Annotated in this window: 40 protein-coding genes and 1 pseudogene (1 of these 41 cut by a window edge); 8 read left to right on the top strand and 33 right to left on the bottom strand. The window is 35.8% G+C overall.

Going from position 1 to position 42,897, the window contains the following annotated elements:
* Positions 1-31: 31 nt before the first annotated feature.
* The 3 genes from JZO76_RS01540 to pfkB form a co-directional block, all read right to left on the bottom strand.
* Positions 32-487, bottom strand: coding sequence for a fructose PTS transporter subunit IIA (locus tag JZO76_RS01540; RefSeq protein ID WP_206902402.1), 456 nt, complete (start codon positions 485-487; stop codon positions 32-34).
* 62 nt (positions 488-549) lie between these two features.
* Positions 550-1,983, bottom strand: coding sequence for a PTS fructose transporter subunit IIC (locus JZO76_RS01535; RefSeq protein ID WP_206902401.1), 1,434 nt, complete (start codon positions 1,981-1,983; stop codon positions 550-552).
* Positions 1,984-2,026: 43 nt separating this feature from the next.
* Positions 2,027-2,974 carry a 1-phosphofructokinase gene (gene pfkB, locus JZO76_RS01530; RefSeq protein ID WP_206902400.1) on the bottom strand — a complete coding sequence of 316 codons (948 nt, stop codon included), beginning with the start codon at positions 2,972-2,974 and terminating at the stop codon, positions 2,027-2,029.
* Between the two features lie 161 nt (positions 2,975-3,135).
* On the opposite strand from pfkB, the gene JZO76_RS01525 reads away from it, so the two are divergent.
* Positions 3,136-3,882: a MurR/RpiR family transcriptional regulator gene (locus tag JZO76_RS01525; RefSeq protein ID WP_206902399.1), complete on the top strand. Its 747-nt coding sequence runs from the start codon at positions 3,136-3,138 to the stop codon at positions 3,880-3,882.
* 221 nt (positions 3,883-4,103) lie between these two features.
* Here the strand turns inward: JZO76_RS01525 and JZO76_RS01520 are convergent, their stop codons facing one another.
* From JZO76_RS01520 to JZO76_RS01510, 3 genes are all read right to left on the bottom strand, one after another.
* Positions 4,104-4,580: a YbaK/EbsC family protein gene (locus tag JZO76_RS01520; RefSeq protein ID WP_206902398.1), complete on the bottom strand. Its 477-nt coding sequence runs from the start codon at positions 4,578-4,580 to the stop codon at positions 4,104-4,106.
* The gene (locus tag JZO76_RS01515; RefSeq protein ID WP_206902397.1) at positions 4,573-6,012 is read right to left on the bottom strand and encodes an MFS transporter; all 1,440 of its coding nucleotides are present in this window, start codon (positions 6,010-6,012) and stop codon (positions 4,573-4,575) included. Before JZO76_RS01515 ends, JZO76_RS01520 begins: the two co-directional genes overlap by 8 nt.
* Positions 6,013-6,337: 325 nt before the next feature.
* Complete coding sequence (locus JZO76_RS01510) at positions 6,338-8,017, bottom strand: ribonuclease J (protein ID WP_206902396.1); 1,680 nt, start codon at positions 8,015-8,017, stop codon at positions 6,338-6,340.
* A gap of 87 nt (positions 8,018-8,104) precedes the next feature.
* Between JZO76_RS01510 and JZO76_RS01505 the strand changes: the two genes are divergently transcribed.
* Entirely contained in the window at positions 8,105-8,377 is a 273-nt protein-coding gene (locus tag JZO76_RS01505; RefSeq protein WP_206902395.1) for a hypothetical protein, read from the top strand.
* 116 nt (positions 8,378-8,493) lie between these two features.
* Here JZO76_RS01505 and JZO76_RS01500 read toward each other — a convergent pair whose 3' ends face one another.
* The 5 genes from JZO76_RS01500 to JZO76_RS01480 form a co-directional block, all read right to left on the bottom strand.
* Positions 8,494-9,552: an aspartate-semialdehyde dehydrogenase gene (locus JZO76_RS01500; protein WP_206902394.1), complete on the bottom strand. Its 1,059-nt coding sequence runs from the start codon at positions 9,550-9,552 to the stop codon at positions 8,494-8,496.
* A 436-nt stretch (positions 9,553-9,988) separates the two neighbouring features.
* Complete coding sequence (locus JZO76_RS01495; RefSeq protein WP_206902393.1) at positions 9,989-10,594, bottom strand: alpha/beta hydrolase; 606 nt, start codon at positions 10,592-10,594, stop codon at positions 9,989-9,991.
* Positions 10,595-11,135: 541 nt separating this feature from the next.
* Positions 11,136-12,026: a GH25 family lysozyme gene (locus JZO76_RS01490; RefSeq protein WP_206902392.1), complete on the bottom strand. Its 891-nt coding sequence runs from the start codon at positions 12,024-12,026 to the stop codon at positions 11,136-11,138.
* A gap of 122 nt (positions 12,027-12,148) precedes the next feature.
* The gene (locus JZO76_RS01485; protein WP_206902391.1) at positions 12,149-12,373 is read right to left on the bottom strand and encodes a DUF2922 domain-containing protein; all 225 of its coding nucleotides are present in this window, start codon (positions 12,371-12,373) and stop codon (positions 12,149-12,151) included.
* Positions 12,374-12,427: 54 nt separating this feature from the next.
* Positions 12,428-12,634, bottom strand: coding sequence for a hypothetical protein (locus tag JZO76_RS01480; protein WP_206902390.1), 207 nt, complete (start codon positions 12,632-12,634; stop codon positions 12,428-12,430).
* A gap of 356 nt (positions 12,635-12,990) precedes the next feature.
* Here JZO76_RS01480 and serC point away from each other — a divergent pair, with 356 nt between their 5' ends.
* Genes serC through JZO76_RS01465 form a run of 3 tightly spaced genes read left to right on the top strand, consistent with a single transcriptional unit; the run spans position 12,991 to position 16,488 of the window.
* On the top strand, positions 12,991-14,076 hold the full coding sequence (gene serC, locus JZO76_RS01475; protein WP_206902389.1) for a 3-phosphoserine/phosphohydroxythreonine transaminase: 1,086 nt from the start codon (positions 12,991-12,993) through the stop codon (positions 14,074-14,076).
* Position 14,077: 1 nt separating this feature from the next.
* The gene (locus tag JZO76_RS01470; RefSeq protein ID WP_206902388.1) at positions 14,078-15,262 is read left to right on the top strand and encodes a phosphoglycerate dehydrogenase; all 1,185 of its coding nucleotides are present in this window, start codon (positions 14,078-14,080) and stop codon (positions 15,260-15,262) included.
* A complete protein-coding gene (locus JZO76_RS01465; protein ID WP_206902387.1) occupies positions 15,262-16,488 on the top strand; it encodes a DUF1015 domain-containing protein in 1,227 nt (408 codons plus the stop codon). Before JZO76_RS01470 ends, JZO76_RS01465 begins: the two co-directional genes overlap by 1 nt.
* 126 nt (positions 16,489-16,614) lie before the next feature.
* On the opposite strand, the gene JZO76_RS01460 is transcribed toward JZO76_RS01465, so the two are convergent.
* Positions 16,615-17,046 carry a universal stress protein gene (locus tag JZO76_RS01460; RefSeq protein ID WP_206902386.1) on the bottom strand — a complete coding sequence of 144 codons (432 nt, stop codon included), beginning with the start codon at positions 17,044-17,046 and terminating at the stop codon, positions 16,615-16,617.
* A gap of 211 nt (positions 17,047-17,257) precedes the next feature.
* Positions 17,258-17,854, bottom strand: coding sequence for a DUF1361 domain-containing protein (locus JZO76_RS01455; protein WP_206902385.1), 597 nt, complete (start codon positions 17,852-17,854; stop codon positions 17,258-17,260).
* Positions 17,855-18,026: 172 nt separating this feature from the next.
* Between JZO76_RS01455 and JZO76_RS01450 the strand changes: the two genes are divergently transcribed.
* Positions 18,027-18,977, top strand: coding sequence for an NAD-dependent epimerase/dehydratase family protein (locus JZO76_RS01450; protein WP_206902384.1), 951 nt, complete (start codon positions 18,027-18,029; stop codon positions 18,975-18,977).
* 323 nt (positions 18,978-19,300) lie between these two features.
* On the opposite strand, the gene JZO76_RS01445 is transcribed toward JZO76_RS01450, so the two are convergent.
* The 19 genes and pseudogenes from JZO76_RS01445 to JZO76_RS01355 form a co-directional block, all read right to left on the bottom strand.
* Positions 19,301-20,827, bottom strand: a complete 1,527-nt coding sequence (locus JZO76_RS01445) for a lipopolysaccharide biosynthesis protein (protein WP_206902383.1) — start codon at positions 20,825-20,827, stop codon at positions 19,301-19,303.
* Between the two features lie 7 nt (positions 20,828-20,834).
* Positions 20,835-21,884: an asparagine synthase C-terminal domain-containing protein gene (locus JZO76_RS01440; RefSeq protein WP_206902382.1), complete on the bottom strand. Its 1,050-nt coding sequence runs from the start codon at positions 21,882-21,884 to the stop codon at positions 20,835-20,837.
* A gap of 1 nt (position 21,885) precedes the next feature.
* Positions 21,886-22,314: an adenylyltransferase/cytidyltransferase family protein gene (locus JZO76_RS01435; RefSeq protein ID WP_242595717.1), complete on the bottom strand. Its 429-nt coding sequence runs from the start codon at positions 22,312-22,314 to the stop codon at positions 21,886-21,888.
* Positions 22,307-23,134, bottom strand: coding sequence for a LicD family protein (locus JZO76_RS01430; protein ID WP_206902381.1), 828 nt, complete (start codon positions 23,132-23,134; stop codon positions 22,307-22,309). Before JZO76_RS01430 ends, JZO76_RS01435 begins: the two co-directional genes overlap by 8 nt.
* Before the next feature lie 3 nt (positions 23,135-23,137).
* On the bottom strand, positions 23,138-24,565 hold the full coding sequence (wzy, locus tag JZO76_RS01425) for an O-antigen polysaccharide polymerase Wzy (protein ID WP_206902380.1): 1,428 nt from the start codon (positions 24,563-24,565) through the stop codon (positions 23,138-23,140).
* A complete protein-coding gene (locus JZO76_RS01420) occupies positions 24,562-25,617 on the bottom strand; it encodes a glycosyltransferase family 2 protein (RefSeq protein WP_206902379.1) in 1,056 nt (351 codons plus the stop codon). Before JZO76_RS01420 ends, wzy begins: the two co-directional genes overlap by 4 nt.
* A gap of 62 nt (positions 25,618-25,679) precedes the next feature.
* Positions 25,680-26,477, bottom strand: a complete 798-nt coding sequence (locus JZO76_RS01415; protein ID WP_206902378.1) for a glycosyltransferase — start codon at positions 26,475-26,477, stop codon at positions 25,680-25,682.
* Complete coding sequence (locus JZO76_RS01410; protein WP_206902377.1) at positions 26,474-27,583, bottom strand: glycosyltransferase family 4 protein; 1,110 nt, start codon at positions 27,581-27,583, stop codon at positions 26,474-26,476. The genes JZO76_RS01415 and JZO76_RS01410 overlap by 4 nt, the downstream gene beginning before the upstream one ends.
* Before the next feature lie 6 nt (positions 27,584-27,589).
* Entirely contained in the window at positions 27,590-28,210 is a 621-nt protein-coding gene (locus JZO76_RS01405; protein WP_206902376.1) for a sugar transferase, read from the bottom strand.
* A complete protein-coding gene (locus JZO76_RS01400) occupies positions 28,197-29,321 on the bottom strand; it encodes a DegT/DnrJ/EryC1/StrS family aminotransferase (RefSeq protein WP_206902375.1) in 1,125 nt (374 codons plus the stop codon). The genes JZO76_RS01405 and JZO76_RS01400 overlap by 14 nt, the downstream gene beginning before the upstream one ends.
* 1 nt (position 29,322) lies before the next feature.
* Positions 29,323-29,970, bottom strand: a complete 648-nt coding sequence (locus JZO76_RS01395) for an acetyltransferase (RefSeq protein ID WP_206902419.1) — start codon at positions 29,968-29,970, stop codon at positions 29,323-29,325.
* Positions 29,954-31,784: pseudogene (locus JZO76_RS01390) on the bottom strand (polysaccharide biosynthesis protein). The gene JZO76_RS01395 and the pseudogene JZO76_RS01390 overlap by 17 nt, the downstream one beginning before the upstream one ends.
* A gap of 11 nt (positions 31,785-31,795) precedes the next feature.
* Entirely contained in the window at positions 31,796-32,560 is a 765-nt protein-coding gene (locus tag JZO76_RS01385) for a tyrosine-protein phosphatase (RefSeq protein ID WP_206902374.1), read from the bottom strand.
* Positions 32,561-32,582: 22 nt separating this feature from the next.
* A complete protein-coding gene (locus JZO76_RS01380) occupies positions 32,583-33,290 on the bottom strand; it encodes a CpsD/CapB family tyrosine-protein kinase (protein WP_206902373.1) in 708 nt (235 codons plus the stop codon).
* 12 nt (positions 33,291-33,302) lie between these two features.
* Positions 33,303-34,100, bottom strand: coding sequence for a YveK family protein (locus JZO76_RS01375; RefSeq protein WP_206902372.1), 798 nt, complete (start codon positions 34,098-34,100; stop codon positions 33,303-33,305).
* A 16-nt stretch (positions 34,101-34,116) separates the two neighbouring features.
* Complete coding sequence (locus tag JZO76_RS01370; protein ID WP_206902371.1) at positions 34,117-35,049, bottom strand: LCP family protein; 933 nt, start codon at positions 35,047-35,049, stop codon at positions 34,117-34,119.
* A gap of 11 nt (positions 35,050-35,060) precedes the next feature.
* Complete coding sequence (locus JZO76_RS01365; protein WP_206902370.1) at positions 35,061-35,957, bottom strand: hypothetical protein; 897 nt, start codon at positions 35,955-35,957, stop codon at positions 35,061-35,063.
* A gap of 492 nt (positions 35,958-36,449) precedes the next feature.
* A complete protein-coding gene (locus JZO76_RS01360; RefSeq protein ID WP_206902369.1) occupies positions 36,450-37,637 on the bottom strand; it encodes a 3D domain-containing protein in 1,188 nt (395 codons plus the stop codon).
* Positions 37,638-37,848: 211 nt separating this feature from the next.
* Entirely contained in the window at positions 37,849-38,619 is a 771-nt protein-coding gene (locus JZO76_RS01355) for a putative ABC transporter permease (protein WP_206902418.1), read from the bottom strand.
* A 279-nt stretch (positions 38,620-38,898) separates the two neighbouring features.
* Between JZO76_RS01355 and JZO76_RS01350 the strand changes: the two genes are divergently transcribed.
* Both JZO76_RS01350 and JZO76_RS01345 read left to right on the top strand, forming a co-directional pair.
* Positions 38,899-40,653, top strand: a complete 1,755-nt coding sequence (locus JZO76_RS01350) for an ABC transporter ATP-binding protein (protein WP_206902368.1) — start codon at positions 38,899-38,901, stop codon at positions 40,651-40,653.
* Positions 40,643-42,400, top strand: coding sequence for an ABC transporter ATP-binding protein (locus JZO76_RS01345; RefSeq protein ID WP_206902367.1), 1,758 nt, complete (start codon positions 40,643-40,645; stop codon positions 42,398-42,400). Before JZO76_RS01350 ends, JZO76_RS01345 begins: the two co-directional genes overlap by 11 nt.
* Positions 42,401-42,454: 54 nt before the next feature.
* On the opposite strand, the gene JZO76_RS01340 is transcribed toward JZO76_RS01345, so the two are convergent.
* Positions 42,455-42,897, bottom strand: the end of a protein-coding gene (locus JZO76_RS01340) for a glycoside hydrolase family 3 protein (RefSeq protein ID WP_206902366.1). It continues 730 nt past the right edge of the window; the window shows 443 of its 1,173 coding nt (coding positions 731-1,173); its start codon lies off the right edge, out of view; it ends in the stop codon at positions 42,455-42,457.

The raw sequence follows: 42,897 nt of genomic DNA, 5'->3' as shown, positions 1-42,897 counted from the left end.
TTTTTGCTTCTGTTGTCATGAAATACGCTCCTTAATTTTCGGCTAATTTACTATTTAAGAGATTGGCAATTTCTTCAGGTATTGCCGCCGCTTTTAATCCTTTGGTTACATCTTGATGCATCAAAAGACGCGCGACACTGGATAAAAGTTTTAAATGCGTGGTTCCAGCTTCAGAATCTGGAATAAATAAGGCAATAATAAAATCTGTCGGACTGCCATCTAAACTTTGCCAGTCAACAGGATTAACTAAGCTGACAATTATAATATCCGCGGCTGTAATAGTCGTATCTTTAGCATGGGGAATCGCAAAACCATCCATCATACCAGTTGTTCCTTCTGCTTCACGTTCTAATAATTTAGCATAAACTTTGTTTTCATCATTTGAAAGACCAAGAGAAACTGCCTGATCAGCTAAAAAGTGCATGACTTCATCTTGGGATGTAAAATTTTCTTTTAAAAAAATATGGTCTGTTTTAATTAGTGCCATGGTTTTCACCTTTCTTAAAAAAAGCTGCAGCAGTATTTTTTACTTACTACAGCTTTTATTTTTTATGCTTGTACTTCGATTTTTGTTTCAGTCGTTTCTTTTGTTGCGGCTTTTGTCACACGATTTTTCTGAATGAAACCTAAAATGACACCACCGACAATGGAACCAACTAAAATAGCAAAGACCCATTGTAATTTACCATCCACCACTGGTAAGACCAAAAAGCCACCATGGGGCGCTGGTACTTTTACGCCAAACATATACGTTAAAACAGCTGCGATAGATGAGCCCAACATCATTGTTGGTAAAACCCGTAATGGATCTTTTGCCGCAAATGGAATCGCGCCTTCTGTAATATGGGTTGAACCTAAGATAAAGTTAACTAAACCGGCATTGCGATCATTTGTTTCGAAATATTTACCAAAGAATAATGTAGCAAAACCTGTAATTAGTGGCGGCGCGATACAAGCTGCTGAAACGCCTGCCATAAAACTACTATTACCTTGCGCTAATAATGCTGTCCCTGTCACATAAGCAGCCTTATTCACTGGACCACCCATATCAAAGGCACACATACAACCAACAATAATTCCTAATACTAATGGTGAAGAATTTTCAAAACCAGATAAGAAACTCATCATGCCTTCATTGACCGTTTTCATTGGCCCTGCAATCAAGGACATGATTGTCCCCACAACCGCTACTCCGATTACTGGATATAAGAAAATTGCCTTTAGACCATCCAATTGTTTTGGTAAAACTTTTAACAAACGTTGTAAAAGTAAAACGAAGTAACCGGCTAAGAAACCGGCAAAAATACCACCTAAGAAACCAGCACCACCAGAATTTGCTAATAAGCCCCCGACAAAACCAACGACTAAACCAGGACGTTTGGCGATTCCTTCTGCAATATAAGCTGCCATTACCGGTACCATCATTCCCATCGCCGCATCACCGATTGATTTGAACATCGCCGAAGTGGCATTATATGTCGCATCGTTTGGATCAAAAGAATAAACACCCCAAATGGCAAAAGAAACGGCAATGATAACCCCGCCTGCTACTACAAAAGGTAACATGTGGGAAACACCATTCATCAAATTCTTATAAATACTACGTCCGATATTCATTTGTGATGCTTCTGGTGTAACTTCTTCTACAGTATTGGCGACTGCTGCAACTTGACCTTTACCTGCCAGGGCATCTTCAATTAATTGATCTGCTTCTTTAATCCCTTTACTTACCGATACGTCAATAATTCGTTTACCCGCAAAACGTTCTGCATGCACGTCTTTGTCTGCTGCGATAATAACCGCATCCGCATCTTTGATTTCTTCTTTTGATAACTCATTTTCTACCCCAACTTGTCCATGAGTTTCGACTTTAATCGTAATTCCTTTGCGCTTTGCCGCTTGTTCCAATGCCTCTTGAGCCATATACGTGTGGGCAATACCGGTCGGACAACCCGTTGCTGCAATAATTTGATATTTTGCCATTTTGACACTCCTCATTTCTTTGAATTTGTTTTTGAATCGATCATTAAGCTAAAATTTCGTCTTTGTTGCGCTGTTCTTCAATATTGATTTGCTCTTTAAGGTCACTAACATCAGAAAAATCTGTTAAACCTTTACGAAAAGCGGTTGAACTGCCAGCTGCAATAGCTAACTTTAAGCTTTCGGCTAAGGGTTGTTCTTTTAGTATTCCCGCAATAAAAGTGCCCAATAAAGTATCCCCCGCACAAGCTGTATTCACCACTTGTCCTTTTGGTGAATTGCCAACTAAGACAATATCTTCACTAATAAAGATTGCCCCCTCACCACCTAAAGAAAGTAAAACATTTTGTGCACCTTCTGCCAAAAGACGCTTGCCATAGGCTAGATAATCTTCTTTTGTCTTTAGTGTGACACCATACCAAGCTGCTAATTCTTCTTCATTTGGCTTTAGCAAAAACGGTTTGTAAAAAAGACAATCCAAAACTTCCTTATAACTGCTGTCAATAATCAGTTTCACTTTCTTTTCATGACAGATTTTACTAATGGCTACTAAAATTTCTGGTGCAACACCTTGGGGTAAACTACCAGAAACACATAAATAATCATCTTCTTGCAATAACTTTTCTAATTCAGTCAAAAATTCAGTTGTTTTTTCAGCTGGAATTTCAGGTCCTTTATTGACTAATTTAAATTCTTCTTTTGTTTCATTAACTTGGGTGAAGACATTGATACGTGTCATACCGGGAACTTCGATAAAATGAGTGCTAATTGCCTTTTTCGTTAAAAAATCGTTAATATATTGGCCCGTAAAACCAGCTTGAAAACCTAACGCTGTATTGTCTATTCCCAACTGTTTTAAAATCAATGAAACATTAACGCCTTTTCCATTGGCTTGGATATCATCATCTTTGGTTCTATTTACTACTTGTGGCTGCATTGTATCCGTTTCGATAAACAAATCAATAGCTAAGTTTAAGGTACAGGTATAAATCATCTTGTCCCCTCCTTTCATTTTTATTATGCACGAATAATTTATGTAAATGTTTTCAAATGAGAGCAAAATAGTTGAAAATTTTTTCACTTTCTGAACCCTCTGTACATAAAATTGGTAAAAAGTTACAATAATAACAAATATCAGTTGGAAAGGATAACATCATGGATGTAAAATTAAGCGAGTCAGAACAATATCTATGGGATTTCATACAAAAAAACATTACGAGTATCCCACATTATTCCATCGTTAAATTAAGTGAGTTGGCGAATGTTTCCACTGCTACGATCGTTCGAACAATGAAAAAGAAAGGGTATGAGGGCTTTACTGCGTTTAAACACTCCTTAAAGGAAAAAGAAAATACCAACATCAACTTCTCTCATTTAGATAAAATTGATGAAGGCATTAAAATGGCGATTTTAAAAAACGAACAAGAAGTGATTCGAACCATTAATATGATTGAAATTGGCAATATTGAAGATGCCATTCAACGTATTCATGCAGCCAAACGCATCATGATTTTTGCACGGGGGTTTTCTGAATTAATTGCACAAGAAATGATGGTGAAATTGCAATTAACAAATAAATATTGCGAACTTCATACCGATCCGAATATCATTCGCAACATCTCCCGTAAACTTACGAAAGACGACGTCGTAATTTTCGTTTCATTAAATGGCGAAACAGAAGAATTAGTGGTGGCTGCTAAAAACTGTTATGAAGCCGAAATTGGTACGGTTTTACTAACCGCTAGCCGATACTCTTCTATTATGGAGTATATCGAAATTCCTTTTATTGGCTTTAAATCAGAAGGCTCCTTCTTTCCTGATTACGAAGTGCGCTCTCGTTTACCTTTATCGATTATGGCTAGGATACTGTTAGATTCCTACGCTCTGCGAACAGCCAAATAACTAAAAAACACAACGTTTATTGCGCTTATGCGTGTTTTTACTTGGTGTTTAGCAAATTTTTAGAAATTTCGCCTTTTTTTTGGAGAGCTAGTTTGTGTAGCTAATTTGAGCAGCCCTGATTTAAAACGATTTGTTCATGTTAAAACATTATACTTTCCTTATAAAAAAGCAGATACAAAGGTAGTTTAAAAACGACTACTTTTGTATCTGATTTTTTAGGCTTACACAGCCAAAATATCTGCTTGAATTGGTTGAATCAATGCAATTAAATCTGCAACTTTAACTTTAACACTATGACCCAACTCGCCACTTGAGACAATAACTTCTTCGTGATTCAAAATACTCGTATCAAAAACTTGGCTATATTCTTTATGTTGCATGAAAATCCCGATTGGCGTATTGGCACCATGGGGATAACCAGTTGCATCCATTACATATTCCATCGGGGGAAAGCCGACTTTGCGGTTACCAGAAGCTTTCGCCGTCTTTTTATAATCTAGGCGTCCGTCAAGGGGAACTAAGGCAATCACCGTTCCCGTTTTATTGCCTTTTAAAACCAAGGTCTTATAGATGGTGGTAACAGCTAATTGTAATTTTTCTGCTTGGGCGCGTCCTTCATCTTCATCACTTACATCAAAAGTAAAACTTTCAAATTGCATCTGTTTTTTTGTTAAATATTCTTCCACTGCATTAGACATGTTTTCTGATGCCTCCTTGTTTTTTCACCCGATAAAGCGTTAAAAGTAATGCTGCCAAACAAAGTAAAAATGAACCTAAAAAAGTAATTTTCATTCCATAAATGAAAACATCTGGCCGCTTGGCAATGTACGTTGTCACCCGTTCTCCCATTTTCGAACTCATGGCGTCATACAAGATAGTTGTCGCTAGCGAAATCCCTACGACCATGCCCAAATTACGAGCAAAAGAGTTCAAACTGCCAGCAACCCCCAGATTTTCTTTGGTAACACTACTCATAACCATTGTATTGTTGGGTGATTGAAATAATGAATTGCCTAAACCCATGATAGCAGTTGCCACAACGTAATACCACAAAGGCGAATCCGCGTGCATAAACATATACATTAATTGGGTCACTGATAACATCACAAGCCCGATTAAAACTAAGATTTCTGGGCCCACTCTGTCAGTTAAATAGCCGCTTAAAGGCGAGCCAATAACCATTAAAAATGGAAAGACCATCATTAAAAGTCCAGCATAACTAGGTGAAAGGCCACGGGCACTTTGAAGGTAAAACGGAATAACGACATTGACAAAAAAGTTAGAAGAAAAAATCAATAAAGCCGTAACTAAACTCATAGTAAAAACTTTATTTTTGAAAATACTAAAGGTAATTAAAGGCAATTTCACTTTCTTTTCCACATATAAAAAGATGAAAAAACTAATGACGGCTAAGACAAACAAGGCTAACGGAATTGGGGTTAAAAAGCCGTGTTCTTGCCCTAAAAAGACACCGCCAAAAAAGGTCATAATCGTCGCTGCAACCGCGGCAAAGCCACCCATATCAATTTTTTCTGCACTTAGTGTAATATCTTTTGGTAAGAATTTTTCACTAATTAGCATGGTGATAATCCCAACTGGAACATTGATCCAAAAAATATACGCCCATGAAAAATGCGCCAAGATCAAACCGCCTAAACCAGGGCCGGCAATTGAACCTAAAGACACAAAGGCACCAATCATCCCAAGCGCCCGTCCTCTTTCATTCATAGGGAAAACTTCGGTGATAATACCTGTGTTAGTCGCCATCGTCATCGCAGCTCCTAAAGCTTGGATAACGCGGGCAAACAGTAGAAAAGTTAACGAGTGATTAAAACCACAAAGTAAAGATCCAATCACAAAAATCAAGGTTCCAATGCGATAAATTTTAATTTTCCCCCAGCTATCGCCAATTTTCCCAAATAATAACAAACACGCACAGACCATCATTAAATAAATGGAGACGATCCATTCTGACTGATTCATTGGTACTTGCATATCCTTTGAAATAGTTGGCAACGCGATATTTACAATACTACCATCTAAAGTAGACATAAAGGTAAACATCGAAACTGCAACCAATATCCACCAACGATTTTTTTGAACAACCTTATCTTCTTGGTATGTATGCATACAAAACTTCCTTTCGTAAAAGAATAAAAACTCTTTTAATAAACCATTATTCTATTTTATTTTCCATTTTGACAAGTCCTTATTGCGATTGTCCTTTGCCAAAAATAGACACTAAAATAGTATAATCGTTTTTCAGAAAGATTTCATATGTTTTGTTTAAAAAATATAAAATAGACTACAGCTTAACTTGTATGACACTTTTTTCAAAGCGATGACCTGTTAAAGGCAAAAAATTGGCAAAAATCCGTAGGCCCAAATAGCTAAAATTTATTTATTACAAAAAAAAGACACCAAAACGAAAAGGTTTCGTCTTGGTATCTTTGGCCTATTTTCTTTTTTGTCGTTGGGATGACTCCATAATAACTGGCAAAATAACCGGTCGACGCTTTGTTTGTTCAAACAAGTAACGGCTTAAACGATCGCGGATATCTTGTTTTAATTTACTCCATTCAAACTCTTCGTCTTGTAAATGTTTTTCAACAATCTCACTCACCATTTCAGCACTTTCCCGAATTAAATCACGGCTTGCCTTTACATAAACGAAACCACGGGAAGTGATTTGTGGCGGAGATACAATCTTTTTCTCACGGCGATTAATTGTAACCACTGCGATGAAAATGCCATCTTCTGATAAAACTTTGCGATCTCGCAACACGATATTGCCGATATCGCCAACACCAATACCATCAATCAAAACATTTTCCGCCGGTACAGAACCAGCTTGAGACATTTGACCGTTTTTATATTCCAAAATATCACCACGAGCTGTGATAAAGATATTCTTCAACGGAATTCCGGTTAATTGAGCCAGTTGCGCATGGGCCGCTAATTGACGGTATTCCCCCTGAATTGGAATTAAATATTTTGGTTTTAATAAATTTAACATTAATTGTAAATCATCGGGATTGGCATGACCTGAAACCCGCATATTATCAGAAATTTGTTTTACGACTCCACCAGCACGAAAGACAATATCTTCGGTTTTGGCAACCGTGGTTTCCATTGCGGTAGTTGGCGTAGTCGTGATATACACTAAATCCCCTTCTTGAATGCGCAATGTGCGGTGGGAACCATTAGCCATCCGTTGTAGCGATTTAATCGGTTCACCCATTCGACCTGTCTCTAAAACGATAATTTCTTCTGGTGGATAGTTTTTCATTTCTTTTTGTGTGATGAATAAATCTTCATCTGGCAATTCTAATTTGTTTAACTTCATTGCCGTCCGAATAATTCGGCCAAAATCTTGCCCGGTTAAAACGACTTTCCGGTTGCAACGATGCGCAGCATTTAAAACTTGCTGCACCCGTTGTAAATTACTTGCTACCCCGGCGACAATAATGCGGCCTTCCCAATACTTAATGGTATCGTAAACTTCATCGGCAATTTGCCGTTCTGAAGCGACTGGCGTCGGATTTTCAGCATTACTAGAAGTACTTAATAGCGCTAAGACACCCTCTTTACCAATTTCAGCAATCCGTGCAAAATCAGTTTGATACATTGGCACGGCAGCCTGATCAAACTTAAAATCACCAGTATAGACAATATTGCCTACTTTGGTTTTCAAAGTGATCCCTACTGAATCTGGAATTGAGTGGGTGGTTCTAAAAAAGCCGACTGTCGTTGTCCCAAAATCAATCTCCGTATGTTCATCAATAATATGAAAATCCCGGAATTTTTTGGTGGCATCATTTTTATGAACGCCAATTTTTGCCAACTCAATTGTTAGCTTTGTTCCAAAGACAGGTACATCAACTTTTTCCAAAAAGTAAGGTAACGCCCCAATGGCATCCGCATGTCCGTGGGTCAAAAAGACACCGACAACACGATCTGCATTTTCTACTAAATAAGTAAAATCAGGAATAACTGTATCAATTCCCAATAATTCATTTTCCGGGTATTTCAACCCACAATCTAATACATAAATATCATCTTCCACTTCAGCGATGTACATATTTTTACCGTTTTCACGGACGCCGCCTAATGGAATGATTTTGATGTTACTCAAAAACATTCACCTCTCAAATTTTTTCTATATAAATATAATATTTTCTTTTCTGTGCCCAACTAGCCACTGTCCATTATACACTAAAAAGTGGCAAAAAGCGGCGACGAACTGCTAATTTATCATGGAAGCGGTTTGCAGCAAAAAAATCTTTTAGTAAAATTAACGAATTTAAGTGCCCGCTATAAAAAAACTGCACGAACTCGGTTTGCTTTTAAGCCATTAAGGCAGAATTGCAATAAATCGTTTTCCTTTGACTTATTGCACAGCGCATTATTTGAAAGGCAGACTATAAAAAAGTTAGATAAGCTACACACTCCTAAAAATGAAAGTACGATTTTTAAAACACGCGCTGCATTTTAAAGCTCAATAAAAAGTACAAAAAAACGTTCCAAGTTTACCTGCATAAAGTCTAAAAGCAAAAAGCTTTAACACGTTATCAGTTACTTGCAACGTTTTTTAAATTTTTCAAAACAACTTTATTTGGGTACGCGAACTAAGTCCATCTCATGCAAGGTTTCTGCAATTTGTACGGAATTCCAGGCCGCACCTTTTAGCAAGTTATCCGATACGACCCACATGTGTAACCCAGTTTTGACATCTAAATCGCGGCGAATCCGACCGACAAATGTATCTTTTTTATCAACGCTGTTTAACGCTTGGGGATAAATTTGTTGGCTTGGATCATCTTCTAGTGTCACACCAGGTGATTTTGCTAATAGATCTTTAACTGCTTGGGGTGACATTTCTTTTTTTGTTTCAATATAAACAGATTCAGAATGTCCACTGACTACAGGAATCCGAACACAAGTTGCAGCAACTTTTATAGCATCGTCTTCCATAATTTTATGGGTTTCATTGATCATTTTCCACTCTTCATACGTGTAATCATCCTCAGCAAAAACGTCGATTTGTGGCAGCGCATTAAAAGCGATTGAATAGTGTTTTTTATCACTTCCGGCTGGCAAAATTTGTGGATCTAATTCATCTTTTGATTTTCCGGCTAAGAATTCTTTGGCTTCTCGTTTTAATTCTTCAACCGCTTTTGCTCCTGCCCCTGAAACTGCTTGATAGGTGGATACGATGATCCGGTTTAGCCCGGCTTCTTTGCGAATTGGCTCTAATGCTACCATCATTTGAATTGTTGAACAATTGGGATTTGCGATTATTCCTTTGTGCCGTTTTAAAGCAGCCGGATTTACTTCTGGTACCACCAATGGCACTTCTTTATCCATGCGAAAATAACTCGTATTATCCACCACAACTGCTCCGCGTTTCACCGCTTCTGGCGCGTAAATTTTTGAAATCCCCCCACCCGCAGAAAACAAAGCAATATCTACATCGTTAAAAGAATCAGGCACTAATTCTTCAATTGTTAAGGTTACACCATTAAATATTCTGGTTTTTCCAGCCGAACGTTTTGAAGCCAGCAGTTTGATACTTTCAATTGGTAAAGTGGTTTCTTCCAACATCTCGATCATTTTTGTTCCTACAGCTCCTGTTGCGCCCACAACAGCAATGCGATACCCTTTTTCCATCAGCTACACCCCTATGACTAAATTTGAACCTGTCTGCGACAAGAATTTGATATTTTTGCTATTTTAGCACAATCTGAAATAAATTTCAGTAAATACTAGAAAATGATTCAGAAAATTACGACAATTATCAAAAAAATCTGAATAAAGTTAAACGATGTAAAACTGTCCAAACTCTATTGACACCAAAAAATAAGGAGGAAATTTCCAGAAATTGTTTTTCGCTTTTAACTTCATGCACAAAAGAGCTGACTCAAAAAACAGCTGGCAATCATGATCTTAAATCACAAGAACTCCTGCAAAAAAATTTATTCTCCCTTTTAATATAAAAAAATCAACCCGCAGTCAATCCGTCGAAATTTACCTACAACTATTCAAACATTTCTTTAAAATTTCGTCTTATGACGTAAGGCTGACTATTTTTATTTTAAAATCTTTTTTACATTGGTAGCTGGTGAAGCCAATTTCGGGCCTGGTTTACTTCATCTGCGGCTAATTGATGACCTTGTTTGGTTTGCTTAATCGTCAAATCTGCCCCCCGACTATCAAATGCTTCTGCAAGTTCGTTAAAAGATTCAGGCGAAACAATTGGATCGCCCTGACCAAAAGAAAGCCAGATTCGTTTATCTTTTAGCTCAAATTGTTTTTCATGCACTCCCAGTGACATGGGATGAAAAAATAAGCCTTGGGTTAATGGCGTTTGCCGCTCTAATAACAGATGGGCCGCAATGTTAGCACCATTGGAATACCCTACTAAAACCCAGTCACTTAAAGGCACATTTTTCTCTGCGCTAATTCGTTTGATTTCTTCATATAAATTATCTGTTTCTTTTTCCAAACTAGCTAAATCAAATTGATTTAAGCCATTGCGCTTGAAAAAGCGATTCATCCCGTCTTCTTCTACTTCCCCGCGAAAAGATAAAACCGCACATCCCCCATCTAAAAAACGGGCAATATCCACTAATGAATTTTCATCTCCGCCCGTACCATGTAATAATAATAACTTCTTACTACCTGCAGTTCCAGCATCGTATAAGTATTTCATTATTCTCCCTCCGTTTTAGCCATTTTAATAGCGTGCTTAAAAATAAGTTTAAGATAAAAAATTCTATTTGTGTCATATCCAGCAAAAATCACCTGAACCATTCGATTAACCGCTCATAATGAATGACGCTTTACCTTAAAAGAGTTTTTGCATGTCTAGCATCATAAAGGACCTTGCGGCAGAATAAGTCAAATTTTGAACAAATCTAAAAATTCCTTTAGTAAAATTCTGCCTTATAGCTGGCCTATAACCAGTTGTTTTTTCTAATTAGACTCAAAAAAATTGCAATAAATCTCAAAGCGTCTACAACTTACTATTTGTAAGTATAGTAGCAAATAAATTCATTTCCTTCAATTATTTTATTCTTTTTCGGAAAGTCACTTTATTTAACTTTCTCTTCATCCTATACTATAATAAATTCAAAGGAAATTTTGGGGAAGATTTCCGACAGCGTGTAGGGGAGAGTGTTATTCCTTACGTTATTATGGCTAGAATCTTAGCAAAAATAAGACTTGGATGAATTCATCCAAGTCTTATTTTTTTATTTTATTCCACCGTGTGCTGTTATTTTTCCTAAAGCTAGATAGCCTTTTTTTCCTTTAGCTCGCGGCTGCACGCCCCATAAATAACCTTGGTTTAAAATAATATCATCAAATTTTATCTGGTCGCCTTTTTGAAGTAAGGCAATCACACCAGCTTTAGTGTCTGCTTTTTCTCGCAAGTAGACAGCCGTATTTAAAGTAAATGTTTTCAATTTTTTTAATCCTCCTGAAACTGAATTAGTTGGTGGTAAGGTTGGCTTTTGGTCTTCAAGTAATTTTGTATCAAAAAGTACTCCAAAATCTTTACTGCCAGTTAGCCGATTTAAATCCATCGCTCCTTTGTAGCCAGAAATGCGACCATTTGACGTATATTGATGCAGATCATACCGCGTAGTACAAGTCGGGTTAAAGCCTTCATAACGGCCATTATTCTGACCATAAGTTGGAATCCAAATAGCATCGAATTTTTCGACAGCTAAATTAAATTGATGATATAAGTGATTGGCAATATAGACACCCACCTTTTTTGCTCCCAAACGCTTCAACTCTTGACGGTAACTTTCACAGCCATTACGCATATCCGAATATGATTTTTCTTCTACATCTAGCCACCAAAAAGTTGGTTGAAACTTCTTAGCGCGTTGATAGAAATCGCGGGCTTCTTGTTTCATGTCGGAGATACTGGTACCTCTCACCCATGCATAAACTGCCACCGGAACTTTGTATTCCTGCAATTTTTTAAGATGTGTTTCAAAATGCACATCCCGATGTAATGAACCGTATTGTACCCGAACAATCGCTCCGGCAATATTTTTTGCTAAGATGTTGTAATCAATCGCCTCTGGTAGTTGCCATTCACTAATGTCAATGATCACTGGTTTTAAAATCATAATAGCCTCCTTCTTGTAAAAAAATGTAAAAAAGACTGCACCAAAGTTTTACTAAGGCCTAGGCTGGGAGATAACTTCAGCTATCCTTTACTTTTTAGTGCAGTCTTTTTACCTAATGATGTTTATCCTTCTGTATCAAAAAGCTCTGTTTCAATGGTTTCAACATATTTTGCACTAGCTGGGGCAACAAACAATGTTACTCCCTTTTTGACAAACAAAGCCGACCCACTGATTTCTTCCATTACTTGCTGAATTTTTGTGGCATCCAAATTTTCATTTGCAACCCGGGGAATCATTTTGTGTTTTTTCCCCTCACTATTAAAAAAAGTCAAATGCAGTTTTTTCATCTTGTTTTCCACCTTTCAAAATTTCAATTTTCTAGACTTTCTTGCCTACTATTATTAGGCGGTATATTCGATTTCTTTTGTCTCTACGACACTGTTATAACTAACATCAGTTGGTAACAACTGACTAAAAGCGCGCCCGAAAGCTAACACGTCAACTTCAAGGGGATTTTCCACGCTATTTGAAAACTTCTGTTTTGTCAGACTTTCTTTTCCAGGTTCTAAAAATGTAACTGTCAAATTTGTGCTAACATGTGTTTTCATTTTGTTGCCTCCTTATAATTAATAATTTGATTGGCAAACTACCTTTTTACGGCCGTTTCAAAAGCAGTTTTTTGATTTAGTATCGTAAGTAGCGCCCTTACACTTTAACAACGAAACTTCACGGGAAAATGTCAAAGGCTTTTGAAAAAAATTTTAAATAATTTTTTCGTTATTTCATTTTAAATATTTGTGATTAATTTCACTTAACTACTTTGTTAGTATTTTTTTAAGTTAACAATTGCGTGTTGTTTATTTGCAATTTTCTGAAAAATTACTTTAAAAGCTGAAATTCATCTGTTACAATAGGCGATAACTCATTTAGAGTTAAAATTACTTTTTCAAAGGAGAGAATAGTTATGACTGTTTACAATTTTTCAGCCGGTCCTGCCGTATTACCTACACCCGTTTTGGAGCAGGCCCAATCCGAATTTACGGATTACAAAGGTAGCGGCATGTCCGTGATGGAGTTGAGTCATCGTTCCTCCCTTTTTGATGCGATAATTAAAGACGCCGAAAAACGCTTGCGGGAATTAATGAGTATTCCGGACAACTACCATGTTTTATTCTTACAAGGTGGTGCAAGCTTACAGTTTTCAATGGTGCCATTAAATTTAGCGCAAAATAAAAAAGCCCTGTATGTTAATACCGGCTCATGGTCTAAAAAAGCAATTGCAGCTGCCAAAGAATTAGGCAACGTTGAAGTTGAAGTGATTGCTTCTTCAGCAAAAGACAACTTTACCTATATTCCAGAAATTACCCCTGACATGATTGATCAAGATGCTGCTTACTTGCACATTACAACCAACAATACCATTGTCGGAACAGCTTATAAAAGTATTCCCAATGCCGGGAATGTCCCGATTGTAGCCGACATGTCCTCAAATATTTTAGCCAATGACTACGATGTAAAAGACTTTGGTATCATCTACGCCGGCGCACAAAAAAATATCGGCCCTGCTGGTTTAACCGTTGTGATTATTCGCGATGATTTGCTAGGTTTGTATGAAGTAAACGAGCCCATGTTAGATTACAAAACGCAAGCAGCGGCAAACTCTTTATACAATACGCCCCCAACCTTTGCCATTTACATTGCACAATTGGTTTTCAAATGGTTGCAAGAGCTTGGTGGCCTACCTGAAATCTTAAAGCAAGATCAAGAAAAAGCTCAATTGCTTTACGATGCAATCGAAAAATCGAATTTATTTACCAGTCCAGTACGCCCAGATAGCCGTTCTCTGACAAACATTCCGTTTGTAACCGGCAATGCCAAATTAGATCAAAAATTTAATGTAGAAGCATTAGCAGCAGGCTTTGAAAACTTAAAAGGCCATCGCTCAGTTGGCGGTATGCGAGCAAGCCTATACAATGCCTTTCCCAAAGAAGGCGTACAAGCGCTCGTGACTTTCATGGAAAAATTCGAAAAAGAAAATGGAGGACTGTAAGATGTTCCATATTAAAACATTTAACGCGATTGCCCCAGAAGGCATGAGTCGCTTTGACAAAGATAATTACGCCATTAACGAAAGTAAAACTCCGGATGGTATTATTTTACGCAGTCAAAAATTACACGATTACGCTTTTCCTGAAAGTGTCGTTGCTGTTGCCAGAGCAGGTGCGGGTACCAACAATGTGCCGGTTACACAATGTACCAAACAAGGGATTGTGGTCTTCAATACCCCAGGCGCAAATGCCAATGCCGTCAAAGAATTGGTTATCGCCAGCTTATTGTTATCCGTGCGCCCAATTTTACAAGGCGCCCAGTGGATTCAAACCTTAACCGGTGATGATGTGGAAGAACAAGCCGAAGCAAATAAAAAGCAATTTGCGGGCCATGAATTAGAAGGAAAAAAATTAGGTGTCATCGGCCTTGGGGCCATTGGTGCTATGATTGCAAACGACGCTTACCGATTAGGCATGGAAGTTGTGGGTTATGACCCTTACGTTTCTGTTGATACCGCTTGGAGTATTTCACGACGCGTGACCCGTGCCAATGAATTGGCAGATGTGTTGACAACTTGTGATTTTGTCACCGTCCATGTGCCGTTAACCGAGCAAACCAAAGGCATGATTGGTGAAGCACAGTTGGCAAAAATGAAAAGTGGTGCCAAACTATTTAACTTTGCTCGCGGTGGTATTGTTGATGATACTGCCGTCTTAAACGCATTGAAAGCAGGACAGCTGGCTGGTTATACAACCGACTTTGCGGATGAAAAATTATTACACAACGACAAAGTTTTAGTCTTGCCACATTTGGGTGCTTCAACCCAAGAAGCTGAAGTGAACTGTGCCAAAATGGCTGCTAGAACACTAAAACGCTTTTTAGAAGAAGGCACGATCAAACGCTCTGTTAACTTTCCAACCGTTGAGATGGCCTTTCACTCTCCATATCGGATCACGATTATTAACAAAAATATTCCAAATATGCTAGGCCAAATCTCTTCAACCATCGCGGATATGAATATCAATATCGACAATATGGTCAATCGTGGTCGAGATGATTATGCCTATACTTTGGTGGACATTAATTGTGACGAGCAAGAAAATGCGCAAGCTGTTGCCGCGCGCTTAGAAGAAAATCCCGACATTATTCGCGTGCGGGTGATTAAAAACCCGGGGGTGGGGTATTAATGGTTGATATTCGTCCCTTTAAAGCAATTCGTCCGGCGGAAAACTTAAGCGCAAAAGTTGCCGCCTTACCTTATGATGTCATTAATAGTGAAGAAGCCCGGGTAATGGCTTTAGGAAATCCTTATAGCTATTTTCATATCGATCGCGCTGAAATTGACTTGCCACCAAAACTGTCACCTTATGATCCAGCCGTCTATCAAAAAGCTGCCACTAGTTTAGCCGACTTTTTAAAGAAAGGCTGGCTAAAAAAAGACGACGCACCTTATTTTTATCTCTATCAACTAACAATGAATGGTCGCAGCCAAACAGGCTTAGCCCTATGTGCTTCAATTGATGATTATGTCGCAGGTAAAATTAAAAAACATGAATTTACCCGCCCAGAAAAAGAAGTCGATCGGATTAACCACATCAAAGCTTGTGATGCCAATACCAGCCCTATTTTCTTAGCTTATCGTCATGAAGACGAAATTCAAAAAATTATGAAAGCTTGGCAGGAAAATCACGAGCCTACTTATAATTTTGACAGCTACCACGATGTGAATCATAAAGTTTGGGTAATTGATGATACAGACAAAGTTGCAACCTTAACCAAATTATTTGCAGCAGTCCCGGCCCTTTATATTGCAGACGGCCATCACCGAACCGAATCAGCAGTTAAAGTTGGTTTAGAAAAACGGGTGCAAAAAAATAGTAATCCTGAAAGTGATCACTTTTTAGCTATCGTCTTTCCAGAAAATGAACTCGCCATTTGGGAGTACAATCGTGTTGTCAATGTTCCTGTTACAGATACTTTTTTAGATCAGCTCAAGTCTAGTTTTACAATTGAAAAAACAACGAAAACAAAACCCGATGCACCAGGTCAAATTCAAATGTATTTAGCTAGACAATGGTATACGCTAAGTGCAAAAGAGACAATCAAAAACACCGATCCGGTAAAACGCTTGGACGTATCTTTATTGCAAGACAATGTTTTTGCCCCAATCTTTGGAATTAAAGATGTTAGAGTCGATAAACGAATTGACTTTATCGGCGGTATTCGCGGCCCTGAAGAATTAGTCAAATTAGTCGACAGTGGTGCTTGGCAAGTCGCCTTCTCCTTATACCCGACAGCTATGACAGATCTTTTAGATGTTGCTGACGCTGGGAAAATCATGCCGCCAAAATCAACCTGGTTTGAACCAAAATTATTAAGTGGTCTCTTCGTACATGATCTAGAAACAAAATAAGTTGTTAATTTTTTTGTTAGCCAGTTGTGCCCCCCTCTTCAACTGGCTGCAAAAAATGAAGCATATAAAAAGCGACTGTTGGCACGTCTAAAAGACGCCACCAACAGTCGCTTTTACTTTTTAAAATTACTTCACCATGAGTACCGTACAGGGCGCATGATTTACAATATATTGAATGGTTGAGCCCACTTTTTCTCGCGTTAAGGAGCCTTTTCCTGTCGCACCAGCAACGATTAAATCAAGCTCATAATTTTTAGGAATTGTTTGAGTAATGTAGTTTTTTGGCTCACCCACTTCTAAAATCTCTTCAACATTTTCAATCCCAGCATTGCGAGCCTGCCCCACTAAATCAGCTAATACCATCTTTGCCTTGCTTTGCTCTTCTTTTAAAATTTTCGAAACAGCAAATGAACTCGTAGACAGTGATGCCTCATCAATAATCCAAGCCAGATACAACTTACTATTATTTGCTTTGGCTAAAGCAACAGCTTCAGTAAAAGCCTTCTCCGCATTTTTTGAACCGTCAATCGCTACTAAAATATTTTGGTAATGACTCATTTTATCCCCTCCTAAGCACTCTTAAATAAAAAAGCATCCATATAAAACCCTTTTCTTTAATTCAAAAGTACCATAAAAGCGGCTATAAAACCAACAAGAAGCCAGAAAATAGGAATTGGCTAAAGCCATAAAAATACTGACACCCAAAAGTTAGATTTTTGATCTAACTTTTGAAAATCAGTACAAAATACAACTCTAGCCAATTATTTTTTTAAATATTTTCGCCTTTACGCCCCATTAACAAGTTCTGAATATACAATACAGTCAAAATTCCCAAATGAAGAACAAAGAATAATAAAACAAATTCCAATTTTTTCTGTGACCACTGCAAAAAAACAATATCGAAAACTTTTAACGGATCGGTCAGAAAATAGATAGAATGTAAGCGCGGCGGAAATCTCCCCGCATAAATTCCCATCGAAGAAAGAAAACAAATCGCACCAACGATAAAGCGAATCACATACCGGTGCAAGTTCAGTCTATCTTTGAAATAACGGGCCAGCTTTAATAACTCAGAGAATCCCCACAAATTAAAAGCAAAAATTACTAAAAACAAAGCAATTAACAGCGCCCACAACCGCACACTTGGTAAACTGCTACCATCAGCATAATTATATAACTGCAACATATCCGAGTGCACAATATCGGTCACTAAATAGGGAATGTTTGGAAAAAATAGTAACCAAATACCGCCTAAAATAACTTGTATCACCGGCGAACGGGTATCTTTTATATGAAAAGATAACTCTAGTGGAATATAGGCCAACAAAGTATTGAGTGATAGAAAATAAAATTTTGTCGTATACATTATAGCGATGATAAGTAGTGCTATTAGGCGAATTGCGTTTTTGTAGATGGGAATCACCTCCAAGTGTATTAAAAATGATACCACACTCATTGAAAATACTCTATTTCAATAATACTTGAAATAAACTACTCTTGTGATAAAGTAAGAATATATTAATAATGGAGATGATAATTTGGATAAAGTTTTGATTACAGGTGGGGCTGGATTTATTGGGTCTACACTTGCTAAAAAATTGGCGAAAAATAATGATATATACATAATTGACGACCTATCTATGGGAAAATTGGAGAATCTAGACTTACAGTTAAATAATAACATTAAATTTATTCAAGGTTCCGTAACTGATACAAATCTTATGACAGATTTGTTATCAGAAAATACCTTTGATTTTATCTACCATTTAGCTGCGATTGCCAGCGTTGCGGATTCTGTTGAAAGACCGATTGAAACACATCAAGTAAACTTCGAGAGCGTACTCTTACTATTAGAACTATGTAAAAAGTATCAAAAGACACTTAAACGATTAGTATTTACGTCATCAGCAGCAGTATACGGGGACGAACCAACACTTCCTAAACATGAAGAGTCTGTAATTCGTCCACTAACGCCATATGCAATTGATAAATTTGCTGCCGAACAATATGTAATTGACTATAATCATTTATATGGGATACCTACAACCGCTGTTAGATTTTTCAATGTTTATGGACCAAATCAAAATCCAAATTCACCGTATAGTGGAGTGATTTCAATTATGATTGATAGCTACAAAAAACAACTAGCAGGTGAAAATAATTTATTTACGATCTTTGGTGATGGTAAACAATCTCGTGATTTCGTTTATGTAGAAGATGTAATTAATGCATTGTTGCTTGTCGCTACAAATAATGACGCTCTTGGTAAACAATTTAATGTAGGAACAGGAATAGAAACTACTCTGCTTGATTTACTTGAAGTGCTAGATAATGAATTTAGACATCAGTTATCATTCAAATTCGAAGACTCTCGCTCGGGGGATATAAAGGATTCTTTAGCTAATATTGGAAGATTATCAAAACTTGGATATCACCCCGCATTTAATATAAATGAAGGGTTAAAAAAATATGTTGCTAGTTTGAAGTGATATATTCTTGTAAAGAGCACCACTAATTGTAAGCGTCGAACCACTTAGTGCTCACAATCAATGGCCGGCTCCAATTATACTGATGATATAAGTAAAAATGACTCTTTGTCAATTGTTGTTGGTAAAGAAAAATCCAAAAGATAATTTGGCCCAGAGGAGAAATCCTCTGGATTCTTTATATTCTTACTAATACTTTTCCTTGGCATATAAAAGGGCTCTTTGTCAATTGATGTTGGTAAAGAGCCCTAATTATCTTAAAAATAATCAGAGGCTATTGATGAGAGAACATACCTTAATACTTTCCACTTACAATTAAGCCTAAATCATTTGTTTTTCATTACGACCTTCATTATTCTAAGAAATGATTTATCTTTTCTAAATAAAAAATAAAAAATAAAGTTGCAAATAATTAAAACAATAAAAGAATCATAAAATAAATTTATTAATAAATTAGAACATTGAAATAAATTAATAACATATCTTATTATAATTCCAATAAATATTGCAATAATAAATTGTTTCACGAAATAAATAAAATAGGGAACCGGGCTTTCTTTAAATAGATACTTAAAAACTACAAGTGGATCAAACCAAACTTGAGTTAGAACCCTGGATACAATGGTTCCCCAAATAGCTCCAGCAACGCCAAATTGTTTCACAAATATCACCGAAATAACAACGTTCAATATTGACATAATAAGTGGTCTATATTTCCCCTGCATAAACAATCCATTAGCATTTCTGAATGTTGCTACAATTCTCACCATGTTTAAAAAAAAGTAGTCTACTACAAACCCTAATAGTAACCATTCGGACATCACAAATTCTTTACCCAGCCAAAATTCAATAAAAGGAGGGATCAAAAAGAAGAGAAGTAAAGAAGTATTCAATGTTATCCAATAAACAAAAAGATTTAGTAAAGAAAAATTCTTTTTTTGACTTTCTGTCCCATCAATTGCTAATTGCCCCAGAGTCGGTGTGAGTGCAACTGTGATTTGAGAAACCAAACTATCTACGCTTCGAATTATGAGTCGATAGTTAGCAAAAAAAGTAACGAAACCGGTACCTAATAATGCTGAAATAACAACAGTATCGGTTCCATTCAAGATAACATTGGAAACTTGGTATAATGATAGAGCACCTACATTTTTTAACAATGCATTTTTATTTTGAGCTGGCAAAAGTTCTTTATCGTATTTTTTTATCTCTACAAATTTCTTATCAGCCAATAAATAAATAACTATATTTTGAATAACAATTATAATTATATCTAATAAAAGGTATAACAAAAAATTTTTAAATATAATTATACTGAAGCAACCTACTAACAATCTAATACCACTAAATATAACTTGGATTATGCTAATTAAATAGCCTTCTTGATTAGCACTTAGCAATGACCCTTTATATATTAAAAAGTAAGATGTTACAGTATTAAGAACATAAAGAATGTATATCACTGTTAAATTCTCTTGAATATCAGGAACACTTTTTACAAAAAGAGGTAGCAATGGTATTGACAGAACTCCAGCCAGCAAAATTGCTAGTCCTATTAATTGATATGCTTTTTTATAAAAGTTCATTAACTGTGCTATTTTCGGATATTCTTTTTCTCTAAGTGGTTTATATAATTCAAAAATTATCGCCGAACCAATCCCTAACTCAGCAAACGAAAAAATTGTTAATATATCAGTAAATAAGCTAGAAACACCAGCATATTCGATGCCTAAGTATTTTATAGTAATTGTTTTCATAATAAAATTGGATACTAATGATACAATTTTAATCAAAATACTTGTCATCGTATTTAATTTAGCTTTTTTTGAATTTGTAAGTACTCTATTCTTCACTTCTCCACTATCCTATCAAATTTAAAAATCTTTCAAGTACATAAAGCATCCATTTTTGGTCTCCCGTAAATATTGACATATCTACATTTTGTAGAAATTCACCTCTTATTGGTCCCTGCCAATCAGCAAACCATGTATCTACTGCTCGGGGCATTGGAATTTTTTTTCTATTTTCAAATTCTGGATATAACTCTGAAAATATTTGTCTCAATATATATTTATTTTGACCAGACCTTATTTTATTTAAATCTAACTCTGAGCCCAATGATAATCTACTAAAAGGGGTAGAAAATTCAATATCTGCTAAAGTACAGGCATTAAAATAGGAATTGTTTGACTCTTTATAAAAGATATCGTTAACAAAATGATGGACATCAACATGGTTCTCGTTATCAGAATATTTTTCTATAGGGTAGAGTATCTTTTGAGGAGAAACTAATATCATTGAAGGATCCACAAAACAATATCTCTGATAAAACTCCTCTAGTGTCCAATCTTTTGACAGTAACCCATTAAAGCCTCCAAATACGATATCAGCATTCTCACCAAATAGCAAAGTTGTGAAACCCTCAGATTTTGCTTGCTTTGCAGCTTTATAAATCTGTGGTTCAATTGAATGTATCGGAGATCCTTTTAATTTCATCAAATCATCGATTGATTTATCGTAGTCTTCCCAAGTAACGTCAATTACTTCATGATCTAATTTGAACTTTTTAGCATATTTTTTAGCATAAACTACATCATCAACAGAATTTGTGGACATGGTCTTAAATGTATATGCCTTTGTTCCCTCTGGTACTAAAGCAGCTAGAATTGCCGAATCAATACCTCCACTTAACATAAGTGCAACTTTTTTTTCACTATCTTCAAACAAATTTTTGACGTAAGTCTTAATTTCATAAAAAGTATCCTCAGCTCCATATACCTTTTTTCGGTCTACATTTTTATAAATTGGATATGCTTTCACGGGGAAATCTGTTGAGAAAGCAATATCGGGATCAACGATAGTTCTGTATGTCAAAAAAGAATTCATTGCAAAAATTTTATCAACTTCCATGTCATTCACCTCTAACAGCCTTCAAAGCTTTTGTTATTTTTGTCGACGAAATACCTTTCGTATACGGAAAGTAAATTATTTCAGTTCCAAATTTTGAGAGATCCTCTTCATACTTTTTCCATTTATCGCTCCCATACCAATCATCTCCCACAAAAAGTACATCTGCTTTTAGCTTTTTACACATTTCAACTTTGTCCATATCATATTGTGGAACAACCGCGTCCACCCATTTTATATTTCGTACTATTTCAGCTCTATCCTCATAAGGTATTACAGAATGTTTTCCTTTATACGTCACTAACTCATCAACCGTAACTCCAACTATTAATTTATCACACATTCCTTTAGCGTTTTTTAATAAGTTTAAATGACCTATATGAAATAAATCATATACTCCAGAGGTGTACCCTATAACCATCTTTCTATTCAATTTCATTTTTCTCCTTTTGATAATATTTATAAGATTTAGTAAGATCGATTATTGCATTATCATGCGCTACTTGTTTGTCTACTTCAGGTATTTTCATATAATCTCCAAAGTGCATTCTGAGATAATGATCATACCCTTTAGGACACGATATTTCTGTATCTTCAAACTTGAATATTGTATGAAAACTGAAATCTTCTTTTTCCAAAATTAAAGTTTTAGCTCTATGCGACCATGCAAATGAGCTTTGTGAGTTTTTAACACTGTCGTAAGAAAATTGTTTTACAAAAAATAAATAAATATCTAGAAAAAAATTCAGAGGAAATAGTCTAACAAAATAACTTAGTATTTTCTTTTTTCCTCCTATACCAGCCTTACCTCTTCTCATTGAATTTAACTTCATTAATGTAGTTAACAAAAAAAAGTGAATATTTTTCATAATTCGATTATTAGGTAAACCGTCTAACGGCATTATATCTACAAAGACTCCAGAATAGCAATCAGCATATGATAATGAATCACTTTGAATTAATGTCGTTTCAACATTATGAACTTTCATAAATACAGGTGTATAATGATAAGAAAATTTTTCATCGATAATTTGATAGGGAGCGGGTAATACTGTTTTAGAAATTACCTTGAATTTTTCATAATCGCTTCTTGGCATTGCAATGTCCAAATCATCATCCCATGGTATAAACCCTTTATGTCTAATAGCCCCTATACAGGTCCCACCAATTGCATAATATCTTAGGTTATTATCATCACATATTTTTTTAACAACTTTGAAAATTTGCAGTATTTCTTTTTGCAAGTCATTCAAAAACTATTCACCTCTAACTATTTTTAGTCCATATTTACATATTATTAGCAACAGAAACATCGGAAGCAAAACATACACTAAAGTTCTCACAATAACCAAAAATGAATCACGTGGAACATTGGTTATAAATCTAAAAAATATAATAATGAAAATTCCTATTAAAGGTGACTTTTTTACTGATTCTATTGAAAGCAGCGAAAACAACTTTAACAAACAAAATCCAAATAAAATGAAAAAAACAATCCCAAAAATACCAAAATTGAGATATGATTCAGCGACAATTGAAAATCCTGATCCAAAATTTAACCCTAAGGCTTCAGTCAGAGAATTAGCTAACGAAGTTTGATGGTCAACAAAACTAGTATCCCACAAACCAAGACTAGGAATCACACTAACAAGAGAAAAGAAAAAAGTATTTCCATATCTATACTGAAACGAACCAATACTTATTAATTGCATTATTCCAATTGTTGGACCCATTGATCCACCCAATTCAGCAATAACATCAGTAAAAATATTCTTTTTTGGTCCTTCCGTGACAATGTAATTAATCACTTCAGCTAGAGAATATTCCCCCACTGTTCTTAATGATGAAATTGCACCTAAAATTAGAAGTAAAACTATTCCAATTACTATATATTTCATAGAGGATTTTACATTAATTTTTTTTACAAAGTAATTTTGAAAAAGTATCAAACACAGTATCGTAGCCATAAAATCTATACGTTTTCCGCTAAACAGAAAAGGGAGGACACTTAAAACAATAAAGAAGTAAAGATTTAATCGAGCAATTTTTTTTTCTCTATATGAATAGAGAAGTAAGAAGGACCCTGCAAAAAACAGATTGGAAACAATAATAACAATTCCGTTCATAGAAGATGAAGTATCCGAATATATAGAATTGTAACCACTTGATCCAAACTTAGACATATATCCCCAAATTCTATATACATACGCAGGGGAAGTTATAATAACAATAATATAAGAAGTATATCTCACGACTTTATTCGAAAATGAAAAAAAATTACCATTCGTTATCTTTTTATTATTATATTGTATTAAAGCCCCCAGATGAAAACAAGCAAGGCAAACTAATGTATACTTTTGAGCCTCCAATAATTGAATAGCAGAGACATATTTAAAAGAAAGGAGATTTCGTTCAATTGACAATAATCCAAATGGCATTAATAAACTTTGACCAAATGAAAATAGGAACAAGAGAAGCAAAAAAAGCATATACGTAGAAATAAATTCACTGCTAATAAAATAGTATGTCCACACGGAAACAATTAGTAATCCCCAGCCAATCATGCCATTGACATTCATACTATCAAAAGGTGACAATAGAATTAGAGTAGAAAAAGTTAAATATATTAACAAGACAAATACTGATATGAATTTTTTGGATGTTAAACTCAATTCATAGTTCATTTTTTAATCCTCGTTGACTTATAATTAATATAATACGTCATATAAAAGAAATAATCTCCAAGAAAATCTAATCTATTCCTATACAAAAATAGAATAAACTTCAAAAATATTCTTTTTCCTTTAGATTGTATCATTTCAATTGACTTATTTTCTAACATAGATTTAATAATAGTCGGATATTTTTGCCAATTTCTTAATTTTTTCATGGAGTTTCTAAAGTCAACGAATTTTTTATTATTCTCAAGAACATTATATAATTCAACGATTATTGCATTAAATAATTCAACATCTAATAAAGAAAGGTTTATCCCCTTAGACTCAAACATAGTACGCATTGAATTCATAAGATTAATGTTTCTTTCCACTAATTTGTCCTTATAAGAAGTCATCAGAGATGATTCGCGTATAACATAATTATAGAGAGGTTTAGAAACAAACGATACCTTAGGAAAGTTACTTATAACTCCTATTTGAAAAAACGTATCTTCAGCAAAAATGATACTATTGTCACCAAATAAGATTCTATTTTTTACTAAAAATTCTTTTTTGTACATCTTATCGACAGCATTATGTGAATATATGTTTGAATAATAATATTTCGCCATAAATTCCTTAATATTATTATTACTGATGACACAATCTTCGACAAGGTTGAATTGTTTTCTTATTTTTCTTTCATTACTTTTTTGTAAGTATATTTCTGAACATGCTATGTCTGATTTTTCACTTATGACATTTTCTAAGAGCGTCTCTACCATATCATGTTCGATATAATCATCTGAATCAATAAAAATAATGTATTCCCCGAGAGCTTCTTTTAGCCCAACGTTTCTAGTTGGTCCTAATCCCATATTTTGATGTCTAATTTTTTTTAACCTTTTATCCATCAATATGAAATCATCAACAATACTTTCCGAAGAATCACTAGATCCATCAATCAGTATAATAACTTCAATATTTTTGTAACTTTGTTTAACAATAGACGATAGGCACCGTTCTATGTATAACTCGACATTATATACTGGCAAGATAACACTTACTAATACATCCATAAAGAATTCCTTTCCATAATATGATGTTTTTTAATTGTAGTGATAGCATCATCATTGTAATATCATCCATATTTTCTTTTCCGCAGAGCTATATATACCTTCTTGGGAATAAGATATATCACTATTGGTTTTAGTATTTGAAATGATTCGTACAGCTTAAAATCATAATGTTTAAAAATTTCCCACTTTAATCTCATCTCATTTTTCCTATTTAAAAAGTTTCTTCGTTGAAATGACTCAGAATCTTCTCGATAATAATACAAATTTTCTTGAATATTATATCCTTTATATCCTTTTGAAAACATCTTAAACCATAACTGATAATCTTCAATACGATAATAGCATTCCCCTTCTGAGTAGCCTCCCACAGAGATCAAATCTTTTTTTCTAACTAATACTGTTGGATGGGCAAACGGCGTCTGTCTCAATAAATCATGCTCCGAAGGATATTCTGGGTAAATAATTTCTCCAACATTTTTTTTTCCATCAAAAAAGACAAAATTTGATCCCACAATTGAAATTTCATCATTTTCATCCAAAAACATGACTTGTTTTTCTAATCTAGATTTTTCAGAATAGTCATCGGCATCTTGTCTTGCGATAAATTCGCCTTCAGACACTTTTATACATAAATTTAAAGTTTTATTTAGTCCTTTATTTTCTTCACTAAAATAACATTTCACCTTATCTTGATAATTTTTTTCATATTCTTTAGCAATCTTTAAGGTAGAATCTGTCGATCCATCATCCCAAATGATTAATTCATAATCCGTAAAAGTTTGATTGAGTATAGATTCGATAGACTTTGCAATAGTACTTTCACAATTATATACTCCCATTATTATTGAAACTTTTTTCATATTTCACTTCCAAAATCTAAATATATTTTTTTTAACTCTTCGATAACATTTTCCTCAATAAACGGAACAATCATTTTTGAACTCTCATTTCCCATTTCATTTCTAATTTTTTTATTCTCAATGAGAATTTTTAAATAGTAAGAAAAGGAATTACTCATATCATCCAAATCTACAAGAAATCCATTTTTATTATGAACCACTAAATCCCTTATTCCACGAATATTTGATCCACATATTGGTAATTTTGCGTACATTGCCTCCATCACTGATACTGGTAATCCTTCCCTTTTAGAAGGATGAATATAAACATCGCTTGCAGCAATTATATTGGGAATATCTTTTCTGTATCCGAGCAAGAATATCTTATTTTCTAAACTTTTACTTTGTATCAATTTGTTTAAATAGTCTGCTTTTTCACCTATACCACAAATCAAATAAATAAATTTCTTGTCACGAATTTTCCACAACTCATTAATCACTTGTTCATGATTTTTATTACTGTTCAATTCTCCGATTGATAAAAACACTAAATCATCATCTGAATTTTTAAATTGACTTAAATCAGTTTTTAAAGATACATTAAAATTTTGCGTTGAAAGCCCTACACCATGTACATGGTATATATTTTTGGCATGTAGTTTTTTTTTTGCTCGATGATAGTCTTCATCATTGATTGTGATCAAAGTATCGGTATATCTAGCTAAAAATTTTTCAATTGGATAATAAACTAGCCAATTCACTATAGGCGCCCCATGAAAGAAATGGAACCCATGCGCCGTATAAAAGACTCTACTTTTACTTTTTTTGCAAGCCATTCTCACAATCATCGAAGCTACAGGGGTATGAGTATGTATGATATCAAAGTCTTCATTTTTGATTAAACTTTTAAACTCATTATATGCAACACGATTATTCTTTGACAATGGCGAACGATCGAAGGGAATAATATAGATTGGAATATCTTTATCCTTGAAAAAAGTATTAAGTGGTTGTTGAATTGAACAAGCTATACTCACTTCATGTCCTTTATCTAGCAACATTTGAATATGAGGAATCAGAAAAGCATTCAACGTATTTGAAATTGTGGTTACATATAAAATTTTCATAACCTATTATTCATTCCCTTCAAACTTCTTATTTGTAACATTGCTTTCCGAATTTATGCCCTCTTTAATAAAAACTTTTTTAAAAGTTAAAAAGAAAATTTCCGTATCTTGTTTAAAATTAATATTATTCACATACTTACAATCCAAATTAAATTTTTCTTCCCAACTTATCGCATTTCTACCATTTACTTGAGCTAAGCCAGTTAATCCTGGTCGAACATCGTGACGATGCTTTTGCTTCGAGTTATAAAGAGGTAGATATTCGACTAGTAATGGTCGCGGTCCAATAATACTCATATCCCCTTTAAGAATATTCCAGAGTTCAGGTAATTCATCAAGGCTCGTAGATCTCAGTAATTTTCCAAATTTTGTTAGCCGTATTTCATCTGGCAACAAATTACCTTCACTATCTTTTTCATCAGTCATAGTCCGAAACTTGTACATCGAAAAAATATATTCATTTTTACCTGGCCGAAGTTGTTTAAACAATACTGGGGAGCCCAACTTAGTTCTTACTAAAATGGCCACAATGAGAAAAATTGGGCTCAAAATAATCAAAGCTAGGCCGGAAAGCAAAATATCCAAGCAACGTTTTACATACTTTCTATAAAAACTAGCCTTTATCATTGGACAACACTCGCTTTATAACAGTTGCTACTCGGCTTAGATCCTCATCGGACATTTTTGAATCCGAAGGTAGACATACACCTGTTTCAAAAAGTCGTTGAGCAACGGTTTCCCCAATATAATCGTACTTTTCAAATACAGGCTGCAGATGCATTGGCTTCCAAATAGGTCGAGACTCGATATTTTCTTTTTCCAACTCGTCCATCAAGTAGGTTGGATTCACGTCTTTTAAGGTAATAGCTGATAGCCAATAGTTTGAAAAATCCCAATCATTTTCTGGCATAAATGAAATCTGCGATAATTCTTTCAATTCTTCTTTATAAAAATCATGTATATAGCGTTTTTTGGCAATACGGTCCTTCAAGACTTTCAACTGACCTCTGCCAATACCAGCAACAATGTTGCTCATACGATAGTTATAGCCAATCTCACTATGTTGATAATGTCTTGCTTGGTCCCGCGCTTGCGTTGCCCAAAAACGGACTTTCGCAATTCTCTCTTCGTTGTTAGAAACCAACATGCCCCCGCCAGACGTTGTGATGATTTTATTACCATTAAAAGAATAAATACCATAATCTCCAAAAGTGCCAGTATATTTCCCCTTATATGTCGTACCCAATGATTCTGCAGCATCTTCAATCAATGGTACATTAAATTCTTTACATATTTCCATAATTTCATCTAATTTCGCAGATAGTCCATAAAGATGAACAACAATAACAGCTTTGGCATCTGGATATTTTTCTAAAGCTTTCCGTAAATATGCAGGATTCATATTCCATGAATCTTTATCACTATCAACAAATACCGGTGTAGCATCTTGATAAATAATAGGATTAGCTGTGGCCGAAAAAGTCAATGACTGACAAATCACTACATCTCCTTTTCCAACACCAACTGCCTTTAAAGCCATATGGATTGCCGAAGTTCCTGAAACTAAAGCGGCTGCATGTCCCGCACCTACGAGTTCAGCTAACTCATTTTCAAAACCTGTAACATTTGCACCCAAGGGAGCAATCCAGTTTGTATCAAATGCCTCTTGTACATATTCTTGTTCATATCCTTGATCACTCATATGTGGTGAAGACAACAATATACGTTCATTTTCCATTTTATTCCCAGCTTTCTATTACTCTAGTTGGTACTCCAACATTTTTTGTCTTACTCTCGATATCTCTTATCACAACACTACCAGCTCCAATAATTGATGCTTCTCCTACTGCTAGCCCCTGAATAATTTTACTACCTACACCAATACTAGTTTCATTCCCAATCCTAACATTCCCCGAAACATTAATGCTTGGAAACAACGAGTTGTAACTACCTATTTCAACATCATGACCGATTGTTGTAGCAATATTTATCATATTAAAATTACCTAGTCTGATTGAGCTAGTAAAAGTAGTGTTGGCCATAATAATATTTCCAATCCCCATCTCAATCTCAAGACCAAATAAAGCACTTGGATCTATCAAATTAGGGAATATTAAATTTGATTTAGTTCTCAGTTTTTTATAGATATTTTTTTTAGCCTGTGGATTGGCAATTCCGATAGCAATAGCCCACTCTTCATCTAAAGATAATAAATAATCTGTATTTCCTATTACTGGGTAGTCTAAAATCACGTTCCCGTGTAAATCACTATTATCATCCACATAGCCTAGTAGTTGATAATTTTCAATACGTGAAAGTAAGAATGTTACTTCCTTCGCAAATCCACCAGTTCCGACAATAATGATTTTTCTATTTATTCGAGGCATTTGCAAATTTCACAACCTCTCTAGCCAATTCTTTGTCATCAACATCAGCTAAGCTTTTAACAAAAGCCATTACCTGTGTTAAATCAAATCCCTTGATATTACCAACAAATATCTTTTCATAAACTTCTTCATCATTACGCTCTTTGTCTAAAAGCAATTCTTCATACAATTTTTCACCAGGACGAATTCCTGCTTCCACAATTTCAATGTCATCTTCACTGTAACCGCTCAAACGAATCATATTTTTGGCTAAATCTAGAATTTTCACAGGCTCACCCATATCTAGCACAAATATTTCCCCACCTTTTGCTAAGGCACCAGACTGGATTACCAACCGGCTTGCTTCTGGAATTGTCATAAAATATCGGGTCATCCGAAAATCCGTAACTGTCACGGGGCCACCTTTTGCGATTTGTTCTCTAAATAGCGGAATAACACTGCCACGAGAACCTAGTACATTGCCGAAGCGGACCGCTGAAAATTTAGTTTTTCCGACTTCATTCAAGCTTGTGACAATCATTTCTGCTATTCGCTTTGTTGAACCCATCACATTTGGTGGATTGTTAGCTTTATCTGTTGAGATCATGACAAAGTTCTTTACGTTACTTGCCTTAGCTGCTTCTGCTACGTTTTTTGTCCCATAGACATTGTTTTTTACAGACTCTCTAGGATTATATTCCATCAAAGGAACGTGTTTATGAGCGGCTGCATGATAGACGATATCCGGATGGTAACGCTCCATTAATTCAAAAATTAATTTACGATCTTGCACATCGGCAATAATAGGAATATACTCCGTTACTTTTTCTTTATACTTTGTAGTCAACTCACGATGAATCTGGTAAATGGAATTTTCCCCATGACCAAGTAATAAAATTCGTTTTGGGTTAAATTTAGAAACTTGTCGACAAATTTCCGAACCAATTGAGCCACCAGCACCGGTCACTAAAATCGTTTTCCCCGTTAATTGATCTTTAATAGCTGCAATGTCAAGCTTAACTTCTTCTCTTCCCAATAAATCAACGACATCAATTTCTTTTAAGCGTGACAAACTAACTTTTCCTGCTGCAACTTCTTCCATTGAAGGCATCGTGTTAACTTTTACTTCAGTTGATTCTAGCAGTTGAAAAATTTCACGCAGTTTTTTTCGCGATAAAGACGGGATAGCAATTGTCACCATGTCAATATCATTCTGTTGTACAAGTTCTGGTAAATCGCTAATTTTACCTAATACGCGTCTACCTGAAAGGTAAATTTTTTGTTTGTTGGGATCATCATCAACAAAACCGACAACATCAATGTCACCCGCCGTTTTTGATCCCAAGAAACTATTTAGCAGAATACGACCACCTTCGCCAGCGCCAACGATTATGGTGCGTTTCACTTCATCAGTATTTTGATTTGTTCCCCGCATATTCCGCCATTCCACAAATAAGCGCCAAATTAAACGACTACTGATAATCAAAAATGTCGATAAAATATATGTAAATAACTCTAAACGGCGACTAAAAACATTATCTGAAAAAACAGATAGTAAGATAATACTAAAAAAGGATTGTGAGGTTGTCGCTAAAAAAATAGCAATCATTTCTCTTAAGTTGGTATAACGATTAATTCGTGTAAAAACGTGAAAGACAAAACCAAAAACTAAGTATAAGCCTATTGAAAGTAGCGTAGAGGATAGTACAAACTTTTCTGAAATTGGTACGAAAGGTTTCATAAAATACATACGCTAATAAATTAGCAATTGCAATTAAAATACAGTCAACCACAACCAATATTGCAATTTTTCTTCTTCGTGTTAATGCAAACACACTTACTCCCCCTAAAATAACCCAAATTTTTTCTTTTTCACTGCAGTATAATTTGGCAATACGATTTGATCCCCATTTAACAAATCCTTTGCAACTTGTTTCATCGCAACAACTTTGGCTTCACCAAAATCCTTTGCGATTGCTTCATAAGCTTCTTTCATGTAAAAGTTACGCTTATTCACCCCATGAGCATCCGAAGCTACCATTTGGACTAAGTTATGTTCGACCATTTCTTTGGACGTTTTCTGAATGGATTTACCAAAAGTGCCAACGTAGCTTGGTGCTGTCAATTGAGCCAAGCATCCCATATCTAAATATTCAATTAAACGATTAGGGTCTTCACGAAATTTAGCATTTCGCTCAGGATGGACAATGACCGGTATTTTCCCCATGCCACGAAGTTGAAAGAAGATATCTTCAGTATAGGTGGGAACATCCATTGTCGGAAATTCGATTAAAATATATGTATCATCTAAATCTGTAAATAGAATCTCATTATTTTTAATGTCTTCGATTAGTTCGCCAGTAATTCGCACTTCCTGTCCTTCTAGAACCGTTAATGACAAATTCCGTTTGTCCAGCTCTGCTTGCAGAGCTAGGACACGAGGAACAACAGTTGATTTAGGATTTGAATATTTTCCATTATTATGATGTGGCGTACAAAGAATATGGGTGATTCCTTGGCTAATCGCTTTTTCAGCCATTGCAATACTAGCAGCTAAATCTTCTGCTCCATCATCTACCCCGGGTAAAATATGACAATGTAAATCAATCATCGTTCCTCGCTCCTAAAATTTTTTAACTACCGTAGTAATAATAATAACCTTGATCTTTTGTATGTTGCGCCCCATTATAGACAACACCTAATACACGCGCGCCAACCATTTTTAATAAATCCCGGGCTTTTACCAGTGATTCTTTCCGAGAGACATTTTCCCGGATTACAAGCACTGTTCCATCTGCTTTTGATGCCATAATTTGTGCATCTGTCACTGCCACAACCGGCGGCATATCAAAAATGACAATATCGTATAAATTTCGGGCTTCATCAATCACTTGATCCATCCGGGCAGAGCCTAATAATTCAGATGGGTTGGGTGCTTTAGGACCACTGGTTAAAATTGATAGACTTTCAACACCAGAAGGTTGCGCAGCTTCTAACACACTTCTTTGTGTACTCAATACTGTACTCAATCCAACGTTATTGTTTAAATTAAACGTTTTATACACAGTTGGCTTACGCATATCGGCATCCACCAAAAGTACACGTTGCCCTGATTTTGCAAATACAACAGCCAAATTGGCTGAACTTGTCGATTTACCTTCTCCCGGTCCAGATGATGTTACAACGATTGTCTTAATTTGACGATCTGCTGAAGAAGCAAATTGAATGTTGGTACGAATCGTGCGATATTGTTCTGAAATTGGTGACGATGGATCAACTAAGGTAATCAAACTCACGGGATGAGTTTGCGTGCCTTTTCGTTCTGTGTGTTTTTTTGACATTTTAACTCCTCCTTATACGCGTGAGCGACTGCGCCGGGATACAGCACTATCATTTTCATCCGTTTTTTTATTATTTTTCTTAAATGTCGGAACAATTGGTTTTTTCTGAATCGTGGCATCTAATTCTTTTTGACTCATTTGTGGTACGGTACCTAAAATCGTAAAGCCTAAATCTTCTGAAACAAACTTATCATCCTTCACAGTTCTGTCCAAAAGTTCTAATACAAAAGCTAGACCAACGCCAATCATCAAACCTAATACTAGACCAATTGCCAAATTCAATTTATTATTTGGTGAAACTGGTGTCATACTTGCAGATGCTTTTGAGATGATTGAGATTTTATTAACTTCTAGCACATCTTTGGCCGTTTCTTGGAAAATTTGCGCCGTTGTGTTGGCAATATGCTCCGCATTAATTGCACTACTATCTGTCGCTTTAATCGAAAACATTAATGAATTTTGTTGTTGCGTAACTTCCAATGCACCTTTAATTTCATTTGTGTTCATATCTAAGTTGTATTCTGATTCTAAACGGTCTTTAACTTGGTCAATTACCAAGTCCCCGGTAACAAGCTCTTTATACGTATTAATCATTTGCAAATTCGTATTTACGTCATTGGGGTTTGCTGTTGCTGTATCCCCTTGAGGTAAGGTTACAATTAATTGTGCCTGTGAGCTATATTTGGGAGTGATAATAAAGAATGTTGCCACTCCAGCTAGTGCAAGTCCAATAAAGCTACAGATGAAAATTGAAGCTAAATGTTTTCGTAAAATATCAAAAATCTGTTTCAGACTGATTGTCTCTTCCATTTTTTCGCCACTTTCTTTAGTTATTTACTGCTAATGTCTTTTTAAGTTCTGTTTGGACGCGCTCTAATTCGGTTTGGCTAACCCGTTGGTAAGAAATACCGTCTTGCATAAAACCGTCACCTTGCATTTGATCTTGCTGAATTTTGCCAAAGGCACTACGATAATCGGCTGCAATTTTCTTCATATCATCAAAACTCATATCCGTTTTAACGTTGGTCTCCATTGCATCAAGCACTTCTTTATATCGCGTTACACCGTCAAAGGTTAATAATTTTTTTGCCACACCTTCAACAATCTTACGTTGGCGTTCTTGCCGACCATAATCGCCTCTTGGATCTTCATGTCGCATGCGTGAAAATGATAGTGCTTGATCGCCGTTCAATTGAATTTTGCCATACTCAAAAGTATAACTATCTTGACTAAATTTTTGATCATTCGTAACCGTAATACCACCAACAGCATCGACTAATTCTTTTAGGCCCTTCATATTAATGGCAACATAGTGATCCACGGGAATATCAAGGTACTTTTCGACTGTATCCATTGACATTCCTGCACCACCAAAAGCATAGGCGTGGTTAATTTTATCTTTTGTCCCTCTGCCGACAATGTCGACATATGTATCGCGGGGAATACTTGTGATTAATGTTTTTTCAGCATTTGGATTCACAGCAGCAACCATCATGGTATCAGAACGACCAATTTCAGTTCGTCCTAGATCACCCGTATCTATTCCAAGTAGTAACACAGAAAATGGTTTTTTTTCTGCAATCACATTTTTTTGTTCCGCTTTGCGTTTTGTATCGAGTTGTCGTTCAACTGATTCGTATGTTTTTTGAACCGAACCACTTAAATCCATATAGACTTTGGCTCCAATCCCTACTACCGCAAGAGTTAGAATTAAGATAAAGCCAACAATTCCTAAGACAATCTTTTTTCCTTTAGACATATTGTTCTCCTTTAATAGCCAGTTTCAGAATATGATTCTCCAGCGCCCGTTTCGTTTGTTTCACCTACGTTACTAGATTGCGTAGCAGTTTCAGAATAAGTTGATGTGTCACTTGCTACGTTAGCCTCACCATAATCTGTCGTTCCTAAGCCTAGCTGTGTTGAAATTTTATCTGCTTGTTCAGTAAATTCTGCTTTTAATGTTTTATTGCGAACTTGGCTAATACTATTCACCAGACTGAGATATTTTTCATATGTGGCATTATCTGTCACTTTACCGTCTTTTAACATACTATCGAGGGACTTATTAATGCTTGTTACTCGTTTTATCTGGGCATCGGCATAAGAAAGATACTCTTTTACGAGCTTCGTCCAATCACTTTCTTGAACAAAACCTAGCCGTTCTCGCACGGCACCGACATCTGTATCTTTTACTTTAGCTTTAATAACGACATTATTTTGTGCTTTTTGCCAATCGGTAACTGGTTTTTCAAATAAGTCATTCACATTATTTTGAATGGCAAACTTACTTTCGGCATCTGACATTTGCTTGTTTAATGTTTCTTTTTCTTTGGCAATAGTTTTCATGTTTTTTGGCACATCGGTTTCTTCGATACCGAAATCATCTGCTGAAACTTTAACACCGTCCAACTTAGCACCAACTTGGGTTAATTCAGCGTCTTTCAAGTCCTTCTTCAAAAAAACTTTGTCCTTGTTTGAATAAAGTGATGTAAGATCACTATCCACTTCTTTTAATCGTTCTTGATCTTTTTCAACGGCAGTTTCAGCATAACTTACTTTTTGCTGATATTGTTTGTTGTTGTTTTCACGATAACCGACAAAACAAATCGCGACTGCACCGACTCCCACAGCTGCGACTGCGATCGTTTTAATAAGGGGGTTACCCATTGATACACGCTCCTAACTAACTTTTCTATTATATAACACTTTTTTTTGGAAAATCTCTAGCTTATTATACGTTAAGAAGGCAACATTTTAAAGGGCTATTTAAAATGTTGCCTCTCCTCACAATCTAGAATAAAAAAATTCTTTTTTAACAAAAAAGAGACTAGCTTATTTTTTTTAATAACAAATACTATAAATTTGCAATAATTCAACTAAATAATGATTACCAGAAATGCGCCACGTGAAACTATTTTTTTCTTAAAAAGATGAAATTGGATAACATTTCAATAAAATCAAATTTTCTATACCTTTATAAAGAAAACGTTTTTTCAGTTTAAACAAATTTAGATTTTTTTATAAAAAATTTATAAATTTCATCATAATTCTATCAAAACAAGCAAATCACCAGTTAAAAGATCGTAAAAAAAGGTACCAACACACGTTGATACCAGTTCTTACATTTTTATTTACGATTTCCGGTTTGTCACTAGAAAACTAACCTCGAATCGTCACTTGTACCTGACGGCGGCCCCATTTTGTACATTGGGCAACTGTGGGAAAATGCACATCAATAATGTTTCCTTTAATTGCACCACCTGTATCTAGCGCTAACGCAACGCCGTAGCCTTGAACTTCAACTACAGTTCCCAGGGGAATCACGCTTGGATCAACGGCGACTGCTTGTGGATTTTGACGTAAATCTGTCCCACTGGCCGTTAGATAGCTAGCACCTGGTTCGGCATAGGAATATGCAGTTGATTCCATCATCATGGTACGACCACCACTAGTGGAACTGCCAGTGTTATTATTATCATTATTATTGGTAGCATCATTATTAGAATTATTAGTGGAGCTTGAATTATTCGTAGTATTATTAGTGTTTGTTTCAGAGCTACTATTGGTATTGTTACCAGTAGATGAGCTTGCGGTATTTTCAGCCGCTTCTTTTTGTTTAGCAGCTTCAGCTTCTTTTTCTGCTTTTTCGGCGGCAGCTTTTTGCGTCGCTGCCTTTTCTTTAGCTGCTTTTTGCGCTGCTAGACGGGCTTGTTCAACTTCTTTACTTTGGGCAATTTTTTGTAGGGTGCTTTGATTTTCAGCTAATTGATTTTTCAAATTAGCAATTTTACTATCCAATTCCCCTGCTTCAGCTTCTAAACTGGTCTTATTTTCTTTTAGGCTTGCAGAGGTTTTCTGCGCCGTAAGCTCTAAGTTTTCCAATTTTTCTTTTTCTGTGTTTAAGTCGGCAACTTTTTGTTTTTGCGCATTCTGCAATAACGTCATGGCATAAGCACGGTTGATGAATTCTTGCAGATTGTCTGCGTCTAATAAGACGGACCAGTCACGCTCTACTCCACCGTTTACTTGAATTTCTTTTAAGCGTTCTGCCATGATTTCTTTTCTTTTCTCAATACTTTTTTGCGTGGTTGCAATATCTTGTTGTGCTTTTTTTAATGTTGCTTCATTTTCAGCAATTTTTGCTTTTGTCTTTTCTACCTGATCGTATTTGTCATTCACGTCGTTTAAGGCCAGTTGTACCTCGGCGCTGATTTGATTACTTTGACGTGTGATTGCAGACTCTTGCTCATTTAAAGAGTCCATTGATTCCGCTGCTGCAAATACCGGGCTGACAAGATTGATGGCTACAACAGCTGTCAAAACTGTCACCAATTTTTTTGCCTTCACAAAATCCACACCTTTCTTTTCTAATCTCCAATGCCATTTATTATACAAAGGAAAGGTGTATGTATCATTTCAGTTAGATTACATTTTGTTACAGATGCTATGAAGGTAAATCGAATTTAACCATTTCTTAAAAGTTTTTAGCAACGAAAAAGCGAGGAAAATACTAGCTTCTCCTCGCTTACATTTTTCGTAATATTTTCGTAACATAAAGCTAATTTTTTTTACGATTTGCCACATAATGACGGACATCTTCTAAACTTTTTACATTGTCTAATTTCAACCCTTTAAAGTTTTTTAACAGTCTTCTTTGGTGAAAATTCAAGTGGGGAAAGGCATTTTCCGCTTCAGGATGCTCTTTAAAGTATTGGGATAAGGCCAGACGCTGCTGTACCGTATCTTTTTTTGTGTCAAAGCTGTCTTTTAATTCTTCTTTACGCTGATCTAACTCTGAGGCAATTTTTTTAGTCATACTTTGGAATGAAGCTAAGTTTGCTAAGGTATAGCCTAAATCAAACATCATCACACCAATTAAGACAACCGGTAGATAAAAACCAAAATGTGCCGCTAGCCAATTAACGCCGAGCATGACTTGGGGCTGAACTACTTTTACAATCAATACACATCCAACGCCCCAAAATAAAGAGACAGGAATTGCCACCCGACCATTAATATTTAACGGTACATCATGATAGTCCCACCATGAAGCATGGAACAATTTTTCTAATCCGTAACTTGTGACATACTCTAAAATTGTCACCAGCATCGCTGCGAAGATATATAATAGTAGTAAATTATCATGAAACGGTCGTAAAAAGTACAAAACCATTAAAATGCCAAACCCGTAAATTGGGGTTATCGGTCCCATTAAAAAGCCGCGATAGACAAATTTTTTGGCCTTAAGCGAACAAAATATCGTTTCCCATAACCAGCCGATAAAAGAATAACAAAAAAATAATAATACCACTGTAATAAATTCGTTCATTTCTTCACCTCTACTCATTTTCATTGGTAATTACCCTCATTGTACCAAACTTCTCCAGCTTTTCTAAAACTAAAGGGCCTGCCTTTTCTCAATATCTATCCTAGGTTACAATAATAAACATAAATTGAATTTTGAAAGTGGGAATACTTTTTTGTTTTTGTTAATTATCAGCTTATACTTCCAATTTTTTTCTAACAATTAGTGGTATCATCCCGCCTGATTTTATTTTTTAATTATTATTTTATAGCAATCATTTACAAAAAGAATAGGAGTTTATCCATGTTTAAGTTATTGGTTTATGCAAAAAAATACCGCAAACAAATTATTTTGGGTCCTTTTTTCAAATTTTTAGAAGCCGTTTTTGAATTAATTTTGCCCTTACTAATGGCACAGTTAGTGGATATGGGCATTCGCCAAAATGATAACCAGGTTGTCTGGCAAATGACGGGTTGGATGGTTTTGATGTCGGTAGTTGGATTGCTATGTGCCGTGATTTGCCAATATTATGCCTCTGTGGCTTCCCAAAATTTTGGAACAGAGCTGCGCAATCAGGTTATGAAAAAAATTAATAGTTTTTCCCACGCTGAATTGAATTTATTTGGTACAGATACACTGATCACGCGCATGACAAGTGATATTAATCAGTTGCAACTGGCCTTAGCGATGCTCATTCGCTTGGTGGTACGGGCACCTTTTTTAAGTATCGGCGCAGTTATTATGGCTTTTACCATTGACTGGCAGGCTGGAATCATCTTTTTGGTGACATTGCCACTATTTTGTTTAATATTATTTTTTATCATTAAAACCACTGTCCCCCTCTATCAAAAAGTACAACAAAAACTAGACGTCTTAAATGAACTTGTGAACCAAAATCTAAGTGGTGTGCGGGTTATTCGCGCTTTTTCGCGGCGTAACACTGAAATCACGCGCTTTTCAAACCGTACAGATGAGCTTTCCAGTGTTTATGTACGGGTAACAAATATTTCAGCTCTTCTGACACCGGCGACCACCTTGATTATGAATATTGGAATTTTAGCTCTCTTTTATTTAGGTGGCTTTAAAGTAAACACTGGCCACTTGGCACCGGGACAAATTTTAGCCTTAGTAAATTATATGAATCAGATGCTCTTGGCTTTAATTGTCGTGTCAAATTTGGTTATCATTTTTACCCGGGCGGCCGCTTCTGCTAACCGCGTAAACGAAGTATTGGAAACCAAACCCAGTATCACTACATTTGGTGATACTAAAGCAGGTAATCCTCCAATTGCAGGAGATTCTTCTTTAAGCAGTAAAAAAGGCGCGATTGCTTTTCAACAAGTTGCTTTTCGCTTTGCGCCTGAATTTGGACTGGTTCTAGAAAATATTGATTTTAAAGTAGCTGCTGGAACAACGCTTGGTATTATCGGCCCCACCGGTAGTGGCAAGTCAACTTTATCTCAGCTTATTCCGCGTTTTTATGACGTCACAGCCGGCAGTGTTACCATTGACGGGCGCGATGTGCGCAAGTGGTCTTTAACAAAATTGCGCAGTGAAATTGCTATGGTCCCCCAAACAGCAGTTTTATTCAGCGGAACGATCAAAGAAAATCTACAATGGGGCAAAAAAGATGCCACCGACCAAGAGTGCTGGGCCGCCCTTGAATTAGCGCAAGCCAAAGAATTCGTAGCCGCATTACCTAAAGGCTTACAAACTCCAATTTTTGAAGGGGGTAAGAACTTTTCAGGCGGGCAAAAGCAACGATTGACGATTGCGCGAGCTGTGATTGCAAAACCACGTATTTTAATCTTAGATGATTCTCTTAGCGCGCTGGATTACAAAACTGATTTAAATTTACGACAGGCGCTCCAAAATAAATTAGACGGTACTTTAATTATCATTTCTCAACGGGTACGCTCTATTCAAGATGCCCAGCAAATTTTAGTATTAGATGCTGGCAAACAAGTCGGCCTAGGCAGACATGAAGAGTTATTAGTGAATTGCCCAGAATATCAAGCCATTGTTGCTTCACAAGCGGAGGTGTCCCATGAAGCCTAAAAAAATTGACTGGTCTGTTTTAAAACGCTATCTTCCATACTTATCAGCCTTCAAAAAAGAAATTTGCGGGGCAATTATTTTAGGTATTGCCTCAGGGGGCACCAGTGTCTATATTACTTATCAAATCGGTCAAGCAGTTGATCAAATGTTAGGGAAAAACGAAGTGGATTTTAGTGCTTTGTATCATATTCTTTTACTCTTTGCTAGCGTTGTTTTCATTACCGTCATTAGCCAACTTTTCATTCAACGTCTGTCTAACAAAATTGCTTATTTTTCCGCTGGACAATTACGTAAAGATGCTTTTACGCATTTAAACAAACTTCCGTTGAGTTATTACGATCAAACACCCCATGGAAATATCGTGAGTCGTTTCACTAATGATATGGACAATATTGCGATTGCCGCGGCGGCTGTTTTCAATCAGCTTTTCTCAGGCGTTGCTGTTGTGTTAATTGCGCTAGTTGTGATGTTACGTTTAAGCATTGTTTTGACAATTGTTGTTTTAGTCGCCACACCGATTATATTTTTCGTTAGTTGGCTGGTTGCAACATACTCGCAAGTTAATTTTGCCCGCCAACAAGAAATCGTTGGGGAAATTTCCGGTTTTGTCACAGAAATGGTAGGAAATCAAAAAATCGTGAAAGCCTTCCAGCAAGAAGACGTCAATCAACAAAAATTTGAAGCCATTAACCAAGAATTAAATGTACGGGGCCAAAAAGCACAATTTTCTTCTTCTTTAACAAACCCCATGTCACGTTTTGTCGATCATTTAGCCTATTTGGCGGTCGGTTTTGTAGGCGGTCTATTAGTTTTAAATGGTAGTCAGTTGGTGACAATTGGTGTCATTTCCAGCTTTACAATTTACGCGAGTCAATTTACCAAACCATTTATTGAACTTTCTGGAATTACAACTCAAATTCAAACGGCCATTGCCGGTTTAAACCGGACTTTTGAAATTTTAGATCAAAAAATTGAAACACCTGACGCTCCTGATGCAATTACTTTAAAAAACGTCAAAGGTGCTGTTCGTTTTTCTCAAGTGGATTTTAGCTATACGAAAGATCAACCGCTAATTCACGATTTCAACTTTGAGGCCGCTCCTGGTGAAACGGTCGCCATCGTAGGAAAAACCGGTGCTGGTAAATCCACACTGGTCAACTTATTAATGCGCTTTTATGAAGTGGATCACGGAAAAATAACGTTAGATGGTTATGATATTCGTCATTTGACTCGGGATAGTTTACGACAAAGTTTCGGTATGGTATTACAAGATACGTGGCTTTTTGATGCAAGCTTACGGGAAAACCTCACTTATGGTAATCCCAAGGCAGAAGATGAATTGATTTATGAAGCATTAAAGAAAACTTATATGTATGATTATGTCGCGCGTCTGCCACAAAAGCTCGATACGGTTATTGGAACAAGCGGTGTGAAAATTTCCGATGGTCAACGCCAATTGTTAACCATTGCCCGGACAATGATTTCCAAACCGCATCTTTTAATCTTGGATGAGGCAACAAGTTCTGTCGATACTTTAACGGAACGAAAAATTCAGGCAGCTTTTTTAGCCATGATGAAAGGAAAAACCAGTTTCGTAATTGCTCACCGCCTTGCTACTATCCAAGCTGCTGATAAAATTCTTGTAATGGATCACGGTCAAATTGTTGAACAAGGTACTCATGAAAGTTTACTAAAAAATAATGGCTATTACGCTGAACTTTATCACGCACAATTTGAACAATCCTAAAATAATAAAAACTGGCACAGCTACATTTTTTTGAAGGTAGCTGTGCCAATTTTTTTATGAGATTAGTCCTAAATTTTTCTTCCAGGTTAATACCCGCATAACGGCAGTATCCAACGCCTCTTCGGAATATTCCCCACTTTTAACAGCAGTTAATATTCTTGGAATCTGTACTTGATAGCTAGAGGACATGATTAAATCATTGCCTGCTTTTAGAGCAGCAAGTCCAGCATCTGCTTGGGAAATAAAATCTGCTAGCCCGGCCATATCCATATCATCAGTCATAATCACACCGTCAAAACGTAATTCATTTCGTAAAACATCATGAACTGCCTTTGAAATTGAAGCGGGCTTGGTTTTATCAATCCCATCAATAATATTATGGGAAACTAGCACACTATCTGCTCCAGCTTTAATTCCAGCTTTAAAGGGCTTAAAATCAGTCTCACGCAATTCTTTTAAGCTTCTTGTATCACGGACAATTTCCACATGGGAATCAC

Origin of the sequence: Candidatus Enterococcus myersii, from assembly GCF_017316025.1 — a bacterium.
Taxonomy (GTDB): Bacteria; Bacillota; Bacilli; order Lactobacillales; family Enterococcaceae; genus Enterococcus_C; species Enterococcus_C montenegrensis.
The sequence above is the reverse complement of the archived record's forward strand: the minus strand, read 5'-3'. Positions and strand labels throughout refer to the sequence as shown.

Coding starts and splice junctions, on each gene's coding strand:
- JZO76_RS01540 (WP_206902402.1), bottom strand. CDS start 487: ATGGCACTAATTAAAACAGACCATATTTTTTTAAAAGAAAATTTTACA.
- JZO76_RS01535 (WP_206902401.1), bottom strand. CDS start 1,983: ATGGCAAAATATCAAATTATTGCAGCAACGGGTTGTCCGACCGGTATT.
- pfkB (WP_206902400.1), bottom strand. CDS start 2,974: ATGATTTATACCTGTACCTTAAACTTAGCTATTGATTTGTTTATCGAA.
- JZO76_RS01525 (WP_206902399.1), top strand. CDS start 3,136: ATGGATGTAAAATTAAGCGAGTCAGAACAATATCTATGGGATTTCATA.
- JZO76_RS01520 (WP_206902398.1), bottom strand. CDS start 4,580: ATGTCTAATGCAGTGGAAGAATATTTAACAAAAAAACAGATGCAATTT.
- JZO76_RS01515 (WP_206902397.1), bottom strand. CDS start 6,012: ATGCATACATACCAAGAAGATAAGGTTGTTCAAAAAAATCGTTGGTGG.
- JZO76_RS01500 (WP_206902394.1), bottom strand. CDS start 9,552: ATGGAAAAAGGGTATCGCATTGCTGTTGTGGGCGCAACAGGAGCTGTA.
- JZO76_RS01495 (WP_206902393.1), bottom strand. CDS start 10,594: ATGAAATACTTATACGATGCTGGAACTGCAGGTAGTAAGAAGTTATTA.
- JZO76_RS01490 (WP_206902392.1), bottom strand. CDS start 12,026: ATGATTTTAAAACCAGTGATCATTGACATTAGTGAATGGCAACTACCA.
- JZO76_RS01485 (WP_206902391.1), bottom strand. CDS start 12,373: ATGAAAAAACTGCATTTGACTTTTTTTAATAGTGAGGGGAAAAAACAC.
- JZO76_RS01480 (WP_206902390.1), bottom strand. CDS start 12,634: ATGAAAACACATGTTAGCACAAATTTGACAGTTACATTTTTAGAACCT.
- serC (WP_206902389.1), top strand. CDS start 12,991: ATGACTGTTTACAATTTTTCAGCCGGTCCTGCCGTATTACCTACACCC.
- JZO76_RS01470 (WP_206902388.1), top strand. CDS start 14,078: ATGTTCCATATTAAAACATTTAACGCGATTGCCCCAGAAGGCATGAGT.
- JZO76_RS01465 (WP_206902387.1), top strand. CDS start 15,262: ATGGTTGATATTCGTCCCTTTAAAGCAATTCGTCCGGCGGAAAACTTA.
- JZO76_RS01460 (WP_206902386.1), bottom strand. CDS start 17,046: ATGAGTCATTACCAAAATATTTTAGTAGCGATTGACGGTTCAAAAAAT.
- JZO76_RS01455 (WP_206902385.1), bottom strand. CDS start 17,854: ATGTATACGACAAAATTTTATTTTCTATCACTCAATACTTTGTTGGCC.
- JZO76_RS01440 (WP_206902382.1), bottom strand. CDS start 21,884: ATGGAAGTTGATAAAATTTTTGCAATGAATTCTTTTTTGACATACAGA.
- wzy (WP_206902380.1), bottom strand. CDS start 24,565: ATGAACTATGAATTGAGTTTAACATCCAAAAAATTCATATCAGTATTT.
- JZO76_RS01420 (WP_206902379.1), bottom strand. CDS start 25,617: ATGGATGTATTAGTAAGTGTTATCTTGCCAGTATATAATGTCGAGTTA.
- JZO76_RS01415 (WP_206902378.1), bottom strand. CDS start 26,477: ATGAAAAAAGTTTCAATAATAATGGGAGTATATAATTGTGAAAGTACT.
- JZO76_RS01410 (WP_206902377.1), bottom strand. CDS start 27,583: ATGAAAATTTTATATGTAACCACAATTTCAAATACGTTGAATGCTTTT.
- JZO76_RS01405 (WP_206902376.1), bottom strand. CDS start 28,210: ATGATAAAGGCTAGTTTTTATAGAAAGTATGTAAAACGTTGCTTGGAT.
- JZO76_RS01400 (WP_206902375.1), bottom strand. CDS start 29,321: ATGGAAAATGAACGTATATTGTTGTCTTCACCACATATGAGTGATCAA.
- JZO76_RS01395 (WP_206902419.1), bottom strand. CDS start 29,970: ATGCCTCGAATAAATAGAAAAATCATTATTGTCGGAACTGGTGGATTT.
- JZO76_RS01385 (WP_206902374.1), bottom strand. CDS start 32,560: ATGATTGATTTACATTGTCATATTTTACCCGGGGTAGATGATGGAGCA.
- JZO76_RS01380 (WP_206902373.1), bottom strand. CDS start 33,290: ATGTCAAAAAAACACACAGAACGAAAAGGCACGCAAACTCATCCCGTG.
- JZO76_RS01375 (WP_206902372.1), bottom strand. CDS start 34,100: ATGGAAGAGACAATCAGTCTGAAACAGATTTTTGATATTTTACGAAAA.
- JZO76_RS01370 (WP_206902371.1), bottom strand. CDS start 35,049: ATGTCTAAAGGAAAAAAGATTGTCTTAGGAATTGTTGGCTTTATCTTA.
- JZO76_RS01365 (WP_206902370.1), bottom strand. CDS start 35,957: ATGGGTAACCCCCTTATTAAAACGATCGCAGTCGCAGCTGTGGGAGTC.
- JZO76_RS01355 (WP_206902418.1), bottom strand. CDS start 38,619: ATGAACGAATTTATTACAGTGGTATTATTATTTTTTTGTTATTCTTTT.
- JZO76_RS01350 (WP_206902368.1), top strand. CDS start 38,899: ATGTTTAAGTTATTGGTTTATGCAAAAAAATACCGCAAACAAATTATT.
- JZO76_RS01345 (WP_206902367.1), top strand. CDS start 40,643: ATGAAGCCTAAAAAAATTGACTGGTCTGTTTTAAAACGCTATCTTCCA.